This window comes from Sphingopyxis sp. J-6 (genome assembly GCF_046603995.1).
Classification (GTDB): domain Bacteria; phylum Pseudomonadota; class Alphaproteobacteria; order Sphingomonadales; family Sphingomonadaceae; genus Sphingopyxis.
The window spans coordinates 4,569,752-4,610,911 of sequence record NZ_CP145810.1; the positions used below are offsets into that span (position 1 = coordinate 4,569,752).

At 67.0% G+C, this 41,160-nt stretch carries 33 protein-coding genes and 1 pseudogene (1 of these 34 running past the window's edge); 16 read left to right on the top strand and 18 right to left on the bottom strand.

Features of this window, described 5'->3' with window-relative positions; genetic code table 11:
- On the top strand, window positions 1-627 hold the 3' portion of the coding sequence (gene nth / locus V6U71_RS21885) for an endonuclease III (protein ID WP_411340388.1). The gene continues 51 nt to the left of window position 1, outside the view; only the last 627 of its 678 coding nucleotides appear in the window; its start codon lies off the left edge, out of view; it ends in the stop codon at window positions 625-627.
- A gap of 4 nt (window positions 628-631) precedes the next feature.
- Here the strand turns inward: nth and bdcA are convergent, their stop codons facing one another.
- Complete coding sequence (bdcA, locus tag V6U71_RS21890) at window positions 632-1,345, bottom strand: SDR family oxidoreductase (RefSeq protein ID WP_411340389.1); 714 nt, start codon at window positions 1,343-1,345, stop codon at window positions 632-634.
- A gap of 73 nt (window positions 1,346-1,418) precedes the next feature.
- Here bdcA and V6U71_RS21895 point away from each other — a divergent pair, with 73 nt between their 5' ends.
- Together V6U71_RS21895 and V6U71_RS21900 are read left to right on the top strand one after the other, a co-directional pair.
- Window positions 1,419-2,012 (top strand): TetR/AcrR family transcriptional regulator, encoded by a 594-nt coding sequence (locus V6U71_RS21895; RefSeq protein ID WP_411342386.1) that lies wholly within the window; start codon window positions 1,419-1,421, stop codon window positions 2,010-2,012.
- Window positions 2,013-2,069: 57 nt separating this feature from the next.
- Entirely contained in the window at window positions 2,070-3,443 is a 1,374-nt protein-coding gene (locus tag V6U71_RS21900; RefSeq protein ID WP_411340390.1) for a M20/M25/M40 family metallo-hydrolase, read from the top strand.
- A 173-nt stretch (window positions 3,444-3,616) separates the two neighbouring features.
- Here the strand turns inward: V6U71_RS21900 and V6U71_RS21905 are convergent, their stop codons facing one another.
- Entirely contained in the window at window positions 3,617-4,516 is a 900-nt protein-coding gene (locus V6U71_RS21905) for an AraC family transcriptional regulator (RefSeq protein ID WP_411340391.1), read from the bottom strand.
- A 163-nt stretch (window positions 4,517-4,679) separates the two neighbouring features.
- Here V6U71_RS21905 and V6U71_RS21910 point away from each other — a divergent pair, with 163 nt between their 5' ends.
- Window positions 4,680-5,411 (top strand): SDR family oxidoreductase, encoded by a 732-nt coding sequence (locus tag V6U71_RS21910; protein ID WP_411340392.1) that lies wholly within the window; start codon window positions 4,680-4,682, stop codon window positions 5,409-5,411.
- A 20-nt stretch (window positions 5,412-5,431) separates the two neighbouring features.
- On the opposite strand, the gene V6U71_RS21915 is transcribed toward V6U71_RS21910, so the two are convergent.
- The gene (locus V6U71_RS21915; protein ID WP_411340393.1) at window positions 5,432-6,025 is read right to left on the bottom strand and encodes a TetR/AcrR family transcriptional regulator; all 594 of its coding nucleotides are present in this window, start codon (window positions 6,023-6,025) and stop codon (window positions 5,432-5,434) included.
- Between the two features lie 33 nt (window positions 6,026-6,058).
- On the opposite strand from V6U71_RS21915, the gene V6U71_RS21920 reads away from it, so the two are divergent.
- Genes V6U71_RS21920 through V6U71_RS21930 form a run of 3 tightly spaced genes read left to right on the top strand, consistent with a single transcriptional unit; the run spans window position 6,059 to window position 10,046 of the window.
- A complete protein-coding gene (locus V6U71_RS21920; RefSeq protein WP_411340394.1) occupies window positions 6,059-7,225 on the top strand; it encodes an aromatic ring-hydroxylating oxygenase subunit alpha in 1,167 nt (388 codons plus the stop codon).
- Window positions 7,222-8,442: an FAD-dependent oxidoreductase gene (locus V6U71_RS21925; protein ID WP_411340395.1), complete on the top strand. Its 1,221-nt coding sequence runs from the start codon at window positions 7,222-7,224 to the stop codon at window positions 8,440-8,442. Before V6U71_RS21920 ends, V6U71_RS21925 begins: the two co-directional genes overlap by 4 nt.
- A complete protein-coding gene (locus tag V6U71_RS21930) occupies window positions 8,439-10,046 on the top strand; it encodes a phytoene desaturase family protein (RefSeq protein WP_411340396.1) in 1,608 nt (535 codons plus the stop codon). Before V6U71_RS21925 ends, V6U71_RS21930 begins: the two co-directional genes overlap by 4 nt.
- Here V6U71_RS21930 and V6U71_RS21935 read toward each other — a convergent pair.
- The 7 genes from V6U71_RS21935 to V6U71_RS21965 all read right to left on the bottom strand — a co-directional run bounded on the left by V6U71_RS21935 (window position 10,005) and on the right by V6U71_RS21965 (window position 23,835).
- Entirely contained in the window at window positions 10,005-11,993 is a 1,989-nt protein-coding gene (locus V6U71_RS21935) for an AAA family ATPase (protein ID WP_411340397.1), read from the bottom strand. The two genes, V6U71_RS21930 and V6U71_RS21935, sit on opposite strands and share 42 nt — an antisense overlap.
- Window positions 11,994-12,232: 239 nt before the next feature.
- The gene (locus tag V6U71_RS21940) at window positions 12,233-13,561 is read right to left on the bottom strand and encodes an amino acid permease (RefSeq protein ID WP_411340398.1); all 1,329 of its coding nucleotides are present in this window, start codon (window positions 13,559-13,561) and stop codon (window positions 12,233-12,235) included.
- Between the two features lie 4 nt (window positions 13,562-13,565).
- Window positions 13,566-16,094: a TonB-dependent receptor gene (locus tag V6U71_RS21945; protein WP_411340399.1), complete on the bottom strand. Its 2,529-nt coding sequence runs from the start codon at window positions 16,092-16,094 to the stop codon at window positions 13,566-13,568.
- A gap of 184 nt (window positions 16,095-16,278) precedes the next feature.
- Window positions 16,279-17,820 carry a tetratricopeptide repeat-containing sulfotransferase family protein gene (locus V6U71_RS21950; RefSeq protein WP_411342387.1) on the bottom strand — a complete coding sequence of 514 codons (1,542 nt, stop codon included), beginning with the start codon at window positions 17,818-17,820 and terminating at the stop codon, window positions 16,279-16,281.
- Window positions 17,821-17,879: 59 nt separating this feature from the next.
- Window positions 17,880-19,505, bottom strand: coding sequence for a DsbA family protein (locus V6U71_RS21955; RefSeq protein ID WP_411340400.1), 1,626 nt, complete (start codon window positions 19,503-19,505; stop codon window positions 17,880-17,882).
- A 55-nt stretch (window positions 19,506-19,560) separates the two neighbouring features.
- Entirely contained in the window at window positions 19,561-20,964 is a 1,404-nt protein-coding gene (locus V6U71_RS21960) for a M48 family metalloprotease (RefSeq protein ID WP_411342388.1), read from the bottom strand.
- A gap of 183 nt (window positions 20,965-21,147) precedes the next feature.
- Window positions 21,148-23,835, bottom strand: a complete 2,688-nt coding sequence (locus tag V6U71_RS21965; RefSeq protein ID WP_411340401.1) for an Rne/Rng family ribonuclease — start codon at window positions 23,833-23,835, stop codon at window positions 21,148-21,150.
- 662 nt (window positions 23,836-24,497) lie between these two features.
- Between V6U71_RS21965 and V6U71_RS21970 the strand changes: the two genes are divergently transcribed.
- The 7 genes from V6U71_RS21970 (at window position 24,498) to V6U71_RS22000 (ending at window position 33,438) form a co-directional block, all read left to right on the top strand.
- Window positions 24,498-25,709 carry an N-acetylmuramoyl-L-alanine amidase gene (locus tag V6U71_RS21970; protein ID WP_411340402.1) on the top strand — a complete coding sequence of 404 codons (1,212 nt, stop codon included), beginning with the start codon at window positions 24,498-24,500 and terminating at the stop codon, window positions 25,707-25,709.
- Window positions 25,710-25,938: 229 nt separating this feature from the next.
- Window positions 25,939-27,192, top strand: a complete 1,254-nt coding sequence (locus V6U71_RS21975; RefSeq protein ID WP_411340403.1) for a D-arabinono-1,4-lactone oxidase — start codon at window positions 25,939-25,941, stop codon at window positions 27,190-27,192.
- Window positions 27,189-28,334 (top strand): DSD1 family PLP-dependent enzyme, encoded by a 1,146-nt coding sequence (locus V6U71_RS21980; RefSeq protein ID WP_411340404.1) that lies wholly within the window; start codon window positions 27,189-27,191, stop codon window positions 28,332-28,334. The genes V6U71_RS21975 and V6U71_RS21980 overlap by 4 nt, the downstream gene beginning before the upstream one ends.
- Window positions 28,331-28,948: a TetR/AcrR family transcriptional regulator gene (locus V6U71_RS21985; protein ID WP_411340405.1), complete on the top strand. Its 618-nt coding sequence runs from the start codon at window positions 28,331-28,333 to the stop codon at window positions 28,946-28,948. Before V6U71_RS21980 ends, V6U71_RS21985 begins: the two co-directional genes overlap by 4 nt.
- Before the next feature lie 56 nt (window positions 28,949-29,004).
- Entirely contained in the window at window positions 29,005-31,521 is a 2,517-nt protein-coding gene (locus V6U71_RS21990; RefSeq protein WP_411340406.1) for a penicillin-binding protein 1A, read from the top strand.
- Window positions 31,522-31,594: 73 nt separating this feature from the next.
- Window positions 31,595-32,722 carry a peptide chain release factor 2 gene (gene prfB / locus V6U71_RS21995; RefSeq protein ID WP_411340407.1) on the top strand — a complete coding sequence of 376 codons (1,128 nt, stop codon included), beginning with the start codon at window positions 31,595-31,597 and terminating at the stop codon, window positions 32,720-32,722.
- Window positions 32,722-33,438, top strand: coding sequence for a class I SAM-dependent methyltransferase (locus V6U71_RS22000; protein WP_411340408.1), 717 nt, complete (start codon window positions 32,722-32,724; stop codon window positions 33,436-33,438). Before prfB ends, V6U71_RS22000 begins: the two co-directional genes overlap by 1 nt.
- Window positions 33,439-33,537: 99 nt before the next feature.
- Here V6U71_RS22000 and V6U71_RS22005 read toward each other — a convergent pair whose 3' ends face one another.
- The 8 genes and pseudogenes from V6U71_RS22005 to V6U71_RS22040 all read right to left on the bottom strand — a co-directional run bounded on the left by V6U71_RS22005 (window position 33,538) and on the right by V6U71_RS22040 (window position 39,292).
- Window positions 33,538-33,903, bottom strand: a complete 366-nt coding sequence (locus V6U71_RS22005; RefSeq protein WP_411342389.1) for a DsrE family protein — start codon at window positions 33,901-33,903, stop codon at window positions 33,538-33,540.
- Complete coding sequence (locus V6U71_RS22010) at window positions 33,891-34,640, bottom strand: HesA/MoeB/ThiF family protein (protein WP_411340409.1); 750 nt, start codon at window positions 34,638-34,640, stop codon at window positions 33,891-33,893. Before V6U71_RS22010 ends, V6U71_RS22005 begins: the two co-directional genes overlap by 13 nt.
- 98 nt (window positions 34,641-34,738) lie before the next feature.
- Window positions 34,739-35,200 (bottom strand): annotated as a pseudogene (gene dut / locus V6U71_RS22015) (dUTP diphosphatase); the annotation flags it as partial.
- Window positions 35,163-36,425, bottom strand: coding sequence for a bifunctional phosphopantothenoylcysteine decarboxylase/phosphopantothenate--cysteine ligase CoaBC (gene coaBC / locus V6U71_RS22020; protein WP_411340410.1), 1,263 nt, complete (start codon window positions 36,423-36,425; stop codon window positions 35,163-35,165). The pseudogene dut and the gene coaBC, both read right to left, overlap by 38 nt.
- 2 nt (window positions 36,426-36,427) lie before the next feature.
- Window positions 36,428-36,724 carry a CcdB family protein gene (locus tag V6U71_RS22025; RefSeq protein ID WP_411340411.1) on the bottom strand — a complete coding sequence of 99 codons (297 nt, stop codon included), beginning with the start codon at window positions 36,722-36,724 and terminating at the stop codon, window positions 36,428-36,430.
- Window positions 36,724-36,969: a type II toxin-antitoxin system CcdA family antitoxin gene (locus V6U71_RS22030; RefSeq protein WP_411340412.1), complete on the bottom strand. Its 246-nt coding sequence runs from the start codon at window positions 36,967-36,969 to the stop codon at window positions 36,724-36,726. Before V6U71_RS22030 ends, V6U71_RS22025 begins: the two co-directional genes overlap by 1 nt.
- Window positions 36,970-37,013: 44 nt before the next feature.
- Complete coding sequence (gene ubiB / locus V6U71_RS22035; RefSeq protein ID WP_411340413.1) at window positions 37,014-38,558, bottom strand: 2-polyprenylphenol 6-hydroxylase; 1,545 nt, start codon at window positions 38,556-38,558, stop codon at window positions 37,014-37,016.
- Window positions 38,555-39,292, bottom strand: coding sequence for a class I SAM-dependent methyltransferase (locus tag V6U71_RS22040; RefSeq protein WP_411340414.1), 738 nt, complete (start codon window positions 39,290-39,292; stop codon window positions 38,555-38,557). Before V6U71_RS22040 ends, ubiB begins: the two co-directional genes overlap by 4 nt.
- 92 nt (window positions 39,293-39,384) lie before the next feature.
- On the opposite strand from V6U71_RS22040, the gene mutM reads away from it, so the two are divergent.
- On the top strand, window positions 39,385-40,197 hold the full coding sequence (mutM, locus tag V6U71_RS22045; protein ID WP_411340415.1) for a bifunctional DNA-formamidopyrimidine glycosylase/DNA-(apurinic or apyrimidinic site) lyase: 813 nt from the start codon (window positions 39,385-39,387) through the stop codon (window positions 40,195-40,197).
- Window positions 40,198-40,386: 189 nt separating this feature from the next.
- On the top strand, window positions 40,387-40,650 hold the full coding sequence (gene rpsT, locus V6U71_RS22050; RefSeq protein WP_054590504.1) for a 30S ribosomal protein S20: 264 nt from the start codon (window positions 40,387-40,389) through the stop codon (window positions 40,648-40,650).
- Window positions 40,651-41,160 lie beyond the last annotated feature (510 nt).

Genomic DNA, 41,160 nt, shown 5'->3' on the forward strand with positions numbered 1-41,160 from the left:
CCGAGCCCCGAGACCGAGCTGCAGTTCGGCAACACCTATCAGTTGCTCGTCGCCGTGGTGCTGTCGGCGCAGGCGACCGACGTCGGGGTGAACAAGGCGACAAGGCTGCTGTTCGAGGCGGTGAAGACGCCACAGCAAATGGTCGACCTCGGCGAGGATGGCCTCAAGCAGCACATCAAGACGATCGGGCTGTTCAACGCCAAGGCCAAGAACGTCATCGCATTGAGCGAAATCCTCGTTCGCGATTTCGGCGGCGAGGTACCCGCCGACCGCGACACGCTCGTCGAGCTTCCCGGCGTCGGGCGCAAGACCGCCAATGTCGTGATGAACTGCGCCTTCGGGGCGGAGACCTTCGCGGTCGACACGCATATCTTCCGCGTCGGTAACCGCACCGGCCTGGCGCCGGGCAAGACGGTGCTCGCGGTCGAAAAGAAGCTCGAGAAGGAAACCCCCGCGCCGTTCCGCGTCGGCGCGCACCACTGGCTGATCCTGCACGGCCGCTATATCTGCAAGGCGCGCACCCCCGAATGCTGGCGCTGCCCCGTCGACGATCTCTGCCGCTACAAGCCGAAGACGCCGGCGCCGAAGGGCCGGGGAGCGAGCGTGAACCCGCCCCCGGCAGGCTGACCGATCACGCGCCGAACGCGCCGTCGATCGTGTGCATCGCGCCGGTGACGAAGCCCGCCTCGGGCCCCGCAAGCCAGGCGACCATGCCGGCGACTTCCTCGGGACGGCCATGGCGCTTGATCGCCATGAAGCTGTGCATCAGGTCGCGCATCGGGCCGTCCTCGGGATTCGCATCGGTATCGATGGGTCCGGGCTGGACGATGTTGATGGTGATCCCGCGCGGCCCGAAATCGCGCGCCAGTCCGCGCGCCATGCCCTGAAGCGCCGATTTGCTGAGCGCATAGGACGCCATGCCGGGGAGCGGCATGCGGTCGCCGTTCACCGATCCGATGACGATGATCCGCCCGCCCTCGGGCATCTGCCGCGCCGCCTCGACCGACGCATGATAGGGGGCGGTCACATTGACGCGGATCAGCCGGTCGACCTCGTCGGGATCGAGGTCGAGCGCGTCGCCGAACAGCGCGAAGCCTGCATTGACGACCAGTATGTCGAGCGGCCCGCTGTCGCGGACGCGCGCTATCACCGCGTCGCGATCGCCGCTGTCGGTCGGTACCGCGCTGCTGCCGGTTTCGGCTGCGAGCTGCTCCGCCGCCTCACGCGACCCGTTATAGGTAAAGACGACCCTGGCGCCGTCGGATGCGAAGCGGTGGACGATGGCCGCACCGATGCCGCGGCTGCCGCCGAGGACCAGAACGGATTTTCCTTGGAAATCGGACATGGGGAGATTCCTTGCTTATTAATGTAGGAGTGACTACATAAAACGCGAAAGGCTCTCGTCAAGGTATTTTGTAATAGTGACTACAAATAAATCCCGTGCCCGCGGACGCCCGCGCCGCTTCGATCCCGATGCGGCGGTCGTGACGGCGCAGCAGCTTTTTCACGAACGCGGCTATGACGCCGTCAGCGTCGCCGACGTCACCGATGCGCTGGGGATCAATCCGCCGAGCTTCTACGCTGCCTTCGGCAGCAAGGCCGGCCTCTATGCCCGCGTGCTCGATCATTGGACCGCCACCGAGGCGATCCCGCTCGCCGACATCCTGCGCCCCGATGTCCCGGTTGTCGACGCGCTTGCGGCGCTGCTCGAGGAGGCCGCGCGCCGCTATGCATCCGATCCGGCGGCGGGCGGCTGCCTCGTGCTCGAAGGCACGCGTTGCAACGACGAGGGCGCGCGCGAAGTCGCCCGCGCGCTGAACGAGGGGGCCGAAACATTCATCCGCGACTATGTCGCCGCCCGCCATCCCGACGCTGCGCGTGAAGTCGCCGATTTCGTCAGCACGGCGATGTCGGGGCTTTCGGCGAAGGCGCGCAGCGGTCACGACCTGCCCCGGCTCCTCGCCACCGCCCGTCTCGCGGGCCGCGCGCTCGCGCTGGCGCTGCCTGCCTGAACGCCGCGCGCCGATCCCCTCTTGCGAAGCGGCGCGGAGGCGGCATAACCCGTTGCCATGCGCAACCTTCCTGCCTCCATCGCCCTCGCCGCCGCCCTGCTGGCCGCCGCGCCCGTCCACGCCAAGCCCGCCGACACCGAAATGGCGAAAAAGATATTGAAGGACAGCATTGCGATCCCGACCGTCGAGGGGCGCGGCAAGGTGCCCGAACTCGCGGCCTATTATGCCGGGGTGCTGAAGGCGGCGGGCTATGCCGACAGCGATATCGTCATCACCCCGATGGGCGAGACCGCGACCTTCGCTGCGACCCTCGCCGGGACCGGCAAAGGCAAGCCGATCGTGCTGCTCGGTCATATGGACGTCGTCGAGGCCGATCCCAAGGACTGGGCGCGCGATCCCTTCGTGCCGGTCGAGGAGAAAGGCTATATTTTCGGCCGCGGGTCGGAGGACAACAAGTTCGACGTGTCGATGATGGTCGCGGCGATGGCCGAGCTCAAGAAAGAGGGCTTCAAGCCGAAGCGCTCGATCATCCTGCTGCTGTCGGGCGACGAAGAAACCTCGATGCTGACGACGCGCGCGCTCGCGGCCAAATACAAGAATGCCGAGTTCGCCTTGAACGGCGATGGCGGCGGCGGGCTGATCGGCGAGGACGGCAAGCCCAAATATTACGGGCTGCAGGCGGGCGAGAAAACCTATGCCGACTTCACCCTCGAAGTGACCAACCCCGGCGGGCATAGTTCGCGCCCGTCGGACACCAATGCGATCGTCCAGCTTTCGACCGCGCTCGCCAAGGTCGGCGCCTATCGCTTTACGCCGCAGCAGAATGAACTGACCAAGGTCGGCATGCCGATCGTCGCCGAACAGGTCGGCGGCGAGATCGGCGCGGCACTGAAAGCCTTTGCCGCCAATCCGGCCGATGCGAAAGCGATCGCGGCGATCCGCGCCGACCCCGAATATATCGGCCAGATTGGCACCACTTGCGTGCCCACACTGGTCAAGGGCGGCCATGCCGAAAACGCGCTGCCCCAGCGCGCGACGGCGAACATCAACTGCCGCATCTTCCCCGGCGTGCCGGTCGAAGCGGTGCGCGCCGAGCTCGAAAAGGTCATCGCCGACCCCGCGGTTAAGGTGAACCCCGATCCCGAAGCGAGCGCCAGCGATGCCTCGCCGCTGCGTCCCGATGTGATGGCGGCGGTGACCAAGGCGGTGCATGCGCGCGCCCCCGGCCTGCCGATCATCCCGTCGATGAGCGCGGGCGCGACCGACAGCTATCATTTCCGCATGCAGGGCGTGCCGAGCTACGGCGTCGCGGGCCTCTTCTCGAAGGCGAGCGACAGCTACGCCCACGGCCTCGACGAACGCGTGCCGGTCGACGCGATCGCCCCGGCGCTGGCGCATTGGGACAGTTTGCTGCGCGATCTGTCGAAATAGAAAGCTGATGCTGGCTTGAGGGCGGGGGGCTGACATTCCATTTCCTCGTCATTCCCGCGAAAGCGGGAACCCAGGGTGGAGTCAGCTGACGCGCGCTCTGGGTTCCCGCTTTCGCGGGAATGACGAAGTTATGAGACGCGAAATGCCACGTTTCGGCCGTCAGCCCACCTCGATCACGCCGACAATCCGAACTCCGGCGCCGCGCGCAGCCGCGCGGCGTCGCGTAGCGGCGGCAGGCCGAAGGCGCGGCGGTAGTCGCGGTTGAACTGCGAGGGGCTGTCATAGCCGACCTGGAAGCCCGCGCTGGCGGCGTCCATGGCGTCCGACACCATCAGCCGCCGTGCCTCGAGCAAGCGCAGGCGGGTACGATATTGCAGCGGGCTGAAGCGCGTCACCTTCTTGAAATGCTCGTGGAAGGACGACGGGCTCATGCCCGCGAGCCCCGCCAGATGGTCGATGCTGAGCGCACCGGCATAATGGTCCTTGATCCACGTCACCGCGCGGCTGACCTGATGCAGCCGCGTGTCGGCGGTTGCGATGTGGCGGAGCATCGCGCCCTGCGGCCCGGTGAGCAGCCGGTATAATATCTCGCGCTCGGCGAGCGGCGCCAGCGCCGCAATGTCGTCCGGCGCATCGAGCAGGCGGAGCAGGCGGAGCGCCGCGTCGAGCAGGACCGCGTCGGTATCGCCGACCGCGATCGACGGGGCATGGTCGCTGCGCGGCACGCGGGCATCGTGCGCGAGCAGCAGCTCGCCGAGCACCGCGACGTCGAGGTCGAGCTTCAGGCACAGATAGGGATCGTCGACGCTCGCATCGACGACCATCCCGCTCACCGGCAGGTCGACCGACACGACCAGAAACTGCGCGCTGTCATAGATGAAGCTCGCGTCGCCCAGCAGCACCCGCTTGCGGCCGCTGACCGCAAGGCACAGCGACGGTTCGTAAACGACCGGCATCGGGTGGCTCGGTTCGGAGCTACGGACAAGCGACACGCGCGGCAGCGCGCACGGGTGAATCCCGTTGGTAGGGCGATGGCGGTGTATTATCGAACGCATTTCTGTTAGTGTCGTCATGATGCTGGTCTTGCAGTGCCGTGACGCTCCGGCAAGCATAAAGTCCGGATTTCGGAGGATCGTATAATCATTGCGGAGGCGCGTTCTACCGCCCTCCGTCCGGACAGGTGCAAAAGCCGGTCACCGGACGGCGCTGGGCTGTCCGCCTCCGATGGAGACGATCATGAACATCACCGACAAAGTCATCCTGATCACCGGCGCGAGCAGCGGCATCGGCGCCGCGACGGCGCGCGAACTGGCCGCCACCGGCGCGAAGCTGCTGCTCGGCGCCCGGCGCACCGACCGGCTCGAAGCGCTTGCGGCCGAAATCGTCGCGGCGGGCGGCACTGCCGAATATCGCGCGCTCGATGTCACCAGTCGCGACGACATGCGGGCGTTCGTCGAGCACGCCGTCGCGCGTTTCGGCCGCGTCGATGTGCTCGTCAACAATGCCGGGATCATGCCGCTGTCGCCGCTGGCCGCGCTCGAAACGCAAAATTGGGACGCGATGATCGACGTCAATATCCGCGGCGTCCTCAACGGCATCGCGGCGGCGCTTCCCGGCTTTACGGCGCAGGGTTCGGGCCATTTCGTCAATGTCGCGTCGCTCGGCGCGCATTATGTCGTGCCGACCGGCGCGGTCTATTGCGCGACCAAGTTCGCGGTCTGGGCGATCACCGACGGCATCCGGCAGGAGCATCGCGACGTGCGCGCGACGATCATCTCGCCCGGCGTCGTCGAATCGGAGCTTGGCCACGACATCACCGATCCGGGCAGCGCCGCCGCGATGGCCGAGTTCCGCAGCGTCGCGATCACCCCTGACGCGATCGCCCGCGCGATCCGTTTCGCGGTCCAGCAGCCCGATGACGTCGACGTCAGCGAGGTCATCGTTCGCCCGGTCAAGGGCAGCTTCTGAGGTTTCCGGCTGGCGGACCGCTAATCGAGCAGCGCCGCCACCGCCTTTTCGACCATCGCCGCCGCCGCTTCCGCCCCGAAGCTGGCGGCGTCGAGCGACAGTTCGAGCCAAAGCCCGTCGACCATCGCGGTCAGCATGATCGCCAGCCGTCCCGGATCGGTCGCGCCGCACGCGGTGAGCAACTCGCCCAGCCGTTCGCGATAGCCCGCGTAACTTGCGGTGTGGATTGCCGCCATGTGCGCATCGCTGCGCGCCAGCGCCCAGAAGGCGGTCCAGGCGCCGAGCAGTTCGGGATCGGTCACCGGCGGGCGGAAGCTGGCGGTGAGATAGGCGGAGAGGCGCGCGCGCGGGTCGCCGCCCGCGTCCGCGACCGCGCCCATGAAAATCGCATCCATCCGGTCGCTCGTGGCTTGATAGGTCGCGGCGACGAGGTCGTCGATGCCGCCGAAATAATGGCGGAGCAGCCCCGGCGAAACGCCGGCCTTCGCGCAGATGGCGCGGACATTCGTCCCGGCAATGCCATGCTCGGCCAGGCACGCCGCCGTCGCCTCGATCAGGTCGGCGCGGCGGGCGTCGGCGCTTTCGCGCGTAAAGGCTTGGCGAATGGCAGTCATGTTGTTATACGTACGTACAACAAGGACGGACTCATGGCAACTGCACCCCTTCATGCACCGAATTTCGACCCGCAAGACGGCTGGTCGCTCCCCGCGTGGACATACAGCGATCCCGACTTTTACGCAGTCGAAATGGAACGGATTTTCCGCCCGAGCTGGCAGGTCGTCTGTCACGACAGCGATATCCCGAACGTCGGCGACTGGCACAGCATCGATTATTGCGGCGAAAGCGTCATTCTGGTGCGCGGCACCGATCGGGCGGTGCGCGCCTTCACCAATGTCTGCCGGCACCGCGGCTCGCGTCTCGTCGATGGCGCTGTCGGCTGCGCGAAGAAGCTCGTCTGCCCCTATCACGCCTGGACCTACGAGCTCGACGGCCGGCTGACCGGGGTGCCCGATTCGGCGAGCTATCCGACGCTCGACAAGGGCAAGGCGGGGCTCGTTCCCGTCGGGCTCGAACAATGGCGCGGCTTCTGGTTCGTGCGGCTCGAGGATGACGGTGGCCCGTCGGTCGCCGAGATGATGGCGCCTTATGAAGCGATGGTCGAACCCTATCGCTTCGAGGAACTCGGCGCACTGGGCCGCGTCACGCTGCGCCCGCGCGAGGTCAACTGGAAGAATGTCGGCGACAATTATTCGGACGGGCTCCACATCCCCGTCGCGCATCCCGGGCTGACGCGGCTGTTCGGCAAAAGCTATGGCGTCGAGGCCGAGGACCGCGTCGATCGCATGTGGGGCGACCTGATCGACCGGCCGTCGGTCAACTGGTCCGAACGCATGTACCAGCGGCTGTTGCCGCCGGTGCCGCACCTGCCCGCCGACCGCCAGCGCCACTGGCTCTATTTCAAGCTGTGGCCGAACGTCGCCTTCGATATCTATCCCGACCAGGTCGATTTCATGCAGTGGCTGCCGACCGGGCCGACGACCTGCCTGATCCGCGAAATTTCCTATGTGCTGCCCGACGAGCGCCGCGAGATGAAGGCCGCGCGCTATCTCAACTGGCGGATCAACCGGCAGGTCAATGCCGAGGACACCGAGCTGATCACCCGCGTCCAGCAGGGAATGCAGTCGAAGAGCTTCACCATGGGGCCGCTCAGCGACAAGGAAGTGTGCCTCAAGCATTTCTGTTCGCGGATGCGCGATATCATTCCCGAGGCGCGACTGGAGTACGCACCCAAGGCGGGGTGGAGCCGCGCTTGAACGACGGCGCGCCCGTGGTGATCGTCGGCGGCGGGCCCGCCGGCATGGTCGCGGGGCTGCTCCTCGCGCGCGCCGGGGTGCGCGTGACGCTACTCGAAAAGCATGCCGATTTCCTCCGCGACTTCCGCGGCGACACGGTGCATCCCTCGACCCTCGAACTGTTCAACGAGATCGGGCTGCTCGAAGAACTGCTGAAAGAACCGCACGCCGCGATCGACACGATGACGCTCAACCTGCTTGGCGGCCGTTATACGATCGCGACGATGAAGCACCTTCCCGTCGCGGCGCGCTTCGTCGCGATGATGCCGCAATGGGATCTGCTCGATTTCATCGCGGGGCAGGGAAAACGCTACCCGACCTTCGACCTCCGCATGTCGACCGAGGCGACCGGGCTGACCTATGACGCGGCGAACCGCGTCTGCGGGGCGACGCTGGCGAGCGGCGAAGTGCTGCCCGCGCGGCTGGTGATCGCCGCCGACGGCCGCCGCTCGGTGCTGCGCGATGCCGCCGAACTGCCGCTCGAAGATCTCGGTGCGCCGATGGACGTGCTGTGGTTCCGCGTTCCGGTGCCCGCGGGCATGGATATGTCCGAGGTTGCGCTCGGCACGATCGACAAGGGCGGGATGGTCGTCGCGATCCCGCGCGGCGATTATTGGCAATGCGCGCAGATCATCGAGAAAGGCGGTTTTGCGCCGATCGAGGCGGCGGGGATTGCGGCCTTTCGCGACCGGATCGTCGCGATCGCGCCGGGTCTTGCCGCCGGGATCGACGCGATCCGGAGCTTCGACGACGTCAAGCTGCTCTCGGTCGCGCTCGACCGGCTCACCCGCTGGTCGCGTCCCGGCCTGCTCGCGATCGGCGACGCCGCCCACGCGATGTCGCCCGTCGGCGGCGTCGGCATCAACCTTGCGGTGCAGGACGCGGTGGCGGCGGCGAACATCCTCGCCGCGCCGCTTGCCGCCGGTGCCGACCCCGATCCGCTGCTCTCGCGCGTGCAGGACCGCCGCTGGACGCCGACGACGCGCATGCAGGCGATCCAGCGTTTCGCGCACCAGCGCGTGATCGAGCCGATGCTGCGCGGCGAGATCACCCGCGTGCCGTTCGCGGTGCGCCTCCTCAACGCCATCCCGCTGCTCCGCCGTATTCCGGGCCGTGTCCTCGGTCTCGGTTTCGGCCGCCAGCATGTCCAATCCCCGCTTGCGAAAGACTTCCAATGACCAAAGCCTATGACGCCCTGATTATCGGCGCCGGCCACAACGGCCTCGTCTGTGCCTTCTATCTCGCCAAGGCGGGGCTGAAGGTGCGCATCGTCGAGGCGCGCGACGTCGTCGGCGGCGCCGCGGTGACCGAGGAATTCGCGCCGGGGTTTCGCAATTCGGTCGCCAGCTACACGGTCAGCCTGCTCCAGCCGAAGGTGATCGCCGACATGAAGCTCGCCGATCATGGCTATCGCGTCATCGAGCGGCCGATCAGCAATTTCCTGCCGCAGGAGGATGGCGGCTACCTCAAGCTCGGCGGCGGGCTCGAACGCACGCAGGCCGAGTTCCGCAAATTCTCGCACCGCGATGCCGAGGTGCTGCCGCAATATTATGACGCGCTCGAAAATGTCGCCGAATTGCTCCGCGACCTCGCGCTGCGCGTGCCGCCGAACGTCGGCGAGGGGATGCGGACCTTGCTCGACGGCGCGCGGCAGGGGCGCCGTTTCGCGACGCTCAGCCTCGAACAGCAGCGCGACGTGCTCGACCTGTTCACCAAATCGGCGCGCACGATGCTCGATAGCTGGTTCGAGAGCGAAGCGGTCAAGGCGGCCTTCGGTTTCGACGCCGTCGTCGGCAATTACGCCAGCCCCGACACCCCGGGCAGCGCCTATGTCCTGCTTCACCACGTCTTCGGCGAAGTGAACGGCAAAAAGGGCGCGTGGGGTCACAGCGTCGGCGGCATGGGCAAGATCACCGAAATCATGGCGAAGGTCTGCCGCGATATGGGGGTCGAGATCAGCCTCGAAAGCCCGGTCGCCAAGGTGCTCGTCGACGGCGGCAAGGCGGTCGGGGTCAAGCTCGTCGGCGGCGAGGAAATCGCCGCGGCGCGCGTGATCGCCAATGTCGGCCCGAAGTTGCTCTACGAACGGATGATGGACGCAAGCGACCTGCCCGCCGGCTTCGAGCGCCGGATCAAGGGCTTCAAGGCGGGCAGCGGTACCTTCCGCATGAATGTCGCATTGAGCGAGCTGCCGAGGTTCACTTGCCTTCCCGAACCCGGCGAGCATCACCAGTCGGGGATCATCCTCGCCCCGACGCTCGACTATATGGACCGCGCCTTCCTCGACGCGAAGCAATATGGCTGGTCGAAGGCGCCGATCGTCGAGATGCTGATCCCCTCGACCATCGACGACAGCCTCGCCCCCCCGGGCCAGCATGTCGCGAGCCTCTTCTGCCAGCAGTTCGCTCCCGAGCTTCCCGACGGTCGCGACTGGGACAATGAGGAAGAAGCCGCCGCCGATGCGATCATCGACACCGTCGAAAAACATGCGCCGGGCTTCCGCGCCAGTATCATCGCCCAGACGCGCCTCAGCCCCAAGGGGCTGGAACGCAAGTTCGGCCTTGTCGGCGGCGACATCATGCACGGCAATATGAGCCTCGACCAGCTCTGGGCGGCGCGCCCCGTGCTCGGCAACGGCGGCTATCGCGGCCCGGTGAAGGGCCTCTATATGTGCGGCGCGGGCACCCACCCCGGCGGCGGCGTGACCGGCGCGCCGGGGCATAATGCGGCAACGGTGATCTTACGCGACCGGGGCCTCTTCGCCCCCAAATGGCGCGTCTGATCCGAAGCCGATCGGTTGCGGCATCGCCGGGCGCGCCGCGCGTTCGCGGCGCAACCGTTCGACGAGCGTCCCATCGTCGAGGGCCCGGGCAAAACGCGCCTGCCGCGCGACGACCGCAAAGTCGCCGAGCGTCAGCCCGCCGGCCCGGTCGAGCGCCGCGGGCGCCGGGCGGCCGAAGAAATGGACGAACGCCCGCCGCGCGCGCGGGGTATCGAGCGCGCGCATCTCGACCTTGAAGACGAAGCGCCGCGCCGATGCGGGGTCGAGCTTCGCCGCATGGTTGGTGGCCGCGGCGAAGGGTAGGGGATGATCCTCCATCCAGGTCAGCAGTTCGTTGACCCGACTGACCTCCCAGCTCGCCGTTGCGCCCTGCCGGTCGGCGAGCAGCGAATCGACCTCGTCGAAGAACAACATCGCCCCCTGCCGCCGTGCCTCGGCAAAGGCGCGCGCGATCGCCTTCTCGGTCCCGCCGACCCATTTCGACATCAGGTCCGACGCGCGCTTCATATGCAGCGGCCGTCCCAGCCGCCGGGCCAGCGCCTGCACCGCTTCGGTCTTGCCGGTGCCCGGCGCGCCGGTGAGCAGCAGCGAGAAATCGGCAGGGGCTCCCGCGCGCGTGAGCTCGGCGAACAGCGCCGGCAGGTCGGTGTCGGCGGTGAGCAGGCCTTCGTCGAAGTCGCGCGGCGCGCGCGGTTCGATGTCGTGCCCGTGCATCGCGCCTAGCACCGATCCCGCAAAGCGGCTCGCGCTCGCCGGGTCGCCCGCCAGCCCCGCGGCGCGCGCGGCGACGCGGAACAGCGACGCCGCTTCGGGCGCGCGCGCCGCCAGCGCCTGCAACGCCGGGTCGACCGCGACCGCTTCCTCGGCGCTCACCCGTTCCAGCATCGCCGGACTGTGCGCGCCGCCGGGAAAGTCCATGCGGATCGACAGGCTGAAGCGGCGCAGGATTGCGGGATCGACATCGACGATCGCGTTGGAGGTCCAGATGACCGGGACGACATTTTCCTCGAGCAAACGGTTGACGAACAGCTTCGACCCCGACCGGTTGCGAATGCGGCCGTCCTGTTCGGCCTGCGCGTTGCCGAGCAGATCCTCCATTTCGTCGAACAGCAACAGCGCGCGCCCGCGCTTCTCCAGCGTGCGCAGCGCCAGCCGCAGCGCGGCGACGCGGTCGAACCGGGTCGGCTCGTCCCCGTCGCTGTCGGCTTCGCCGACTGCGTGCAGCGGCTCGCCGAGCGCGGCTGCGAGCGTCCGCGCGAGTTCGGTCTTCCCCGTGCCCGGCGGGCCGTGGATCAGGATGTTGATCCCGCGCGCGCCGCCATCCAGCGCCCCGCGCAGCAGCGCGAGCGCGAGGTCGGCTTCGCGCCGCTGCGCCGGAAAATCGGCGAGCGCATGGCGTGCCGCCTGCCGCCGGCCGAGCAGCCCGTCGATCAGGCTTTCATGCTTTCCGGCCCGCGCGTCGAGCAGGCGCTCGAACGACCAGCAGAGGCCGAACTCGACCTTGCCCTCCTTGCTCGTCCAGCGTCCGACAAGATCGAGCCGGACCACTTCGGCGGTGCGAATGGCATGCGGCGCGAGCTGCGTGAGCATTCCGACGAGGGACTCCATGTCGAGCGCCTCGGCGTCGACGAGCTTGGCGAGGCTGCGCGTCAGCGGCCCGCGCTCCATTGCGGTGACGAGCAACAGCAGCGCACGCTCTTCGGCGGCGAGGTCGAGCGCGTCGGCCAGCCGGTTCGCCTGCAACAGGCTTTCATCTGCGCACGCATCGGGTGCCGGGACCGGAGGCCCGAGCAGCGCGGCGCGCGCGATCGTCTTGTCTTCGAACCCGAGCGCGGCGGCACGCGCGCGGGCCCAGCCGAGCAACGCCCGGCCGGTCTTGGTCTTGCCCGGATGATCCGTGGCGATGGCGCGCGCCAGTGCGCGCGCCCAATGGCTGTCGTGCAACATATATACCTGCCTGCGGCCGGCGGACGCACGGCGGCAGAAGTGATGATGGCGGGTTGGAAATTGCGGCAGCGCCCGTCGCGCACCGCGTCAGGACTAACGCGCTACGACAGCGGGCGGATGCCGCAGGGATTCAAACCCTGGATTATTCGGCGTTCCGACACGTCACGTCTCCAAAAAAGCCCGACTCCCGGGCCAGTGGGATCGCGCCGATAGGCGATTTTGCTTCGCGGGGCAAGGTTTCAGGTGGCGACGGGCCGCGCGCGCCGCATCACAAGATAGATCGGCAGGCCCGCGACGGTCATCGCCAGACTGTACAGCGTCGGCTCCAGTCCCGCGCCGTAAAAGGCCCAGCAGACATAGATTATCCCCGCCAGCGTCAGCAGCACGAACGCCGGCGACATGTGGAAACGCCCTTCGTTCCGGAATTTCAGCGCCGCCAGCGCGCCGATCAGATAGAAGATTATCGTCGTCGAGGTCGTCACCAGCATCATGAAATTGAACAGTTCGGCGAGGCCGCGGCTATAATTGGCATAGACGATGAGCGTCGCGAGCACCGCTGCGAGCAACAGGCTCCAATGCGGGACGCCGTGCCGGTTGTCGGTCCCGAAAGCGTGTGGGACCAAGCCGCGGTGCGCGAGGTCGCGCGGCAACTCGCCGGCCAGCAGGACAAAGCCGTTGAGCGCGCCGAGCGCTGCGATGGCCGCCAGGACGGCGGCGGCGGTGCCTGCCTCGGGCCCGATGAAATGGCTGAAAAAAGTGGGGAAGGGCGCGATCGATGCGGCGACCACCTCCGACGGGAGCAGCATCGTGACCGCGGTGCAGGCGAGCAGATAGAGCAGGCCCGTCGCGACCATGCCGATCATCGTCGCCCGCGGCACGGTACGCTCGGGATCCGATACCCGGTCGCCCGCCGCCAGCGCGCTTTCAAAACCCAATAGTGCAAACAATGTGAAGGTCGCGGCATGGCCGATGCCGGCCAGGCTGACCGGCTCGGTGCCCTGCATCGACGGCAATGCGCTGTCTCCCGCCGCCAGCCACCATAGCGCGATGGCGATCGCGCCGAACAGCAGCAGCAGTTTCAGGATCAGCGTCACGACTTGCATCCCGCCCGCCTTGCGGACGCCGAGCAGGTTGACGAAGGTGAAGAACCACACAAAGGCGATGGCGAGCAGCGCCGCTGCCGACCCGCCGCCGTTCAGCGACGGATAGATGATCGCAAGGTTGCGGACGGCCGCGACCGCCAGCGTCGCGTTGGTCACCCAGCAACTGATCCAAAAGCTCCAGGCCACGACAAAACCCGTCGCGGGGCCGAACGCCGCCGCCGCATAGGTGTAGGCACCGCAACCCCCCGGCAGGTATCGCGCGAGGCGTGCGAAGACCAGCGCGAGGCACAGCGTGCCCCCGATGGTTGCGAGCCAGCCGAGCGCGGCATTCCAGCCGAGCGGTGCCAGCGAGCTGGGCAGCAGGAAGACGCCCGAGCCGATCATGTTGCCCATGACCAGTGCAACGCACATCAAAAGGCCGAGCTTTTCGCCCGGCCTTTCGCTGTTGGTGACGGTGGAACTCACCCGATCAGAACTTGGCGCCCAGCCGCGCCCCGAAGGTCTGGGGCGTGCTTATCAGCACCTGCGGCCTGCCGTCGCACTGGCCGCAGTTCGAATAGCGCGCCAGTTCGGCGCGTTCGTCGAAGGCATTCTGCAGGAACAGCTCGAAGCTGTACATGCTCCAGTCGAAGCCGACCGCGAAGTCGACCGTCGTCGATCCCTTGATCCGGCCGAGCGCATTCGCCGTCGCGACGCGGATGTCGGGGGTCGCCGAACTGCGATGCGCGATCACCGATTGCAGGTGCAATTCGCCCGGCCCGACCGGGAAGGCGTAGCGCACCGTCGCATTGCCGTTGAATTTCGGCGTCACCGGCAGCCGCGTACCCGCCGGGGCGGCAATCGAATTGCCGGCATCGGTACATTGGTAGGTCGGATCGTCGATGTCGCAGAGATTATTCTTGGTCTTGGCGTCGGTGTAGGAAGCCGCGGCGGTGATCGTCAGGCCCTGGGTCGGCCGGATATTCACGTCGGCCTCGACGCCGCGAATGCGGGCATTCGGGCCGTTATGGATTTCGGTGAAGCTGTTTTCGCCGAGGAAGGAGAATTGGAACCGCTTCCATTCCTGCTGGTAGATGGCGGCGTTGAACCGCACCAGCCCGTCGGCGAGCGTCGATTTGAAGCCGATTTCGTAATTGGTCAGGAAGTCGGCGGCATAGGGCGCGATCGTCGAGCGGCGGTTGATCCCGCCCGGGCGGAAACCGCGCGACCAGGTGCCATAGACCATCAGGTCGTCGTTGGGCTTCCACGTCAGGTTGAGCCGGTGGGTGAAGCCCGTGTCCTTCGTCCGCTTGGGGACCAGCTTGCCATCCACATAGTCGGCGAGGTTGGTGCACGGCCCGCCGGGAACGACGGCCGGGAGCAGTTCGCGCGAACTGCTGTAGGTGTCGGTGTCGCGGTCGTAGAGGCGCTCACCCGCCGTGGTGTAGCATTGCGCGACGCCCGTGCGGTTGCTGCCCGCGGCGTTGGGCGGCGAATCCTCGAAACCGTTGCCGGGATTGCGGCCGAAGCCGAAGAAGCCGATCAGGCTGTTGTCGAATTTGTAATAGCGGCCGCCGCCGGTCAGCGTGACCGTCGGGGTGATGTCGAAACTCGCTTCGCCAAAGGCGGCATAGTCGCGGTCGACGCGTTTTTGCAGGGTCAGCCACAGCGTGCCGGGACGTCCGTTGACCGACAGATCGTCGGCAAGGCCGGGAATCTTGTAATCCTGGAAAATCCGGTTGCTCTGGCGCTGGTAGAACAGCCCGGCAACGACGCGGAAGCGTTCGTCCTGCGGCGACGAAATGCGCAGTTCCTGGCTCAGCTTGCGGAAATGGTCGGTGCCGATGATGAACTGGCGCGGGTCGATGGTGTTACCGGCATTGTCCTGGATATAGAAATAGTTCGCGAGCCCGCCATACTCGGTATAGAGCGCGTCATAAGCCTCTGAATAATCGGTATAATCATTGATCTGATACGCCTTGCGGTCGAGATAGGCGCCCGCGTAGGTGAGGTCGAAATTGCCGATCTTGCCCTCGATCGTCAGCGCCGCCTGGATGAATTTGTCGGTGCGCTTGTCGGGATAGAAGCGCTGCGTCTGCAAATCGCCGACGCGCGGGTCTTGCGCGAACGTGCCGTTGCTCCGCTGATTCTGGTAGAGCACGGTCGGCGTCACGGTCCAGTTGTCGTCGAGATCGACCTTCAGCGCGGCGCGGCCGCCATAGATTTCGGCGTCGTTGAAGTTCTTTTTGACGAAGGCGGCGTTATTGACGGAGACACCATCCTTGATGCAGCCGTTGATATTATCATCCTCGTCGCGGGTCGGCGTGCCGCAGAAGGTACGCGTGCCGGGGACATTGTCGATATAGCCGGCGTCCTTCTGGTACCAGCCGACAATACGCACCGCCGCCATCTCGCTAATCGGCGCGTTGATCATGCCCTCGAGCCGGCCGCCCATGCCGCCGCTCTTGACCGTGTTGAGTTCGCCGTCGACGCGGCCCTCGAAACCCGACGGGTCGGGTTTGTTGGTGATGATGCGGATCGTCCCTGCCTGCGACGAGGCGCCATAGAGCGTGCCCTGCGGCCCCGCGAGCGATTCGATGCGGGCGATGTCATAGACATGGACGTCGAGCGTGCCGCCGATCGTCGTCACCGGCTGTTCGTCGAGATAGACGCCGACGCTGGGCAGCGAACCCGAATGGTTGCCGTCGCCGCCGCTGGCGACGCCGCGCATATAGACGGTGGTAACCCCCGGCTGGCTCGACTGGAAGGAGACGCTGGGCAGGAGTTTCGAAAAGTCCTGGAAATTGGCAACATTGAGCTGGTCGAGCTTGCGCGTTCCGAGCGCCTGGATGCTGATCGGCACATCCTGAAGATTCTCCTCGCGCTTTTGCGCGGTGACGACGATTTCGTCGTCGTTGCTGTTACCGGCGGTCTCCTGCGCCAGCAGCGGCGTGGACGACAGGACGCTGCCGGACAGCGAAGCCAAGAGCAAAGCGCGGCATGAAAAACGTACCGACATAATATCCCCCTGTTGACCGCGCGCCGATGGTCCAGCGTCGCGACAGGGGGGGAGGTTTCACCTATTTCGGCGCGTCGTCAATCGACGCTGAAGGTGCGGGCAGGAGGTCTCGGCGGTTTCCGGTGCAACTATGACAAAATTGCCACAATCGGTGCCGATACCCCCGCCGATGGACACAAGGATGTCAGGGCGCGTCCGGATAGTGCGCGAGAACGGGGCCCAGCGCATCTTTCAAAGGCTGGAGCCAGGGCTCCATCGCCCGCCATTGCCCGACGCCGTCGCTGTTGATCGGCCGCCGCACCTGTTCCGAACTCGCGGTGCGCACCGCGCGCGCGTTGGTGTGGAAATCGAGGCAGGCCGCCTCGAAGGGAAGGCCGAGGTAATCGAGCAGCGCACGCACCTCGCCTTCGAGGTCGTCGATCAGCCGTTCGTGGATGATGCGGTGGATGCGCCCGGGCAGCGCGGCGTCGAAATGATCGAGCAGGTCAACATAGTCGGCATAATAGCGCCCCATGTCGGTGAGGCTGTAACTGAAGAGCTGACCGCGCGCGAAATGCTGTTTGAAGTTGGAAAAACAGCAGTCCAGCGGATGGCGGCGGGCGTCGATGATCTTCGCGTTCGGCAGGATCAGGTGGATGAAGCCGATGTGCAGCCAGTTGTTCGGCAGCTTGTCGATATAGAAGGGCTTGCCGCTTTTGCGCTGGACCTGCGTGTCGCGCAGATATTCCTCGCCGAGCATGCGGGCTTCGGTGGCCGACAACCTGGCGATCCCGCCGGCGTTGCGCGCCTTCATCGCGAGCTTGGGAATGTCGGGCAGTTCCATCGTGCCTTCGACCAGCGAATGGCTCGCCAATATCTGTTCGATCAGCGTCGATCCGGCGCGCGGCATGCCGACGATGAAGATCGGATCGGGCGCCTCTGCACCATAGTCGCGGCGCGCGGCAAAGAAATCGGGGGAATAAAGTTCCTTGGCATGATCGACCGCGGCGCGCGTCTGGTCGGCGTCATAGTCGATCAGCGCCTTTCGCAGCGCATTGCCTTCGGCATAATGACGAAACGCCGCTTCGGCCTGCTTGCGGTCCTCGTGCGCTTTGCCGAGCGCGAAATGGAGGTGGAAGCGGTCTTCGGCGGCGAGATCGTCGCGAGCGAGCGCCGCCAGCATCGCCGCGACGTCGGCATCGTCGAAGGCGACGGTCTTGAGGTTGGCGAGGCTCCACCAGACCTCACCGAGCGCGGGCGCCAGCGACAGGGCGCGGCGATAGGCGGCGACTGCGTCGGCCTGCCGCCCGACCGTCTTCAGCATATGCGCGTAGGACATCCAGATTTTCGGCTGCCGGCCGACGGTGCCGAGGATCTGCTCATAAAGTTCGAGCGCCTCGTCGAATTCGCCGACGCGTCCCAGCGCCGCGGCCTTGAGATTGGCATTGCCGAGATTGCCCGGATCGACGCGTTGCAGATGCTCAAGCTCCGCGACCGCTTCGGCCGAACGGCCTTGGCGGTGGAGTACCGTGGCAAGGTTCGAGCGCGCGGCGAGGAAATCGGGGGCGATTTCGAGCGCCCGCCTGAGCAGATTTTCGGCATCGCGATAGCGTTCGATCCGCGCCGCCAGTTCGGCGAGCATGCGGATCGCGGCGACGTCGAACGGGTCGCGCTTCAGCCGCGCCTTCAACACCGGCTCGGCGTCGTGGAGCCGCCCCTCGTACAGCGCGAGCGCGGCCTCCAGCATCTCGGGATCGGCCTGACCCCGCGCGATCGCTTGCTGCGCCGGATCGAGCGTCGCCAAGCTCAGCCCTTCGCCTTGCGCGCCTTGGCGATCGCCTGCCGCAGCGCGTCATAGCCGACCTGGCCCTGGAAAAGCTGGTCGCCGACGACCCATGTCGGGGTGGCGTTGAGCTGGAGCTGCGTCGCGATCGCGAGGTTGCTGTCGAGTTCGCGCTGGAACAGCGCCTCGTTCGCGGTGGCATCGGCGCTGCCGTCGGTGACCACGCCGACCTTTTCGGCGGCCGCCGCGATCGCCGCCTTGTCGAGCGACGGGCTGGCGAACATCGCGTGGTGGAAGGCGTCATATTTGCCCTGCCGCGCCGCGGCGAGCGCCATCAGCGCGGCGTCGCGGCTTTGCGGGGCGATGATCGGCAGCTCGCGGAACACGACCTTCAGCCGCTTGTCCTCGCGGATCAGCCGGTCGACGTCGGGCACGCTCGCGCGGCAGAAACCGCAGGCATAGTCGGTGAACACGACGAGGGTGACGTCGCCATTGGCATTGCCCGCCCACGCCCCGGCATAAGGCTTTTCGAGCGCCGGACGGATCGCGTCGACCGCCTTGGCCACTTCGCGGCCGCGCTGCGCTTCGAGCGCCTCGGGAATGATCTGCGGGTTCGCCTTGATATAGTCGGCAACGATCGTTTCGACCTCGCTCTTGCCCAGTCCGCCGCCGAAGCGGCCGCCGAGCCAGAAGGCGAAGGCGAGGAGGACGATGCCCGCCAGCGCGACAAGTCCCGTCCGCCCGGACACTCCATCCATTCCCGTCCCCCTGACTTGCGGCAATTTCGATGCCGCCATCGCCTTGCTGGCGGCCGGTTTCGCGGCGGGCCGCACATGCGGCGTGCGGTCGTCGGCGCCGGGCGCCGCGGCCGCGCTTTTGGCGTCCTTCGCCGGTGCAGGCGCGGGCGCCAGCGCCGGTTCGCTGGCGAACAGCGGCAGGTCGGGGGCCGCCGGCGCCGCGGGTTCGGCGGCGCGCGCCGCAGCTTCTTCGCGGGCGAGCAATTGTTCGAGCCCCGACGGCGGCGGCGCGGGTTCTTCGCGCGGGGCGGGGCGCAGCTTGGTCGCGGCTTCGCCGATGCTGCCGATGAGGCTTTCGCTGCCCGCCTTCGCGGCCTGTTCGATCCCGGCCTTGGTCTTGCCCGCGACCTCGCCGAGTCCGCGGCCGGCGTCGCTCGACATTTTGGCGACCTTTTCGCCGAGCGCCATCTTCTGCCACGCTTGGCTGCTGGTATCGGCCGTCGCGCGCGCGGCGCGCGCTGAGCCTTTGCCGATCGCGCGGGCGGTGCGCCCGGCGGCGCGGCCGCTGCGTTCGGCCAGTTCGCGCGAGCGGCGCGGAATTTCCATCGCCTCGACGCGCGCCGGGATGTCGGCGCGGTCGCCGACGCGGATCGTCCAGTCGGCAAAGGCGCCGGCGCCGGTGCGGATCGCCTGCCACAGGCTCGCGGCACCCGCCTTCAGATGATCGGCGGTCGCGGCCTCGCGTGCCGGACGCTCGCGGGCCGGATATTGCGTCAGGTCGATGCCGACCGGCGGCCCGTCCTTCGGCTTTGCGAGGCCGACGTCGGGCTCGGGCGGCGCACCGTGCGGCGCGGCACCCGGCGCAGGGTTGCGCAGCCACGGCTGGTAATAATCATCCTTCTTGTCAGTCACTTGTCGCCCTTATGCATCGCGGTTCGCGATGCTTTCCCCATCTTCTTGCCCGAATCTAACGCCGTTTGCGCTCGCGTTCCACCTCGGCGCGAGCGACCAGCGAAATATCCTGTGCACGAATCCAGTCGGACGAACCCTCGGGCAGGCCCTGCAACGCGGTCTCGGCATTACGCAGCGCAAGCGCCGCCTGTCCACCCTCAAGCTGATAGCGTTCCGCCGAGGCGAGCGCGGCGCGCGCCTGATCGCCCTTGTTCGCATAGACGATGCCGAGCTGGTACCAGGCGAAGGGATTCTGATTGTCGAGCGCGACCGCGGTCCTGAGCACCTCTTCGGCCTCGGCATAGTTGGCGGGGTCTTCGGTCGCGATCAGCGCATGGCCGAGCGTCGCGCTGATCAGCGGCTGCGAGCGCGAGTTTTTGACCGCCTTGCGCAGCGCCGGGATCGCTTCCTTGGGATGCCCCGATTCGAGCAGCACCTGCCCTTCGAGTTCGAGGAAATAGGGGTCCTCGGGGTTGGTCGCGAGCAGGCCCTCGACCTCGCCGAGCGCCTTTTGCGGATAGGCGCTCTTGTGCCAGGCATAAGCGCGGGCATAGCGCGCCGGGATGCTGGTGTTGGTTTCGGGGAATTTGCGCAGCGTCCGGTCGGGGTCGGCAATATAGCCCGAAAGCTTCGCCTTGATCCGCTGGAAGCGCGCCTCGATCCGCGGGTCCGCGGGCTTCTCCCACGCGGGGTCGATCACATAGACTTCGCGCAGCGTCTGGATGCGGTCGCCCGACATCGGGTGGGTGCGGCCATAGGCCTGATCGTCGTCCTGTTTGACCCCGTAGCGAAACTCGAGGTTCTGGAGCTTCTTGAAAAAGGCGAGGCTGCCGCGCCCGCTGATCCCGGCTTTCGACAGATATTGCGCGCCCGCGGCATCGGCAGTCGATTCCTGGACGCGGGTGAAGGCGAGGAACTTGCCGAGCGCGGCCTGCTGCCCCGCCATCATCACCCCCATACCCGCCTCGCCGGCGCCCGCGGCAATCGCCGCGGCGCCGAGCAACAGGCTGACGAGCGAGATGCCGGTTGCCGTCTTGGCGCCGTCGTTTACCCGGATCGCGTGGCCGCCCATCACATGGCCGAGCTCGTGCGCGAGCACGCCCTGCACCTCTTCGGCGCTGTCGGCGGCTTCGATCAGGCCGCTGAAGACATAGATGTCCTGACTACCGGCGACGAAGGCGTTGATGCTGCGGTCGCCGAGCAGGTGGACGCGCACCTGTCCCCGCTGCAATCCCGCGGCGAGCAGCAGCGGGTCCATCATATCCTGAAACAGCGCCTCGGTCTCCGCATCGCGGAGGATCGACTGCGCCGCCGCCGGGCGCATCGCGACGGCGAACATCGCGAGCAGGGTCAGGAGGATACGGAAAAGCGGACGCCATGCGTCCGCCCGATACGCGAGGGGCGGCGGGAAAGCGGTCATCGCCGCCTGTCTTGCGCCGCGCGCCTGAACCTCGACTGAAGCCATGCCGGCATTATTGGAGCCCAGCGGGCGTGGGCGCAAGGTGCGATGCCGATTATGCGACCGCTCGCCCTGCCGCGCGAACCAAAAACCCCCCGCCCGTGAGGGCGAGGGGTCGATGATTTCGAAAGCGAACCGGCTGGCTCAGTTGCCGAAGGTGCGTTGCCACCAGCCGCGACGCGGTTCGCCGTCGGGGCCTTCGCCTTCCTCGTCGCCATTGGCGGCGACCGGCTCGGCCTCGCGCGTTGCGGGCGCGTCCGCTGCCGCTTCGACCGCGGCTTCGGGTGCGGCCTCGGCGGCCACTGCTTTCTTGGCGCGGCTGGCGCGCTTTTTCGGCGCGGGCTTGGCGGCTTCGGCTTCCGCCTCGGGAGCGGCTTCCGCCGTCACCTCAGGGGCCGGGGCGGCGGCTTCGGCTTCAGCCGCAGCCTTGGCGGCCTCGGTTTCGGCCTTGGTCTTGCGCGGCGCGCGCTTGCGCTTCGGCTTTTCCTCGGGCGCCGGCGCCGCTTCGACGACCGGCTCGACGATTTCGGCTACCGGCTCGGCCGTCTCGGCTTCGGCGGCCGGTTCGGCAGCCTCGGCCTCGTCGCCCTTGGGCTTGCGTCCGCGTCCGCCACGGCGGCGGCGCGGCTTGGCTTCGGCCTCTTCGGCCTCGGCGGCGACCGGTTCTGCCTCGGTCTCGGCCGGCGCATCGGTGTCGGCCGCGTCGTCCTGCGTCTCGCCGTCGTCCTCGTCAGCCTGCTCGCCCTGCTCACCGGCTTCGCCGCCCTCGTCGTCGCGGCGGCCGCGACGGCCACGGCGGCGGCGGCGGCGGCGCTTGCGGCCATCGCCTTCGTCGCCGTCCTGGCCTTCCGGCCGTTCGCGGCGCGCCGGACGGGCCTCGGCCTGCTCCTCGCCGGCTTCTTCTTCCTCGTCCTCTTCGACGAAGTCTTCGTCTTCCTCTTCCTCGATCTCGACGATCGGGGCGAAGCTGCGGCGGGCGACCGGCGGCGGGCCGCCGACCTCGATCGCCATCCGCGCGCCTTCGGTCTCGCCGTCGGGCAGGATTTCGACGTCGACGCCGTACAGCTCCTCGATCTCGCGGAGTTCACGGCGCTTTTCGTTGAGGAGGTAGAAGGTCGCTTCCTGGCTGGCGCGCAGGGTGATCTTGCTGCCCTTGCCGCGGGCGGCCTCTTCCTCGATCAGGCGCAGCGCGCTGAGGCCCGCCGACGAGGCAGTGCGGACGAGGCCGGTGCCTTCGCAATGCGGGCACGGACGCGTCGAGGCTTCGAGCACGCCGGTGCGCAGGCGCTGGCGGCTCATCTCCATCAGGCCGAAGCCCGAGATGCGGCCGACCTGGATGCGCGCGCGGTCGTTCTTCAGCGCGTCCTTCATCGCGCGTTCGACCTTCCGGACGTTCGAGCCATGATCCATGTCGATGAAGTCGATCACGACAAGCCCGGCCATGTCGCGCAGGCGAAGCTGACGGGCGATTTCGTGTGCCGCCTCGAGGTTGGTGCTGAGCGCGGTCTGCTCGATATTATGCTCGCGCGTCGAGCGGCCCGAGTTGATGTCGATCGACACCAGCGCCTCGGTCGGGTTGATCACCAGATAACCGCCCGATTTCAATTGGACGACGGGGTTGAGCATCCCCGCAAGCTGGTCCTCGACGCCATAGCGCTGATAGAGCGACACCGGATCGGCATATTGCTTCACACGCCGCGCATGGCTCGGCATCAGCAATTTCATGAACTGTTTCGCGGCCTTGTAGCCCTCATCGCCTTCGACGAGCACTTCCTCGATGTCTTTATGATAGATGTCGCGGATCGCGCGCTTGACGAGGTCGCTGTCCGAATGGATCAGCGCCGGCGCCGAACTGCCCAGCGTATTTTCGCGAATCTCGTCCCACAGGCGGGCAAGATAGTCGAAGTCGCGCTTGATCTCGACCTTGGTGCGGCTCATCCCCGCGGTGCGGACGATGCAGCCCATCGTCGGCGGCAGCGCGAGTTCGTCGATCATCGCCTTCAGCTTGCGGCGATCGGCGCCGTTCGAAATCTTGCGGCTGATCCCGCCGCCGTGCATCGTGTTCGGCATCAGCACGCAATAGCGCCCGGCGAGCGACAGATAGGTGGTGAGCGCGGCGCCCTTGTTGCCGCGTTCTTCCTTGACGACCTGGACCAGCATCACCTGACGGCGACGGATGACATCCTGGATCTTGTAGCGGCGGCGCAGCGACATGCGGTTTTCACCGTCTTCGTCGTCGCCCCGGCGGCTACGTCCGCGGCCGCCCTTGCGGTTGTTGTTGCCACGCCCGCGGCCACGCCCACGGCGATCGCCGCGGCCGTCGCCATTTCCTTCGCGGCCTTCGGCGCCGTCTTCGGTGTCGCCATTTTCGGCATCGCCATTGTCGTCGCGATCATCATGGTCGTCATGATCGTCGCGGTCATCATCGCGGTCGTCGCGATCGGCACGGCTGTCGCCATTGTCGTCGTCATGATATTCGACGTCGGCGACATCGCCTTCGAGCTCGTCGAGGTCTTCCTCGGCGCGCTGTGCGGCGGCGGCGGCGTGCTCGGCCTCTTCGCGGAGCAGCGCGTCGCGGTCTTCCTTCGGAATCTGGTAATAATCGGGGTGGATTTCGCTGAACGCGAGGAACCCGTGGCGATTGCCGCCATATTCGACGAACGCCGCCTGCAGCGACGGTTCGACACGGGTGACCTTGGCCAGATAGATATTGCCCTTGAGCTGCTTGTGCTCGGCGGACTCGAAATCAAACTCCTCGATGCGGTTTCCCTTGGTGACGGCGACCCGGGTTTCTTCCCGGTGCCGCGCGTCGATCAACATGCGCGTGGTCATTAGTTACACTCCAAGCGCGCTTCAGCGCGCCATCAAAAAATCCCGCGAACCTCCCCGAGGGAAGGCCACGGCGGATACGGGTGAAAAGAAAAAAGACGTTATTGCCGAAAGGAGCCTGCGTCCGGTCCTGAACGCGCATGCGGTCTTCAAATCCGGCGACGGTCGGGGCGAAAGCGCCCGCGTCGGGATATGAAGAGGGCATGGCAAGCCTCATGCGGCATCAACCTGGTTAGCGGGATGAGCAGGCAGCGAAGCGAATCTGTCGTTTCACCGACCGGTCACCCGGGTGAACTGGCGGCAGGTTGCCATTCCCCGTCTGTCCGGCACCAGGGCTGCAGCGTTCCCGCACGTTCGCAGGATCGGCGCCTTTCCCCTCAAAAGGCCGGACGGAACCGGAAAGGGCACCGTCAGTGGTGGCCGTGCTAGCATCGGCATCACCGCGCCGCAACCACCACCGCCCGACAAAGATGGTATCGCGGGCGACTGTTGCAATAATGCCCATGCGGCAGAACATGCTGAATTGGCTGTTAACCCTGCCGGTTGACGCCGGTTTGACGCGCCTTGGCTAACGCAGGCTTCATCTTGTTGTGCGGCCGGGGGCCTGACCCGTTATGTTTAATAAGCGCTGGACCATAGCTCGCCCGCGGCGGCATAACCGTGCCATGGGCGTCGCGATTGTCCTTCTGACCATGTTGCTGAGCCCCGCGAGCGCGCTTGCGGGAACGATCGGCGCGGTCGAGATCGGCGATTCGGACGTGACGGTGCGTTTCGACGATCTTGTCGCCGGTGCATCGACCTTCATTCTCGCCGGTCCCGACCGCATCGCGCTCGATATCGCGGGCGCCCAGCCGGGCCGCGTCGGCGATGGCGCGGGGATCGTCCGCGCGGTGCGGCAGGGCCGGCAGGAGGCCGGCACGCGCGTTGTGCTCGACCTCGCGCAGCCGGCCGTGGTGTCGGGGGCGCGCTTTGCCGCCGACGGGCGCAGCCTGACCTTTCATCTCCGCCCGGTGTCGGCGAGCGAGTTCGAGCGCGCGGCGCGCGGCCCGCGGACCGAGTTGCAACCGCCCGCGCAGTTCCGCGCCAAACCGCCCGAAAAGCGCTACAGCGTTACCGTGCCGATCGGCCAGCCGAAGCCGGCGCTGCCGCTGCCCGCCATTCAGGGCCCCGACAACAGCCGCCTGCCGCTCGTCGTCATCGATGCCGGGCACGGCGGGCACGATCCGGGCGCGATCAGCCCGCACAGCGGCAAGCGCGAGAAGGACATCACGCTCGCGCTCGCGCGTGCGATCCGCGACGATCTGATCGCCAGCGGGCGCGTCCGCGTTGCGCTGACGCGGTCCGACGACCGCTATCTGGTGCTCGAGGAACGTTACGGCATCGCGCGGCGGCTGAAGGCCGACCTGTTCATTTCGGTCCACGCCGACGCTGCCGAGAATCAGGAAGCGCGCGGTGCGTCGGTCTATACTTTGTCCGAAGTCGCCTCCGACCGCGAAGCGGCGCGGCTCGCGGCGCGCGAGAACAAGGCGAACATCATCAACGGCGTCGATCTGGGCGCGCACAGCAGCGACGTGTCGTCGATCCTGCTCGACCTGACGCAGCGCGAGACGATGAATGTCGCCTCCGACTTCGCCCGGCTGCTCCAGCGCGAGGCGGCGGACGACGTCAAATTCCGCTCGACCGCGCACCGCTTCGCCTCCTTCGTCGTGCTGAAGGCGCCTGACACGCCGTCGGTGCTGTTCGAGACGGGGTTCATCTCGAACAAGGACGACTCCGAATTTCTGGCATCGTCGGCGGGCCAGAAAAAGGTTGCGCGCGGCGTGCGCGACGCGGTGCAAATCCATTTCGCCCGCCAGATCGCGTCGCTGGGGCGCTGACGTCTACATTGGGTTGGGGAGCGGAGGGTACTTCCCGCACTTTCGTCATCCCGGACTTGATCCGGGATCCACGGCGGCGTCGAAGTCAATGGACCCCGGATCCAGTCCGGGGTGACGATGATGAGAGATCCGCAACCGGCCGCAAGCTGCCGCATCAGCGATAAAATATAGTCTTGACTATCTTTATTTGGCCGGACAGCTTTCCGACGGTTGGCCGGAGGAGGATGGCATGGGCTGGAGCAACTGGTCGGGCAGCGTTTCGGCGCCCGCGGCGGTGGCGCGTCCGCAAAGCGACGATGAACTCGCATCGCTGGTCAGCAGTGCGCGCAAGGTTCGCGCGGTGGGCGCGGGGCACAGTTTCATGCCGCTCTGCGAATCGGACGAGCTGATCGTCGACATCGCCGACCTGCCGGGCGACATCCACATCGCGGCCGACCGGCTGAGTGCGCGCGTTCCTGCCGGCTGGTCGATCAGGCGCCTGACCGCGGCGCTGTGGGAGGAGGGGCTGTCGCTCGCCAACCAGGGCGACGTCAATCCGCAGTCGCTCGCCGGCGCGATGGCGACCGGCACCCACGGCACCGGCGCCACGCTCGGGTCGCTGTCGACGATGGCGCGCGGCTTTCGCCTGATCGGCGCCGACGGCGAAGCGCGCTGGTGCGACCGCGCGACCAACCCCGACCTGTTCGAGGCGCAGCGGCTGTCGCTCGGCCTGTTCGGTATTGCGACCGAAATCGATGTTGCAGTGGTGCCGGCCTATCACCTCGCCGAGCGGATCGAGAAACGCCGCTGGGCCGAGGTACGCGAGGCCTATGACGAATGGGCGGGCGCGCAGCGGCACGTCGAATTCTGGTTCTTTCCGCACAGCGACGATGTGATCCTGAAGACGCTTGCCCCCTGCGACCCGTGCGACCCGCCGCCGACGACGACAGACATGGACGAAAGCGCCTTTCGCCGCGTGCTCGACATCGCGGCGCGCTTTCCCTTCCTGACCCCCTGGCTCCAGCGCGCCATGATGCGGACGCGCTTCGACGGCCGCCGCCGCGGCCCCGCGCACAATATCTTCCCGTCCGACCGGACATTGCGGTTCGAGGAGATGGAATATGAAATGCCGTGCCGGGTCGGGCTCGAAGCGCTGGACGAAGTGGTCGGCTGGATTCGCCGCAAGCGGCTGCCGGTCACCTTCCCTTTCGAATATCGCACCGTCGCCGCCGACGATATCTGGATGAGCCCGATGAACGCCGGGCCGGTCGCCGCAATCTCTATGCACCAATATGCGAAAATGCCCTGGCAGCGGCTGTTCGCCGAGGCCGAAGCGATCTTTCGCGGCGCGGGCGGGCGTCCGCACTGGGCGAAGCGCCACACCCTCAATCGCGCCGACGTCGCGGCGCTCTATCCGATGGCGGGGCGCTTCGGTGCCGTCCGCCGCGCCGCCGATCCCTCGGGCAAGTTTCTCAACCCGCATCTCGAAAGCCTGTTTGCATGACCACCGACCGCGACCTCCACGCCCACCTGATCGGCCGGCAGGGCAGCCGCTCCGACCTCAACACCCCGGTGCTCGTCCTCGACGTCGAGGCGCTCGACCGCAATATCGCCGCCATGGCCGGGCTCGCGGCGCAGCACGGCGTCGCGCTGCGCCCGCACGCCAAGACCCACAAGAGTGTCGATATCGCGATGCGCCAGCTCGGCGCCGGCGCGTCCGGCGTCTGCTGCGCCAAGATCGGCGAGGCCGAGGTGCTTGCCGCCGGTGGGGTGACCGGCGTGCTGATCACCTCGCCGGTCGCCGCGCCCGCCGCGATTGCCCGGCTGGCCGCGCTTGCGGGGCAGACCGGGGGATTGATGGCGGTCGTCGACCATCCCGATGTCGCGGCGCGGATCGACGCGGCGCTGGCCACGAACGGCGCGACGCTCGATATGATCATCGACATCGACCCCGGCATCGCGCGCACCGGCGTCGCGTCGGCCGCGGCGGCGGTCGCGCTGGCGCAGGCCATCGCCGCGCTGCCAAATCTCCGTTATCGCGGGGTGCAATATTATTGCGGGTCGCAGCAGCATATCGAGCATTACGAGGAACGCCGGGCGGCGATCGTCGAGCGGACGGCCTATCTGCAGGCGGTGATCGCCGCGCTCGGCGAGGCCGGTTTCGCGCCCGAAATCGTCACCGGCGGCGGCACCGGCACGCACCGCATCGACCTCGACCTCGGTGTCCTCACGGAACTCCAGACCGGCTCCTATGTCTTCATGGACAAGCAATATCTCGATTGCGACCTGACCGGTGACGGTGCGGTGCCGTTCGAGACCGCGCTCGGCGTCGACGCGCGCGTCGTCAGCGCGAATCATTCGGGGCTCGTCACGATCGACGCGGGGTTCAAGTCGCTGTCGACCGATGGCGGCGTCGCCGTCGTCCGGCGCGGCGCCCCCGAAAGCGCCTTCTTCGCCTTCATGGGCGACGAGCATGCGGCGCTGGTCGCCCCCGGCATCGGCACCGCGATGCAGGCGGGCGACCCGGTCAGCCTGACCGTGCCGCACTGCGATCCGACGGTGAATCTCTACGACAGCTATCATGTCGTTGCCGGCGAGACGCTGGTCGACATCTGGCCGGTGAGTGCGCGCGGGCGGGCGCGGTGAGCCCCGTTTCGGCGAAGGCGCCGCCGAAGCAACAGCGCGCGCGCCAGACATACGACCTCTTGCTCGACGTCGCGGGCGAACTGCTCGCCGAGGTCGGCATCGAGCGCGTGTCGACGAACCTGATCGCGGCGCGCGCCGGGCTGACCCCGCCCGCGCTGTATCGCTATTTCGGCGACAAATATGCGGTGCTCGAAGCGCTCGGGCGGCGGCTGATGGCGCGGCAGAATGCGGTGCTCGAAGCGTGGATCGCGCGCCATGCCGGGGGCGGGCTCGCTGCGATGGCGGACCATATCGGCGATCTTTTGGCCGAAAACGCTGCGGTGACGCGCGCCGAACCCGGGGCGGTGTGGATTCTGCGCGCGCTGCATGCGACGCCGCGACTCGTCCATGTCCGGCTCGAATCGCACCGCTATGTCACCGCGCGGCTCGCCGACGCCTGCGCGCGCCACCTCCCCGGCGCCGATCCCGAAACTCTCTGGCGGCGGCTGCGGCTCGCGGTCGAACTCGGCTTTGCCGCCGACGAAATGCTCTATGAAGAGACGCGCGTCGCGTCCGACGCCGTGCTCGCCGATGTCGCGGCGATGCTGAGAGGGGTGTTGCGCGAGTTAGGATAGCCGATCGCCGCAAGCATGCTTCCCTTTCGGCGAAGCAGGCGATAGAGGCTGGCCATATGGTCGCCGACAGTCCGCCCGATTTCCGCCTGCGCCTGCGCCGCGACAGCAACGCCGTCATCGGGTGGTTTCGCGACATGTGGATGCGGCGCTGGTTTCGCTGGCTCGGCTATCTCGCGCTTGCCGGTTTGCTCGGCATCTTGCTGATCTGGCTGATTTTCGCGCGCAATCTGCCGTCGGTCGACCAGCTTCGCGATTATGAGCCGCCGCTGCCGACGATGGTCCGCGATGCCGAGGGCAAACCGGTTCACACCTATGCCCGCGAACGCCGCGTCCAGCTCGAATATAGCGAATATCCGCAGCTCCTCGTCCGCGCCTATCTGGCGGCCGAGGACCGCACCTTCTTCGAACATGGCGGCATCGACTATCCGGGTATCGCCAGCGCGATTCTGACCAACCTCAGCAACGACGGCCGGCCCGTCGGCGCCTCGACGATCACCCAGCAGGTCGCGAAGAACCTGCTGCTGACCAACGAGCTCAGCTACACGCGCAAGATTCGCGAAGTCATCCTTGCCCGCCGCATCGAGGGGGCGCTCAGCAAGGAACAGATCCTCGAACTCTATCTCAACGAAATCCCGCTCGGGCGGCGGAGCTTCGGCGTGCAGGCCGCGAGCCGCGCCTATTTCGACAAGGACGTCGACCAGCTCAAGCTTCACGAAATGGCGTTCCTCGCCATCCTGCCCAAGGCGCCCGAAACCTATGGCCGCGCGCGCAACGCCGACAAGGCGATCGCGCGGCGCAATTTCGTCCTCGGCGAAATGTACCGCAACGGCTGGATCACCGCCGCACAGCGCGACGCCGCGCAAGCGATGCCGCTCGGCCTCACCAACAGCGGCAACACCGCGATCGCGCAGGTCGGCGGCTATTATATGGAAGAGGTGCGGCGCCAGCTCATCGCCGAATTCGGCGAAACCGCGGCCGACGGCCCGCACAGCGTCTATGCCGGCGGCCTCTGGGTCCGCACCGCCTATGACGGCAAGATGCAGGCGGCGGCCGCGAATGCGCTGCGCCGCGGCCTGATGCGCTATGATGCCGGCAAGGGCTGGTCGGGGCCGATCGCGACGATCGAGGCCGACGATCAGTGGCAGAGCCGCCTCGCGTCGAGCTTCATCGGCATCGACTACGACAATTGGCGGATCGCCGCAGTGCTGTCCAAATCGGGCGGCGAGGCGCAGATCGGCTTCGCCAACGGCGATACCGGCCGCCTGCCCGCGAGCGCCGCGACGCTGGGCTATCGCAAGACCGGCGGCAGCGCCTTTTCGGCGATGCGCCCGGGCGACCTGATCGCGGTCAAGGCGACGGGCGGCGGCGTCTATGCGCTGCGCAACATTCCCGAAGTGTCGGGCGGCTTCGTGGCCGAAAGCCCGCATTCGGGCCGTATCTATGCGATGCAGGGCGGTTTCGACGTCCGCCTGTCGCCGTTCAACCGGGCGACGCAGGCCGAACGCCAGCCGGGCTCGACGATCAAGCCCTTCGTCTATGCGACGGCGCTCGACAACGGCATGACCCCCGCGACGATGATCGTCGACGGTCCCTTCTGCGTCTATCAGGGCGCCAGCCTCGGCAACAAATGCTTCCGCAACTTCGGCGGCGGCGGCGGGTCGGGCGAGCATACGATGCGCTGGGGCCTCGAACAGTCGCGCAACCTGATGACGGTGCGCACCGCGAGCCAGGTCGGGATGGAACCGATCGTCGACACGATCAAGACGATGGGCATCGGCACCCACGAACCCTATCTGTCGACCGCGCTCGGCGCCGGGTCGACGACGGTCGAGAAGATGACCAATGCCTTTGCGATGCTGGCGAACCATGGCCGCGAGCTGAAACCGCGTGTGATCGACTATGCGCAGGATCGCCGCGGCAAGGTGGTGTTCCCGGCGAAGTGGAAGCCGTGCGAAGGCTGCAACAAGAAGGATTGGGACGGCCGGCCGATGCCGCGCTTCGCCAAGTCGGGCAAGCAGCTCATGGACCCGATGACCGCCTATCAGGTCGTCCATATGCTCGAAGGCGTCGTCCAGCGCGGCACCGCGGTGCGGCTGCGCGACCTCGGCGTGCCGCTGTTCGGCAAGACCGGCACCACCTCGGGACCGAAGGACGCCTGGTTCGTCGGCGGGACGCCCGACGTCGTCGCGGGCGTCTATATCGGCTTCGACCAGCCGCGGAACATGGGCGGCTATGTGCAGGGCGGCAGCATGGCGGCGCCGATCTTCAAACAGTTCTTCGAGGAATCGCTCGCCGACCGCCAGCCGGTGCCGTTCACCGCGCCGAAGGGCGTCCGCATGGTGCGCATCGACCGCCAGTCGGGCCGCCGCGTCTATGGTAGCTGGCCGGGCAGCGATCCCAAGGCGGCGATCATCTGGGAAGCGTTCAAGCCCGAAAGCGAACCGCGGCGGACGATCCGCGAGGAAGAGATCAAGCCGGTCAAGACGCCCAAACGGCAGGACGTTCCCGTCCAGCAGGGCAACGGCCGGCGCAGCGACAGCGATTTTCTGGAGGATCGCGGCGGCATCATCTGACCCGCGCGCGTGCCTTCCCCTTTGGGCCGGCAGGTCCTAAGGGCGTGACCGTTATTTTTTCAGGAGCAAGACCATGCGCGCCGAAGCGCAGGATCATATCGACAAGATTGGCGCCGCGCTGGCGCTGCTGCGCCGCTTTCTCGACTGGGACCGCGCGGTACGGCGGCTCGACGAACTCAATGCGAAGGTCGAGGACCCGACGCTGTGGAACGACGCCAAGGCCGCGCAGGAAGTGATGCGCGAACGCCGCCGGCTCGATGAAGCGATCACCGCGACGCGCGCGATCGAGACCGAATGCGCCGACACCGCCGAACTGATCGAGCTCGCCGAAATGGAAGGCGACGAAGCGATGGTCGACGAGGCGGTCGCATCGCTGGCGACGCTCGCCGCGCGCGCCGAGGAAGACAAGATCAAGGCGCTGCTCGCGGGTGAGGCCGACGCCAACGACGCCTATATCGAGGTGCATGCCGGTGCCGGCGGCACCGAAAGCCAGGACTGGGCCGAAATGCTCCAGCGCATGTACAGCCGCTGGGCCGAAAAGCGCGGGTTCAAGGTCGAACTGGTCGAATATCAGGCGGGCGAACAGGCGGGCATCAAGTCGGCGACGATGCTGGTGAAGGGCGAAAACGCCTATGGCTATTCGAAGACCGAAAGCGGCGTGCACCGTCTCGTCCGCATCTCGCCCTATGACAGTTCGGCGCGGCGCCACACCAGCTTTTCGTCAGTCTGGGTCTATCCGGTGATCGACGACAATATCGATATCGAGATCAACGAGGGCGACCTCAAGATCGACACCTATCGCGCCTCGGGCGCGGGCGGCCAGCACGTCAACACCACCGATTCGGCGGTCCGCATCACCCACATCCCGACCGGCATCGTCGTCGCGAGCCAGAACGACCGCTCGCAGCACAAGAACCGCGCGACCGCGATGGGGATGCTGAAGGCACGGATGTACGAGGCCGAGTTGCAGAAGCGCGAGGCCGCGGCGTCGGGCGAATATCAGGCGAAGACCGAAATCGGCTGGGGCCACCAGATTCGCTCCTATGTCCTCCAGCCCTATCAGCTCGTGAAGGATCTGCGCACCGGGGTCACCTCGACCGCGCCCGCCGACGTGCTCGACGGCGCGCTCGACCCGTTCATGGCGGCGGCGCTGTCGCAGAAGGTGACCGGCGAAAAGGTCGACGTCGAGGACATCGACTGATGCGGCGCGCGGCCCTTCTTGCCGCGCTCATGCTGCTGGTCGGCGGCTGCGACGCCCCGTGGGATTCGGGCAGCGACCGCCTCGAAACCTCGCGCGAATTTCCCCCCGCCGACCGGCCCGTCGCGCCGACCGTGTCGACCAAATGGTCGACCGAGGAAGCGCGCGACCGGGTCAACGAGGCCGAGGATGTCATGGATTCGGCCGACGTCCGCCCCGACATGACCGTCGCCGACATCGGCGCGGGCGACGGCTATTACACGGTGCGCCTCGCGCAGCGGGTCGGCGTCGGCGGCCGCGTGCTGGCGCAGGACATCATGCCCGAGGTGATCGAACGGCTCGCCGACCGCGTCGCGCGCGAGCGGCTCGACAATGTCTCGATCAAGCTCGGCGCGGTCGACGACCCACGGCTTCCCGCCGCCAGCTTCGACCGCGTCTTCATGGTCCATATGTATCACGAGATCGGCGAACCCTATGCCTTCCTGTGGCGGTTGCGCCCGGCGCTGCGCAAGGGCGGACAGGTGATCGTCGTCGACGGCGACCGCCCGATTGCCCAGCACGGCACCCCGTTCCGCCTGCTCGTCTGCGAGTTCGAGGCGGTGGGGTACAAGCTGGTGTCGTACGACGACAAGCAACATGCCGGCGGTTATCTGGCGCGCTTCGTGCCGAGCGGCAAACGCCCCGCCCCCGACGCGATCACGGTTTGCGCCAATCCTTAGACAATCGTCGCCCCCGCGCAGGCGGGGGCCGCAGTCGGCCTTACTCTTCGTGGCTGCGTAAACCTCCAGCGGCCCCCGCCTGCGCGGGGGCGACGGTCTTTAATAGACGACCAGCCGGTCGCTGGCCTCCACCGCCGCCAGAAAGCCGACAAGCCCCGCCGCACGGACATGCGGCGGCATTTCGGGCGCGGTGAGCCCGGCGAGCGCCATTCCCGACTGGCAGGCGAACAGGCCGACGTCCACCGCTGCAGCCTCTTCGATCATCGAGGCGAGGTCGGGCTGCCCGGCGGCATTCCGTGCGGCATCGCCGGCAAAGCCGACCGGCGGCCGCAGCAGCGCGACCGCTTCGCCCTGCAGGAAGAGGCGGGTCGGCGCGCCGAGCGCCGCTGCCGCCATCGCGGTTTCGAGCGCGGCATAAAGGCGCGCGCCCTCGGCGCAGGCGACGATGATGTTCAGCGGTGGCATATCGGGCACTCGGGATCCTTGCCGACGCCGACCTCGCGCCAGCGCCGCTCAAGCATGTCGATGATCGCCAGCCGCCCGGCGAGCGATTTCCCCCAGCCGCTCAGCGCACGCACGGCCTCAAGCGCCGCCATCGTCCCGACCATCCCCGCCAGCGCGCCCATCACGCCGGTCTCGGCGCAATTGACACCCTCCTGCGCGGGATCGTTGCCGACGAGGCAGGCGTAGCAGGGGGCGTCGGCGCGCCAGCCTTCGTAAAGCGCGACCTGCCCCTCGAACGCGCCGATCGCGGCCGAGAGCAGCGGGATTTCCAGCGCAACGGCGGCGCGATTGACCGCCAGCCGGGTCGCAAAATTGTCGCAGCCGTCGAGGATCAGGCCGGCGCCTGCGAGCAATGGTTCGGCATTGCCGTCGTCGAGGCGCCGGACCACGGCGACGGCCTCGACATGCGGGTTGATGCGCTTCGCCGCCGCCGCCGCGACGTTCGCTTTGGACTTGCCGATATCGGCGTCGGTGAACAGCGGCTGGCGCTGCAGATTGCTGAGTTCGACATGATCGCGATCGATGATCGTCAGCCGCCCGACCCCCGCCGCAGCGAGATAGGTGATCGCCGGACAGCCGATGCCGCCCGCGCCGATGATCGCGACATGGCTCGCCTTCAGCTTCGCCTGGCCGGCACCGCCAAAGGCGGGCAGGACGATCTGGCGCGCATAACGGTCGAGTTCGGCGTCGCTGAGCAAGCCTACTCGCCCGGGCGCCGCAGCGGCATCGCAGAGAGCGAGGCGACCCCCGCGGGCTCCGCCTCGTCCTCCGCGGGCTCGGCGGCTTCGCTCGTCACCCCGGTCGAACCGAACCCGCCCGCACCGCGTGCGGTTTCGTCGAGGCTGGCGATCTCGACAAAAGCGGCGCGCTGTACCGGCGCCGGCACCAGTTGCGCGATACGGTCGCCGCGCCTGATCTCGAAATTATCGTCGCCCAAATTGGCGAGGATCACCTTCACCTCGCCGCGATAGTCGCTGTCGATCGTCCCCGGCGTGTTGAGGCAGGTGATGCCGTGCTTGAGCGCCAGACCCGAACGCGGGCGGACCTGCACCTCGTAACCCGCCGGAATCGCCATCGCGAAGCCGGTCGCGACCGCGTGGCGGGTGCCGGGACGGATGGTCAGCGTCTCGGCCGCGACGACGTCCATCCCCGCCGCGCCATCGGACGCATAGGCGGGCAGCGGCAGTCCGCCGCCGTTGGGCAGCCGCTGGATGGCGATTTCAATCGGCGTCAAATGGTGCGCGGGTGTCGAGTTCATCGGCAATCTTTTCCATCAATTTGCGGGCGACGGCGTCCTTGGACAGCCGGTCCCAGCTATCGACGCCCTCTGGCGTCACGATATGCACGCGGTTCGTTTCGCCGCCCATCGGGTCGGCGGACACGTCGTTGGCGACGATCCAGTCGCATCCCTTGCGCGCCAGCTTCGCTTCGGCATGCGCGATGACGTCGTTGGTTTCGGCGGCAAAGCCGATCAGCAGTGGCGGACGCTGCGGGCTCTTGGCGACACCCGCAAGGATGTCGGGGTTCTCGGCGAGCGCCAGCGGCGGGACGGCGCCGCTGCCATCCTTCTTGATCTTTTGCGCCGCGGGGTCGGCGGCGCGCCAGTCGGCGACCGCGGCAACCATGATCGCGACATCGACGGGCAGGCCCTGCTCGACCTCCGCCGCCATCTCGCGCGCGGTTTCGACATCGACGCGGATCACGCCGGGCGGCGTCGGCAGCGGCACGGGCCCCGCGATCAGCAGCACCTCGGCACCCGCTTCGGCGGCGGCCGCGGCGATGGCAAAACCCTGCTTCCCGCTCGACCGGTTGGCGATATAGCGCACCGGATCGATCGGCTCGTGCGTCGGGCCTGCGGTGATCAGGATGCGGCGGCCGTGCAGCGGGCGGTGATTCGCTTCCGAAAAATCGGGCTGGCCGTCGAGCAGCGACGCGGCGGGTGCGCCGGTGAGCGCCTTCTCGATCGCCGCGAAAATCGCCTCGGGCTCGGGCAGCCGGCCCGGACCATATTCGCCGCACGCCATTTCGCCCTCGTCGGGCTCCAGCACCGTCACCCCGTCGCCGCGCAGCGTGGCGACATTGCGCCGGGTCGCGGCGTGCAGCCACATGCGGACGTTCATCGCGGGCGCCGCGAGCACGGGCTTGTCGGTCGCGAGCAGCAATGTCGTCGCGAGGTCGTCGGCCTGCCCTCCCGCCATCTTCGCGAGCAGATCGGCGGTCGCCGGCGCGACGACGACCAGGTCGGCCTCGCGGCTGAGCTGGATATGCCCCATCTCGACCTCGTCCTTGAGGTCGAAGAGGCTGGTGTAGACCTTGTTCTCGCTCAGCGCGGCAAGCGTCAGCGGCGTTACGAACTGTTCGCCGGCGCGCGTCAGCACGCAGCGCACGACATAGCCCGCCTTGCGGAGCAGCCGGACGAGCTCGATCGACTTGTACGCGGCGATGCCGCCGCCGATGATCAGCAGGATGCGTTTTGCGGCCATCGTCAAACCCCCGTCAGCAGCATATCGACCGCATTCAATATATCGTAGCGCGATTCGGCGAGCGAAGCGACGCGGTCGCCCAATTCGCGTGCATCGACGGCCGACGCAAGCTGTGTTGCCATGATGAAGCGCTCGCCGTCGACTTCGAAAATCGGATGCAGGCGCGACAATTTCTGCGCCGCCTGCGCCGGCACCAGCGGGACCACGAAGCGCGTGTCGAAATGGCCCAGCAGGTCGCTCTGGCAATCGAGTAGCAAATTCGCGCCGTCACGGCTTTTGAGGACGTCGAATTGTGCCATCAGAACAACCGATATTTGGCCAGCGGCAATCCATGCTTGCGCGTATATTCGTTCCAGCTTTCAATAGCGGCGCGATTCTCTTCCTTCCACGCCGCCTCGCGCGCCTTCTTCACCTCGGCGGCCAGTCCTGTCTGGCAGGCTTCGCTGACATTGATGCCGAGCCGCTTGGCCTCTTCGACCAGTTCGGCGCTGAGCGAGACATTGGTCGGTTTCTTGGGGCCTTCGAATCGGGCGGGACGGTTCATCGCCATTCTCCTTGCGCATAAGATATGCGCATTCGAACAGGGGTTCAACCCAGCCAGTTGAACGCCGCCGCACCCGCCGCGGCGCCCAGCAGCGCAGTCAGCGCATAGCGCCACCAGCGGCGGCGGTCGCCCTTGTCCCACATCAGCGCAATCTCGGGCAGCGGCGGTGCAGGCGGGGCGCCGCCGGGTTTGGGCAATTGCGCGTCGAGACGGCGGATGATGTCGGGGATCAGCGCCAGCGTCTTGCCCTGTTCGCGGAGGCCATCGGCGAGCGCGGCTTCGGGGCCGAGTTCGTCGCGGATCCATTCGCCGACGAAGGGCCCGGAGACGTCCCACATGTTGATCTTCGGGTTGAGCATCGTCGCGACGCCTTCGACCATCACCATCGTCTTTTGCAGCAGCAACAGGTGCGGCTGCGTCTGCATGTCGAAGTCGCGGGTGATCGCGAACAGCCCGTCGAGCATCTGCCCGACGCTGAGCTCGCTCACCGGCTTGCCGCGCATCGGCTCGCCGACCGCGCGTAGCGCCGTCGCGAACTCCTCGACGCTGTGATAATCGGGCACATATTGCGCCTCGAAATGGATTTCGGCGACGCGGCGGTAGTTGCCCGTGGTCAGGCCATAGAGGATTTCGGCGAGCCAGTAGCGCGCCTGCCGGTTGATCCGCCCCATGATGCCGAAATCGACCGCGGCGATCGTGCCGTCGGCCTTCACGAACAAATTGCCCTGATGCATGTCGGCGTGGAAAAAGCCCTCGGCAATCGCCTGGCGCAGGAAGGCGTTGACGAGGTTCGCCGACAGCGCCTCCATATCGTGCCCCGCGGCGACCAGCGCGTCGCGGCGCGAAATCTTGATGCCGTCGATCCAGTCGAGCGTCATCACGCGGCTGGCGGTGCGGTCCCAGTCGATCGCCGGAACCTCGTATGTCGGCACCCCGACCATCGCGTCGCGCAGCTCGGACGCCGATGCGGCTTCGCGGCGGAGGTCGAGTTCGCGCAGCGTCCAGCGGCGGAAATTGGCGATCACCTGCCGCGGGCGCAGCCGCGATGCCTCGCCGCCGAGCGCTTCGAGATGCGCCGCCGCCCACTCATAGGTTTCGATGTCGCGCGCGAACTGCTTGTCGATGCCGGGTCGGCGAACCTTCACCGCGACCTGGCGGCCGTCGGTGGTGACCGCGCGGTGAACCTGCGCGATCGACGCCGATCCGACGGGTTCGGGATCGAATTCGCTGTACAGCTTTTCGAGCGGCACTTCGAAGGTGGCCTCGATCTCCTGTTTGATGCGCGCGAAGCCGACCGGCGCGAGCGCGTCCTGCAGGGTCAGCAGGTTGCGCGCCGCCTCCTCGCCGACGAGATCGGGACGCGTTGCGAGCGTCTGGCCCAGCTTGACCGCGGCGGGGCCGATCGCCTGAAAGGCGGCAGCATAATCGGGCACTTTCGGCTGGATCGTCCCCAGCCGCGCGATGCGGCAGAGGCGCTTCACCCCCGGCGGGGTCTGCGGCGCCGACTCGATCCCGCGCAGCGCGCCGTGGCGCGCGAGGATGCGCCCCCACTTCAGCAGGCGGACGATATGGGTGACGGGTCGGGTCAAGCTTTCCACCCGCTGTGGATCGCGACCAGCCCGCCGAGGATCGGCTCGACCTTCACCGACGTGAAACCCGCTTCGCGGATCATGGCCGCGAATTTCGGCATCGGCGGAAAGCGGCGGATCGATTCGATCAGGTAACGATAGCTGTCCTCGTCGTCGGCGATCAGCTTGCCGAGCTTGGGCACCAGATGATGCGAATAGGCGTCATAGGCCTGCGCGAAGCCCGGCCATTCGTTGGTCGAGAATTCGAGGCAGAAGAAACGCCCGCCATAGCGGAGGACGCGGTGCGCTTCCTTCAGCGCCGCCGGGATGTCGGTGACGTTGCGGATGCCGAAAGCGATCGTATAGGCGTCGAAGAACTGGCCCGGAAAGCTCAGCTTCTCGGCATTCTGCTCCGACCAGACGAGCGTGTCGATGCCGCGCTCGGCGGCGCGTTCGACGCCGACGCCCAGCATGTCGGGGTTGATGTCGGCGACGGTGATGCTCGCGCCGCTCTTTTCCATGCGAAAGGCGATGTCGCCGGTGCCGCCCGCCATGTCGAGGATCGCCTCGCCCGCGCGGGGCTTCACGCGCCGCACGAAGCGGTCCTTCCACAGCCGGTGCATGCCGCCCGACATCGCGTCGTTCATGATGTCGTACTTGCGCGCGACGCGGCTGAACACCTCGCCGACCATCGCGGTCTTCTCGGTCGCCGGAACTTCGTCATAGCCGAAGCTGACGGTATCGGGAGTGGGCATGGATGCGCGCCTTTGCGGGGAGTGCGGAAGTGCAGATGCGCCTTTAGCGGGGCCTTGTCGTGCAGGCAAATGGCGCGTAGCCCGAAGCGGATATGCCCGAGCTCCCCGAAGTCGAAACCACCGTCCGCGGCCTGACGCCGCACCTCGCCGGCCAGCGCCTGCTCCGCGTCTCGACGATGCGGCCCGATCTTCGCCGCCCCTTTCCCGTCGACCTTGCGCAGCGGCTGACCGGCGCGACCGTCACCGGGCTGTCGCGCCGCGCCAAATATGGCATCGTCAGCACCGACCGCGACGATCATATGATCTTCCACCTCGGCATGTCGGGAAGCTGGCGGATCGGGGCGGGCGAGCCGGGCAAGCACGACCATCTCGTCATCGACACCGCGGCGGGGCAGCGGCTGATGCTCCACGATCCGCGCCGCTTCGGCTCGGTCGATCTCGTCGCGGGCGACCCGTTGATCGCCTTTCCCGCCTTCGTGACGCTCGGCCCGGAACCTTTGTCCGATGCGTTCGACGCCGCCTATCTCAGCCGCGCGCTCGCCGGACGGCGCGCGCCGATCAAGGCGATGCTGCTCGACCAGACGGTCGTCGCGGGGCTCGGCAATATCTATGTGTGCGAGGCGCTCAACATGGCGCGCATCGCGCCGACGCGCGCCGCCGCCGACGTTCCGAAGGCAAAAATCGCGCTGCTCGTCCCCGCGATCAAGGCGGTGCTCGAAGCGTCGATCGCGGCGGGGGGATCGACCCTGCGCGATTACAAGCAGCCCGACGGCGAACTCGGCTATTTCGCCAAGGACTGGCGCGTCTACGGGCGCGAGGGCGAGGCATGCGAATGCGGCGGCACGATCGCGCGGATCGTCCAGAGCGGCCGGTCGACCTTCTATTGTCCCAAATGCCAGCGTTGATATGGGGAATTTCCCATCAAAAGCGTTGACCTTCGGCGCCTTGCTGGCTATGGGCGCACCCTTCGAGCAGGGTCCGGTCGTACCGGAACCGGCCGTATCCGGACATTGATTCGCTCGTTTCGCGCGATTCGGCTGCTCCGGTGACGCTGTGCTCCGACTGACTTAGACCGTTTGGAAACCGAGGAATTTATGGCCAATACGCCGCAGGCAAAAAAGCGCATCCGCCGCAACACCGCGCGCACCGTCGTGAACAAGAATCGCGTTTCGCGCATTCGCACGCTGGTGAAGAAGGTCGAAAATGCCGTCGCCGCGGGCGACAAGGATGCCGCCGCTGCGGCGCTGAAGGCTGCGCAGCCCGAAATGGCGCGCGGTGTGGCCAAGGGCGTTCTTCACAAGAACACCGTGGCGCGCAAATATTCGCGTCTGACCAAGAGCGTCAACGCCATCGCCTGATCCGGCTTTCGCCGGACAGCGATCCAAAGGACCCGCCGGCAGCTTCCGGCGGGTCTTTTTTGCGTCCGCGGCACACGCGCGATTGTGACGCGGTCATGGCAATAGTGTTGCAGCGCGGTAAGTGACGGATTTACGGCGATTCGTTTCTTCGGGCTCCGACTGTCATAAATAAGATACTGAAATAAAAGGATTAAATGACCCTTCGGCGATTTTCTGAGGGGTCGGGTGAGTCAAGATTTTTATTTCAGTATTTTTACACGGCCGACCCTTGATCGACTCGCGGCGCCCTGACTAGACAGGGGTGTCGTCGGCCTTCGCCGGCGGCCGCCACATCGACATGATTCGCATTTTTTCGGGCCCGTTGCCCGGGAAAGGATGCTTGCGCCTTGCCGCAGGCGCCGAATCGGCATGGGCCGGCCGCACGCGCTGTTTGATGACCGGGGGATTCGGGGGGCGGTACGGCGTGACACAAAAGGGAATCGGCATGGTATCGACGCGGGAGCAAGGGCG

What these genes read in the sequence shown, in the direction of transcription:
- bdcA (WP_411340389.1), bottom strand. Translation starts at nt 1,345, where the DNA reads ATGTCCGATTTCCAAGGAAAATCCGTTCTGGTCCTCGGCGGCAGCCGC.
- V6U71_RS21900 (WP_411340390.1), top strand. Translation starts at nt 2,070, where the DNA reads ATGCGCAACCTTCCTGCCTCCATCGCCCTCGCCGCCGCCCTGCTGGCC.
- V6U71_RS21905 (WP_411340391.1), bottom strand. Translation starts at nt 4,516, where the DNA reads ATGACGACACTAACAGAAATGCGTTCGATAATACACCGCCATCGCCCT.
- V6U71_RS21910 (WP_411340392.1), top strand. Translation starts at nt 4,680, where the DNA reads ATGAACATCACCGACAAAGTCATCCTGATCACCGGCGCGAGCAGCGGC.
- V6U71_RS21915 (WP_411340393.1), bottom strand. Translation starts at nt 6,025, where the DNA reads ATGACTGCCATTCGCCAAGCCTTTACGCGCGAAAGCGCCGACGCCCGC.
- V6U71_RS21920 (WP_411340394.1), top strand. Translation starts at nt 6,059, where the DNA reads ATGGCAACTGCACCCCTTCATGCACCGAATTTCGACCCGCAAGACGGC.
- V6U71_RS21930 (WP_411340396.1), top strand. Translation starts at nt 8,439, where the DNA reads ATGACCAAAGCCTATGACGCCCTGATTATCGGCGCCGGCCACAACGGC.
- V6U71_RS21935 (WP_411340397.1), bottom strand. Translation starts at nt 11,993, where the DNA reads ATGTTGCACGACAGCCATTGGGCGCGCGCACTGGCGCGCGCCATCGCC.
- V6U71_RS21945 (WP_411340399.1), bottom strand. Translation starts at nt 16,094, where the DNA reads ATGTCGGTACGTTTTTCATGCCGCGCTTTGCTCTTGGCTTCGCTGTCC.
- V6U71_RS21950 (WP_411342387.1), bottom strand. Translation starts at nt 17,820, where the DNA reads ATGCTGGAGGCCGCGCTCGCGCTGTACGAGGGGCGGCTCCACGACGCC.
- V6U71_RS21960 (WP_411342388.1), bottom strand. Translation starts at nt 20,964, where the DNA reads ATGACCGCTTTCCCGCCGCCCCTCGCGTATCGGGCGGACGCATGGCGT.
- V6U71_RS21965 (WP_411340401.1), bottom strand. Translation starts at nt 23,835, where the DNA reads ATGACCACGCGCATGTTGATCGACGCGCGGCACCGGGAAGAAACCCGG.
- V6U71_RS21970 (WP_411340402.1), top strand. Translation starts at nt 24,498, where the DNA reads ATGGGCGTCGCGATTGTCCTTCTGACCATGTTGCTGAGCCCCGCGAGC.
- V6U71_RS21975 (WP_411340403.1), top strand. Translation starts at nt 25,939, where the DNA reads ATGGGCTGGAGCAACTGGTCGGGCAGCGTTTCGGCGCCCGCGGCGGTG.
- V6U71_RS21980 (WP_411340404.1), top strand. Translation starts at nt 27,189, where the DNA reads ATGACCACCGACCGCGACCTCCACGCCCACCTGATCGGCCGGCAGGGC.
- V6U71_RS21990 (WP_411340406.1), top strand. Translation starts at nt 29,005, where the DNA reads ATGGTCGCCGACAGTCCGCCCGATTTCCGCCTGCGCCTGCGCCGCGAC.
- prfB (WP_411340407.1), top strand. Translation starts at nt 31,595, where the DNA reads ATGCGCGCCGAAGCGCAGGATCATATCGACAAGATTGGCGCCGCGCTG.
- V6U71_RS22000 (WP_411340408.1), top strand. Translation starts at nt 32,722, where the DNA reads ATGCGGCGCGCGGCCCTTCTTGCCGCGCTCATGCTGCTGGTCGGCGGC.
- V6U71_RS22005 (WP_411342389.1), bottom strand. Translation starts at nt 33,903, where the DNA reads ATGCCACCGCTGAACATCATCGTCGCCTGCGCCGAGGGCGCGCGCCTT.
- coaBC (WP_411340410.1), bottom strand. Translation starts at nt 36,425, where the DNA reads ATGGCCGCAAAACGCATCCTGCTGATCATCGGCGGCGGCATCGCCGCG.
- V6U71_RS22025 (WP_411340411.1), bottom strand. Translation starts at nt 36,724, where the DNA reads ATGGCACAATTCGACGTCCTCAAAAGCCGTGACGGCGCGAATTTGCTA.
- V6U71_RS22030 (WP_411340412.1), bottom strand. Translation starts at nt 36,969, where the DNA reads ATGAACCGTCCCGCCCGATTCGAAGGCCCCAAGAAACCGACCAATGTC.
- V6U71_RS22040 (WP_411340414.1), bottom strand. Translation starts at nt 39,292, where the DNA reads ATGCCCACTCCCGATACCGTCAGCTTCGGCTATGACGAAGTTCCGGCG.
- mutM (WP_411340415.1), top strand. Translation starts at nt 39,385, where the DNA reads ATGCCCGAGCTCCCCGAAGTCGAAACCACCGTCCGCGGCCTGACGCCG.
- rpsT (WP_054590504.1), top strand. Translation starts at nt 40,387, where the DNA reads ATGGCCAATACGCCGCAGGCAAAAAAGCGCATCCGCCGCAACACCGCG.